38 protein-coding genes and 1 tRNA gene are annotated in these 49,751 nt (G+C 60.4%); 7 read left to right on the top strand and 32 right to left on the bottom strand.

The annotated features are described in order from the left end of the window. Positions 1-188 precede the first annotated feature (188 nt). Positions 189-2,870 carry a cation-translocating P-type ATPase gene (locus DXC18_RS05765; protein ID WP_117716615.1) on the bottom strand — a complete coding sequence of 894 codons (2,682 nt, stop codon included), beginning with the start codon at positions 2,868-2,870 and terminating at the stop codon, positions 189-191. 441 nt (positions 2,871-3,311) lie between these two features. On the opposite strand from DXC18_RS05765, the gene pyk reads away from it, so the two are divergent. Next, the gene (pyk, locus tag DXC18_RS05760) at positions 3,312-4,772 is read left to right on the top strand and encodes a pyruvate kinase (RefSeq protein ID WP_117716614.1); all 1,461 of its coding nucleotides are present in this window, start codon (positions 3,312-3,314) and stop codon (positions 4,770-4,772) included. A 421-nt stretch (positions 4,773-5,193) separates the two neighbouring features. Beyond that, positions 5,194-6,267 carry a hypothetical protein gene (locus DXC18_RS05755; RefSeq protein WP_124785840.1) on the top strand — a complete coding sequence of 358 codons (1,074 nt, stop codon included), beginning with the start codon at positions 5,194-5,196 and terminating at the stop codon, positions 6,265-6,267. Here DXC18_RS05755 and DXC18_RS05750 read toward each other — a convergent pair. From DXC18_RS05750 to pheS, 6 genes are all read right to left on the bottom strand, one after another. Continuing rightward, entirely contained in the window at positions 6,264-7,112 is an 849-nt protein-coding gene (locus tag DXC18_RS05750) for a hypothetical protein (RefSeq protein ID WP_117716612.1), read from the bottom strand. The two genes, DXC18_RS05755 and DXC18_RS05750, sit on opposite strands and share 4 nt — an antisense overlap. Before the next feature lie 79 nt (positions 7,113-7,191). After that, complete coding sequence (locus DXC18_RS05745; RefSeq protein ID WP_233509023.1) at positions 7,192-7,950, bottom strand: energy-coupling factor ABC transporter ATP-binding protein; 759 nt, start codon at positions 7,948-7,950, stop codon at positions 7,192-7,194. A 58-nt stretch (positions 7,951-8,008) separates the two neighbouring features. Further along, entirely contained in the window at positions 8,009-8,770 is a 762-nt protein-coding gene (locus tag DXC18_RS05740) for an energy-coupling factor transporter transmembrane protein EcfT (protein WP_158551984.1), read from the bottom strand. A 52-nt stretch (positions 8,771-8,822) separates the two neighbouring features. Further along, entirely contained in the window at positions 8,823-9,908 is a 1,086-nt protein-coding gene (gene cbiM / locus DXC18_RS05735) for a cobalt transporter CbiM (protein WP_117716609.1), read from the bottom strand. A 325-nt stretch (positions 9,909-10,233) separates the two neighbouring features. After that, entirely contained in the window at positions 10,234-12,687 is a 2,454-nt protein-coding gene (gene pheT / locus DXC18_RS05730) for a phenylalanine--tRNA ligase subunit beta (protein WP_117716608.1), read from the bottom strand. Between the two features lie 180 nt (positions 12,688-12,867). After that, positions 12,868-13,944, bottom strand: coding sequence for a phenylalanine--tRNA ligase subunit alpha (pheS, locus tag DXC18_RS05725; protein WP_055250566.1), 1,077 nt, complete (start codon positions 13,942-13,944; stop codon positions 12,868-12,870). Positions 13,945-14,448: 504 nt separating this feature from the next. On the opposite strand from pheS, the gene DXC18_RS05720 reads away from it, so the two are divergent. Next, the gene (locus DXC18_RS05720; RefSeq protein ID WP_117716607.1) at positions 14,449-16,023 is read left to right on the top strand and encodes a carboxypeptidase M32; all 1,575 of its coding nucleotides are present in this window, start codon (positions 14,449-14,451) and stop codon (positions 16,021-16,023) included. A gap of 192 nt (positions 16,024-16,215) precedes the next feature. Here DXC18_RS05720 and glmM read toward each other — a convergent pair whose 3' ends face one another. From glmM to DXC18_RS05665, 11 genes are all read right to left on the bottom strand, one after another. Beyond that, entirely contained in the window at positions 16,216-17,547 is a 1,332-nt protein-coding gene (gene glmM / locus DXC18_RS05715) for a phosphoglucosamine mutase (RefSeq protein ID WP_117716606.1), read from the bottom strand. Positions 17,548-17,630: 83 nt separating this feature from the next. Next, positions 17,631-19,943 (bottom strand): DUF4012 domain-containing protein, encoded by a 2,313-nt coding sequence (locus DXC18_RS05710; protein WP_117716605.1) that lies wholly within the window; start codon positions 19,941-19,943, stop codon positions 17,631-17,633. Between the two features lie 143 nt (positions 19,944-20,086). Further along, positions 20,087-21,109 carry a DMT family transporter gene (locus DXC18_RS05705; RefSeq protein ID WP_233509022.1) on the bottom strand — a complete coding sequence of 341 codons (1,023 nt, stop codon included), beginning with the start codon at positions 21,107-21,109 and terminating at the stop codon, positions 20,087-20,089. Positions 21,110-21,233: 124 nt separating this feature from the next. Then, positions 21,234-21,938 (bottom strand): signal peptidase I, encoded by a 705-nt coding sequence (locus DXC18_RS05700; RefSeq protein ID WP_117716603.1) that lies wholly within the window; start codon positions 21,936-21,938, stop codon positions 21,234-21,236. Further along, on the bottom strand, positions 21,938-24,175 hold the full coding sequence (locus DXC18_RS05695) for a DUF2357 domain-containing protein (protein ID WP_117716602.1): 2,238 nt from the start codon (positions 24,173-24,175) through the stop codon (positions 21,938-21,940). The genes DXC18_RS05700 and DXC18_RS05695 overlap by 1 nt, the downstream gene beginning before the upstream one ends. A gap of 69 nt (positions 24,176-24,244) precedes the next feature. After that, positions 24,245-25,951 (bottom strand): hypothetical protein, encoded by a 1,707-nt coding sequence (locus DXC18_RS05690; RefSeq protein ID WP_117716601.1) that lies wholly within the window; start codon positions 25,949-25,951, stop codon positions 24,245-24,247. Continuing rightward, positions 25,944-26,693: a signal peptidase I gene (locus DXC18_RS05685; RefSeq protein ID WP_117716600.1), complete on the bottom strand. Its 750-nt coding sequence runs from the start codon at positions 26,691-26,693 to the stop codon at positions 25,944-25,946. Before DXC18_RS05685 ends, DXC18_RS05690 begins: the two co-directional genes overlap by 8 nt. A gap of 60 nt (positions 26,694-26,753) precedes the next feature. Beyond that, entirely contained in the window at positions 26,754-27,560 is an 807-nt protein-coding gene (locus DXC18_RS05680) for a hypothetical protein (protein ID WP_117634339.1), read from the bottom strand. A 2-nt stretch (positions 27,561-27,562) separates the two neighbouring features. Continuing rightward, a complete protein-coding gene (locus DXC18_RS05675) occupies positions 27,563-28,549 on the bottom strand; it encodes a hypothetical protein (RefSeq protein ID WP_117716599.1) in 987 nt (328 codons plus the stop codon). A gap of 14 nt (positions 28,550-28,563) precedes the next feature. Further along, positions 28,564-29,400 (bottom strand): hypothetical protein, encoded by an 837-nt coding sequence (locus DXC18_RS05670; RefSeq protein ID WP_117634343.1) that lies wholly within the window; start codon positions 29,398-29,400, stop codon positions 28,564-28,566. Positions 29,401-29,411: 11 nt separating this feature from the next. Next, complete coding sequence (locus tag DXC18_RS05665) at positions 29,412-30,296, bottom strand: hypothetical protein (RefSeq protein WP_117629013.1); 885 nt, start codon at positions 30,294-30,296, stop codon at positions 29,412-29,414. A gap of 231 nt (positions 30,297-30,527) precedes the next feature. On the opposite strand from DXC18_RS05665, the gene DXC18_RS05660 reads away from it, so the two are divergent. Next, positions 30,528-30,602: transfer RNA gene (locus tag DXC18_RS05660), tRNA-Val, on the top strand. Between the two features lie 381 nt (positions 30,603-30,983). On the opposite strand, the gene DXC18_RS05655 is transcribed toward DXC18_RS05660, so the two are convergent. Further along, positions 30,984-32,087 (bottom strand): hypothetical protein, encoded by a 1,104-nt coding sequence (locus tag DXC18_RS05655; protein WP_199412218.1) that lies wholly within the window; start codon positions 32,085-32,087, stop codon positions 30,984-30,986. 317 nt (positions 32,088-32,404) lie between these two features. Here DXC18_RS05655 and DXC18_RS05650 point away from each other — a divergent pair, with 317 nt between their 5' ends. Then, the gene (locus DXC18_RS05650; RefSeq protein WP_117629015.1) at positions 32,405-33,103 is read left to right on the top strand and encodes a DUF5710 domain-containing protein; all 699 of its coding nucleotides are present in this window, start codon (positions 32,405-32,407) and stop codon (positions 33,101-33,103) included. Positions 33,104-33,233: 130 nt separating this feature from the next. Here the strand turns inward: DXC18_RS05650 and DXC18_RS10340 are convergent, their stop codons facing one another. The 4 genes from DXC18_RS10340 to DXC18_RS05635 all read right to left on the bottom strand — a co-directional run bounded on the left by DXC18_RS10340 (position 33,234) and on the right by DXC18_RS05635 (position 36,673). Then, a complete protein-coding gene (locus DXC18_RS10340; protein WP_118256698.1) occupies positions 33,234-33,515 on the bottom strand; it encodes a hypothetical protein in 282 nt (93 codons plus the stop codon). A 118-nt stretch (positions 33,516-33,633) separates the two neighbouring features. Next, on the bottom strand, positions 33,634-34,716 hold the full coding sequence (locus DXC18_RS05645; protein WP_117629016.1) for an HNH endonuclease: 1,083 nt from the start codon (positions 34,714-34,716) through the stop codon (positions 33,634-33,636). Positions 34,717-34,839: 123 nt separating this feature from the next. Next, complete coding sequence (locus tag DXC18_RS05640; RefSeq protein WP_117716597.1) at positions 34,840-35,787, bottom strand: hypothetical protein; 948 nt, start codon at positions 35,785-35,787, stop codon at positions 34,840-34,842. A gap of 88 nt (positions 35,788-35,875) precedes the next feature. Then, the gene (locus tag DXC18_RS05635) at positions 35,876-36,673 is read right to left on the bottom strand and encodes a hypothetical protein (RefSeq protein WP_117629018.1); all 798 of its coding nucleotides are present in this window, start codon (positions 36,671-36,673) and stop codon (positions 35,876-35,878) included. 399 nt (positions 36,674-37,072) lie between these two features. Between DXC18_RS05635 and DXC18_RS05630 the strand changes: the two genes are divergently transcribed. Next, positions 37,073-37,564 (top strand): hypothetical protein, encoded by a 492-nt coding sequence (locus DXC18_RS05630; protein ID WP_117716596.1) that lies wholly within the window; start codon positions 37,073-37,075, stop codon positions 37,562-37,564. Between the two features lie 47 nt (positions 37,565-37,611). Here DXC18_RS05630 and DXC18_RS05625 read toward each other — a convergent pair whose 3' ends face one another. The 9 genes from DXC18_RS05625 to DXC18_RS05585 form a co-directional block, all read right to left on the bottom strand. Further along, positions 37,612-38,709, bottom strand: coding sequence for a hypothetical protein (locus tag DXC18_RS05625; RefSeq protein ID WP_117716595.1), 1,098 nt, complete (start codon positions 38,707-38,709; stop codon positions 37,612-37,614). Between the two features lie 5 nt (positions 38,710-38,714). Further along, a complete protein-coding gene (locus DXC18_RS05620) occupies positions 38,715-39,380 on the bottom strand; it encodes a PilZ domain-containing protein (RefSeq protein WP_158551981.1) in 666 nt (221 codons plus the stop codon). Positions 39,381-39,506: 126 nt separating this feature from the next. Beyond that, on the bottom strand, positions 39,507-40,982 hold the full coding sequence (locus DXC18_RS05615) for an ATP-binding protein (protein ID WP_117716593.1): 1,476 nt from the start codon (positions 40,980-40,982) through the stop codon (positions 39,507-39,509). Positions 40,983-41,412: 430 nt separating this feature from the next. Next, positions 41,413-42,261 (bottom strand): PTS system mannose/fructose/sorbose family transporter subunit IID, encoded by an 849-nt coding sequence (locus DXC18_RS05610; protein WP_199412217.1) that lies wholly within the window; start codon positions 42,259-42,261, stop codon positions 41,413-41,415. Continuing rightward, positions 42,261-43,034, bottom strand: coding sequence for a PTS sugar transporter subunit IIC (locus DXC18_RS05605; protein ID WP_117716592.1), 774 nt, complete (start codon positions 43,032-43,034; stop codon positions 42,261-42,263). The genes DXC18_RS05610 and DXC18_RS05605 overlap by 1 nt, the downstream gene beginning before the upstream one ends. Before the next feature lie 81 nt (positions 43,035-43,115). Beyond that, positions 43,116-44,150, bottom strand: coding sequence for an SIS domain-containing protein (locus tag DXC18_RS05600; protein ID WP_117640663.1), 1,035 nt, complete (start codon positions 44,148-44,150; stop codon positions 43,116-43,118). A 183-nt stretch (positions 44,151-44,333) separates the two neighbouring features. Beyond that, entirely contained in the window at positions 44,334-44,807 is a 474-nt protein-coding gene (locus tag DXC18_RS05595) for a PTS sugar transporter subunit IIB (protein ID WP_117634363.1), read from the bottom strand. Positions 44,808-44,878: 71 nt separating this feature from the next. Continuing rightward, positions 44,879-45,298, bottom strand: a complete 420-nt coding sequence (locus DXC18_RS05590) for a PTS sugar transporter subunit IIA (protein WP_117629024.1) — start codon at positions 45,296-45,298, stop codon at positions 44,879-44,881. A 135-nt stretch (positions 45,299-45,433) separates the two neighbouring features. Next, on the bottom strand, positions 45,434-46,138 hold the full coding sequence (locus DXC18_RS05585; RefSeq protein WP_117563729.1) for a GntR family transcriptional regulator: 705 nt from the start codon (positions 46,136-46,138) through the stop codon (positions 45,434-45,436). 481 nt (positions 46,139-46,619) lie between these two features. Here DXC18_RS05585 and DXC18_RS05580 point away from each other — a divergent pair, with 481 nt between their 5' ends. After that, positions 46,620-49,652, top strand: a complete 3,033-nt coding sequence (locus tag DXC18_RS05580; RefSeq protein ID WP_117716591.1) for an insulinase family protein — start codon at positions 46,620-46,622, stop codon at positions 49,650-49,652. The last annotated feature ends 99 nt before the right edge of the window (positions 49,653-49,751 follow it).

Below are 49,751 nucleotides of genomic sequence, written 5' to 3'. Positions count from 1 at the left end.
AGTCGGTCGAGCAAACGCTCGCCCGACTCACACACTTTCCCCCAGCCCTTTATCATCCGCGCGGGAGAAAAGCCAACAAGGATACCGCAGGGCCCGCCCCGGAAGCCCTTTCTCCCGAACGATCCCGCAGCGCGAAGCGCGAGGACCAGTGAGGGAGAAAGGGCGTGGGGCGGGCCCGGACGAGAGCGTTACTCCTTCTCCACTGCGCGCATGATCGCCTTGTAGATCTCCATCAACGGAATGATCAGGAAGGCAAGGCCCAGGGCGGCGATAACGCCCTTGAGCTCAAGCGTCACGGGGCCAAAGAACATCTCGGCAAGCGTCGGCTGAACGGTCACGATCACCGTCAGTACCAGCGCCAGCGCGGCAGATGCCCACAGCCACTTGTTCTGCTTCTTCATGCTAAACAGCGACGCACGACGGCTGCGCATATTGAAGCAGTGGAAAATCTCGACCATGTTGAGCGTGATGAACGCCATCATCACGCCTTCCTCGTCGGCGTTGCCGGCGATCATATCGGCGATGTGGATGTAGCCCATGTCAAAGTACACGCCCACAAAGAAGCTCGCCAGCACCAGCACGGTGATGATCAGGCCCTGGACCACGCAGTCCAGGCCCATGTGACCGGCAAAGACGCCGTCCTTGGCGTTGCGCGGCTTGCGCTTCATGATGTCGCCCTCGGCGTCCTCCATGCCCAGCGCGAGCGCGGGGAAGCAGTCAGTGACCAGGTTCACCCACAGCAGCTGCACCGGCTGGAAGATGGTAAAGCCGATGAGCGTGGCGATAAACACCGAGAACACCTCGGCAAGGTTAGCCGAAAGCAGGAACTGGATGACCTTGCGGATATTGTCGTAGATGCGACGGCCCTCTTCGCAAGCACCGATGATGGTGGCGAAATTGTCGTCGGCAAGCACCATGTCGGCAACGTTCTTGGTGACGTCGGTACCGGTGATGCCCATGCCCACGCCGATGTCGGCGCGCTTGATGGACGGGGCGTCGTTGACGCCGTCGCCCGTCATGGCCACGATCTGGTCGCGCGACTTCCAGGCCTCGACGATGCGGGTCTTGTGCTCGGGCTGGACGCGAGCGTACACGCCGTAGTCCTCGATGTGCGCGTCGAGCTCCTCGTCGCTCATGCGATCGAGGTCGGCACCGGTGATGGCATGGCTGCGATCGGTGACGATTCCCAGCTGCTTGGCAATGGCCACGGCGGTGTCGATATGGTCGCCCGTGATCATGACGGTGCGAATACCGGCATCGTGGGCCTCGCGGATGGCGTCGGCGACCTCGGGGCGGACCGGGTCAATCATGCCGGACAGGCCGCAGAAGACCAGGTCGTGCTCGAGCGCAGCGGGGCTGCAGTCGCTCGGGACCTCGGTGTAGGTGCGGCTTGCCAGCGCCAGTACGCGCAGGGCCTCGTCGGCCATGGCCTTGTTGGCGGCCACGAGCTCGGCGCGACGCTCCTCGGTCAGGGGGACGACCTTATCGCCCTCGTAGATATGGGTGCACAGGCCGATCACCACGTCGGGCGCGCCCTTGGTGTACTGCTCGTACTCGCCATCCAAGGTCTCGACGATCACGGACATCATCTTGCGGCCCGAGTCGAACGGGGCCTCGCCCACGCGCGGGTGCTCGGCAGTCAGGCCGGTGAGGCCAGCCTTGCCGGCGTCGTTGACGAGCGCGCACTCGGTCGGCTCGCCCACGGCCTCGCCCAGCTCCTCGTCCCACTGAGCATCGGAGCACAGCGCCATGCCGGCCAGGAACTTCTCCTTGGGCGCAGCGAGCTCGTGCTTGACGACGGTCATCTTGTTCTGGGTAAGGGTACCGGTCTTGTCGGAGCAGATGGTCTGTGTGCAGCCAAGGGTCTCGACAGCAGAGAGCTTGCGGATAATCGCCTGGCGCTTGGCCATCTTGGTCACGCCAAGCGAAAGGACGATGGTCACGACGGCAACAAGGCCCTCGGGGATGGCGGCGACGGCGAGCGAGACGGCAACCATAAAGGTGTCGAGCAGGGCAGTCGGATCGGTAAGGACGTTGCCCACGCCGTGGCGGAGGATGTCAACGCCAAAGATGACGACGCAGATGACGATCACCATGATGGTGAGGATGCGGCTGAGCTCGGCGAGCTTCACCTGCAGCGGCGTGAGCTCTTCCTTGGCCTCGGCCAGGGCGCCGGCGATCTTGCCCATCTCGGTGTTCATGCCGGTGCCGACCACGACGGCGCGACCACGGCCGTACACGACGGTGGAGCCCATATAGCACATGTTCTTACGGTCGCCGAGCGGCACGTCGTCGGTGCCGGCGGCGAGCTCGATCACGTTGGCATGCTTCTCGACGGGCACGGACTCGCCGGTGAGCGCGGCCTCTTCGATCTTCATCGTGGCGCTCTCGAGCACGCGGCAGTCGGCCGGAACGGAGTCGCCCGCCTCGAGCATGATCACGTCGCCGGGCACGAGCTCGGCGCTCGGCAGGTGCACGAGCTTGCCGTCGCGCAGCACCTTGGACTGCGCCGCACTCATCTCCTGCAGGGCCTCGAGGGCCTCCTCGCTCTTGGCTTCCTGGACCACGCCCAGCACCGAGTTGACGATAACGACGAACATGATGATGGCAACATCGGCAAAGTCGGGCTCGCCCTTGACCATGCCCGTGAGCGCACTGATGACGGCGGCAACGATCAGCATGATGACCATGGGGTCGGCCATCTGCTCAAAGAAACGCTTCCACAGCGGCGTCTTCTCAGCTTCCTCGAGCTTGTTAGGGCCTGTCTTGGCGAGGCGCGAAGACGCCTCGTCGTTGCTCAGGCCGAGGTTCTCATCGACACCTTGGTCGCTGAGCACCTCCGCCGCGGCGGACAGGTATTCCTTTTGCATATAGAGTCCCCTCCTGGGATTCGGGCCACTCAGCAGATTGATGCCCGATCATAATTCCCAGGAGAAGGGCAAGGGCTCATCAAGGCTGCCGTGCTGAGCGGCAGTTGATAGTGGAGCTATGGTACCCCAAAGCGACGCGTCTAGCCAAAACAATCGGTTTGGAAATATGGTCCGCACGCAACGGTGCAGACCGTGTGATGCTCAACATTGGTAAAACGTTTTTTCTTCGGCACATCGCCAAACTGACATATCGCCCAGATAGCAGCGGTTAGAGCGGTTGGTAAATTTTCTCATATACCGTTTATCCCGCAAAAAATGAACTTCTAATTCGGCATACGGTCGATTTTATGGGGTATTCGGTCAGCATTTCGTTATAATCAACACGGTTTTATTTCTTATGGTTTATCTATCAGCGCAAGACGATGTCAGATGGAGGTCTGAATGTACAAGCGCACTAAGATTGTATGCACCATGGGTCCCGCCTGCGATAGCGACGAGACCATCCGCGAGATGATCAAGGCGGGCATGAACGTCGCCCGTTTTAACTTCTCGCACGGCTCCTACGACGAGCACCACGGTCGCATCGAGCGCGTCCGCCGTATTTCCAAGGAGCTCGGTCTGCCCGTCGGCATCCTGCTCGACACCAAGGGCCCCGAGGTCCGCACCGGCCTTCTGGTCGACGGCAAGAAGGTTGCCGTCAATACCGGCGATAAGATCGTCGTCACCGCTCAGCCCACGTCCGAGGATTTCCACGGCACCGCTGAGCACATCTCCCTCGACTACCTGGCTCTGCCTTCCGAGGTCGAGAAGGGCTCCCTCATCCTGATCGATGACGGCCTGGTTGCCCTCGAGGTCGAGTCCGTCAGTGGCCAGGACATGACCTGTGTCGTTAAGAACGACGGCCTGATCGGCGAGCGCAAGGGCGTCAACATGCCCAACGTCAACATCTCGCTGCCCGCCATCACCGAGCGCGATCGTCAGGACATCCTCTTTGGCCTGACCGAGAACATCGACTACATCGCCGCTTCCTTCATCCGTGACGGCGAGTCCGTCCGTGGCATCCGCAAGCTTTGCCGCGAGAACGGCGGCGAGCACGTGACGATCTTCCCGAAGATCGAGTGCGCCCTGGGCGTCGAGAACTTCGACGAGATCCTCGAGGCTTCCGACGGCATCATGGTCGCCCGTGGCGACCTGGGTATCGAGATCAAGCCCGAGCTCGTTCCGCACATCCAGAAGGAGATCATCGCCAAGTGCAACGCGGCCTACAAGCCCGTTATCACCGCTACGCAGATGCTCGACTCCATGCAGCAGAACCCGCGCCCGACGCGCGCCGAGGTTGCCGACGTTGCTAACGCCATCTACGACGGCACCGACGCCGTTATGCTCTCTGGCGAGTCCGCTGCCGGTAAGTACCCGGTCGAGGCCGTTAAGATGCAGGCCAGCATTGCTCTCGAGACCGAGAAGTACCTCCCGGCCCACGCTCCGCTCGAGGTTCCGGCCGACGCTCACGGCACCCGCGTCGTCAACAACGTTGTGGGTATGTCCGCTGTGAACATGGCCACCACCGTTGGCGCCAAGTGCATCACCGTGCCGACGACAACCGGTCGTACCGCACGCCTGATCTCGCACTTCCGTCCCAACATGCCGATCTGCGCGTTCTCCCGCCACGAGTGGGCCGTCCAGCAGATGATCATGTACTGGGGCGTTATCCCGCACCAGGCCGAGATTACCCAGGGCACCGTCAACGGCACGATCGTCAAGGCGATCGAGACCGCTAAGGAGCTCGGCTACGTCGAGGCTGGCGATTTGACCGTCGCTACCGCCGGCGATCCCCGCATGAGCGTCCAGCTCGAGGACAAGGTCTCCTCGACCAACGTCGCTTACGTCGCTCAGGTCCGCTAAATCGTACTTGCAAGCAGATTTGCATTGCAAAGGGCCCGGAAGGCATTGCCTTCCGGGCCCTTTTTCTGTGTCAATGCCGGCACACGGCAAAACACGCACCCATTTCTTTACCAAAAGCGCGAAATCCACCTTTCGGGGCCCAAAAATAAAGTCCCAAGCGCTAAAAGTGTTCGCCCGATGGCGAAACCACACCTTACCCGACGCTGCTAAATCGTTTTAGCAAGAGCCAGATCGACCGCGTTTTCGGAAGTATGCGGCAAATTCTGAGACCTCCGAGCACACCCCGTTTTTTCGCAACAAAATGCCTGATAAACTGGCCTCAAAAGCCAGGTCTGCTCACAGGGTTCAGATTTTGCCGCATACTTCCGAATTGACGCTGGCATCGCACGGTCCAAAAGCACATTTCGACCAGGAGGATATCATGGACCTGACGCTATGCGGTCAATCCGCTTTTTACTATCACCGTATCCCGCCGCAGGTATTAGGGCTTTACCCCGCCATTAGCCTTGGCAATATGGATCGCAGATGTTGCGGCCTCGGAAGTCATGCAGTTGTAAAAGACCTGCTTCACGCACCGCTTCACAGGCTTGTATTCACTCGAGTACAATCCGGGTCGCGAAGCCTGTTTAAATCGCACCTCCTGACCCAAGAGCCGCCTCCCGGGTCGTTTAGGCAAACTGAACATGGATTTGATGTCACGTCGCCCGAGTTTACGTTGCTCAGCCTTGCCACGCAGGTCTCACGCAACCAGTTACTCATGGCTTGCTACGAGATGTGCGGCTCCTTTGCAGTGTTTACGCCCTGCGAGCGAACGCAACAACAACTCGATGAAGCCATTTCGCTTAAGCTCATTCCACCCAACTGCGGTTGGGAGCGTGTTGTCGACACCAAGGGCAATGACACCAATTTGTGGAAGCGCCCGCCGCTCCTCAGCGCGGCGGATATCGCCGCGTTCGCCAAGCAGGCTGCAGGCCTGCGCGGCGTTAAACAACTGCGCTGGGCGGCCGAGCACATGACGGGGCAGACCGCCTCGCCCTTCGAAGTACAGACCTCCATACTTGTCTCGCTCCCCCGCAACGAGGGCGGCATGGGTATCAACATCGCAAACAACGTGCGCATCCCACTCAGCGACGCCGCGCGCTCACTGTATGACAAAACCTGCTGCTACGCCGATATCCTCATCGAGAGCAACACCGACAGCATGGGCGTCATCCTGGAATGCCAAGGCCGCTCCGCCCACGATGGCGAAGCCGCAAGTCTCTCCGATGCCGAGCGCACCACCGCCCTCACAAGCATGGGCTATGACGTTATCCAGATAACCTATGAGCAAATCAAAGACACGAAGAGCTTTAACAACATCGCCGAACTCATCCATAAAAAGGCAGGGCTCCCCTACATCCCAAAGACCGATCAGGAACGCACCACCGAAGATGCCCTGCGGCGGGAGCTATTGGTCGATTGGGATGAGCTGTTCGCCGTCAAGCCGGCCAGCTAGCAGCTAGTGATCAGAGGGACTGCGGGGACGTCAGAAGCGGCAACGCGAGTCGCAAAGCCCACCTCGGTCAGCTCGATGACCTCGGTAAACGTTGCATCGAAAAACTCCTCAGTTAGCAGGCGGTATGGCGGATGATCGGGCTCACCGGGGTTTTCGCGCACAATCTCGTGCATAACGCCGATGGTCTTGAGCACATACTCCTTATGGATGGGATACTGCCCAAAACGCATCGCCGCAGTATACAGACGATCGGTCGCACGCGGGATGGAAACAATGCCGAGCGTCTTACCAAACCAGTCAAAGTCACCTTGCTTTTTAATGCGGAATTCCTCGCACGGCTTGCCGCCGTGCGCCTCCAGGTACTGATTCACGCGCGTATTCCATACGGTATCGGCCACCAGATGCGACCAGACGCCCAGCGTTAAATCGAGCAACGACTGCGCCACATCTTCGGACGCAAGCGAGAACTCACAGGCGCCGGGACCGACAACCGGCTCGGCATCCCTGTAGCGCTGGGGATAGTGCACGCGATTCAGTCGCTCGCGTTCCTCGATAATCGAGGTCGCCGCGGCCGGCGCACCGGTGGGCGAACTTTTAAGCAACGGTGCCACATAGGTATCCCAGAACTCATGCTCACGAGGCTTAGGGATAGGCTCGGGCTTGGCAAAGTGCGTAATGCGATACGGAATGGGATCAGCGATACCAGGGACCATATAGCCCACGAAGATATCCGGAACCACGCAGCCAAACAAAAAGGCATTGCGGTCGCGCACGCTATTGGCAAGCGCGCCGGTGCACTCCAGCAAACGCTCCGTCTGAGCGATATGAATGTTCCAGCTTGGCATAGCCACCCCCATAAAAACCTGGATAACTATACCATCACGGCAAAGCCGCGCGGGCCGCTACGCACGCTCTACGCAGCAACTATTCCGCAGCGCCGCTCTCGGTTCCATACGAAGACACCGGCGCCTCGACCACATGGTGATATCGATCGATATAGATGGCGCGGGCACCCAGGCGTCGTACCAAATCCTGATGGTGCGTGCTCATCAAGACCGTCTTACCGGCAGCAACATAGGCCAGTAGAAAGTTGACCACGATGTCGCACGAGTCCTCGTCAAGTCCGTTGGTAGGCTCGTCGAGCACCAGGATATCGGGGTTCATCGACACGACGGCAGCCAGCGCCACGCGCTTCTTTTGCCCGCCCGAGAGCTGATAGGGCGAGGCATCGACCAGATCGGCAACCTGGAACAGCTCCATGGCATCGCGCACGCGGCGCTCGAGCTCGTCTGCCGGCAGCCCCATCTGCGCGGGACCAAAAGCAACTTCCTCGCCCACCGTAGCGCAGAACAGCTGGGCGTCGGCATTTTGAAACACAAAACCTACGCGCTGATGAAAACGCTGAGCGGCCGCGGAATCCTTTAGAAACGCCGCGTCGATCGCGTGCCCGTCAAACAGGTATGCCCCTGCGTCCGCGAGTTCAAGGCCGTTAATAAGGCGCATAATCGTCGTCTTACCGCAGCCGTTGGGACCGAGCAGGGCAACGAGTTCACCACGATCGACCTGCAGCGACACACCATCGACAACCGTATGGCCCGCATAGGAGAACACCACGTCGCGCAGCTCGATGAGCGGCGTGGCCTCGGCGCCGCCCGCACCGTTCGTGCCCGCCGCACTATTCATATCGATCGTCAAAACGTCGCCCTTCCCTAGTTGCATCCCCAGCCGGAACCAGCAGCGCCTACAGCACCGCGCACAACACGGCGAGCAGAACCACGCCGGCCGCATAGACCGCATCGCGCCAGCCAAACCCGGCGCGTGCAGGCGCCGGGTACACGCCGGCAAAGCCGCGGCAAAGCATAGCCTCGTCCATCGCGCGACTGCACTCCATCGCCTTGATAAACGTCATGCCCATGATACCCGCCAGCGAGTCGGTGCGCGAAAAACCCGCAGGCGCGGAACCGACGCTGCGCAGCATGACCGATTCGCACAGATCGTGCGCTGTGCGTCCCAGCACCTCGATATGCTTGAGCGCCATATCGAAAGTAAAGATGACCTCGTCGGGCAGGTGCAGCATCTTAAGCGCCGCCGACATGCGGCTCCAGGTGAGCGTCCACGAAACACCCAGCACCAGCGACACGTTAATGAACGTCTTGAGTGCAATCTTGAGCATGGCGCCCGAGGCAGAAGCACCCAGCAGCAGGGCAGGCAGCGCCAGAACCACGGCAAACCCCGCGGCAGCCAACGCCGGCACAAAGGTAGCGCGCAGCCCGCGTACGGGGCGCACGGCAACGAGCACCAACGCGATCGCCGCCATCAACATCAGGTACAGCGGGCTTTGCGTCAGACACACGCACAGGACGCAAACGAACATCCCTAACAGGCGCACCGGAGCCGAAACGCAAGAAAGGGCGCGGTCGACCATCGACCCGCCCTTGTTCGCGCCTCCACCCAGGCGAACCCGCTCAAGCAGGCTCGCCAGGTGCAGGACGTTCTTTTGCATCACACGATGCCGAGCCCCCGCGGGCTCGTATCGCTCCTCGGCCGCAAGCCAACTAGGCAGCCCGGCTATTGCCATGAGCACCGCTTTCCTTGACCGTCAGCGAGACCAGGCGGAATGCGATGGTGAGCACCGCCACGCCAATCACGCCCGAAAGAATATACATCGCAGCCTGGCCGGCAAAGCCAAGGCCCTGTTCCTCGGAATAGGCCTGCAGATAATCGCCCGTGGGCAGGGCATCGGCAAAGGTCGGGGTGTCGAGGCCGACTGAAGCCTGCAGACTGTCGTCACCAGCCTCCTGAACGGCAGTCGCGGCGCCCTCGGCGTCCCACTCGCCCCATGCGTCACCCGTGGCCAGCAGGCCCAGCGGCGTGGCCACAACAAGCACGGCGACCAGGATGAGCGTGGGGACCAGCGAGGTCTTCTTGGCGGTTGTACCCTCGGCAGCAAGCTGGCCATCGACGGCCTCGGGCCCGACGATAACGCTCGGCGCCGTCTTCTTGATAAAGCCGTAGATCGCGGCAGTCGCCACGCCCTCGACCACGCCGGCAACCAACATATGCGGAATCATCATGGCCGGAATGGCAATGGACAGCGGGAAGGGGCAGTACAGCGGCGCGCCCGAAGCGTTAGTAAAGAGCATGGGCTGAATACCAAACTCGACCGCCGCGCACAGGGCCGCCAGGCACAGGCCGACCCAGCCGCTTACGATGGCCGAAACCGAGGTGCCCCAGCTCTTGTCGTGCAAACGGCTGTTGAGCGCACGGAACACGATAGCAGCGGCAAACGGCAGCACGAAAGCCATGTTAAAGCAGTTGGCGCCAAAGGACAGGATGCCGCCGTCGCCAAACAGCAGCGCCTGCAGCGCCAGCGCGACCGAAACCGCGATGGCAGCGGCCTCGGGACCCAACAGCAGTGCGATGAGCGCACCACCAACGGCGTGACCCGTGGTGCCACCGGGCAGCGGAACGTTAAACATCATGAGCAAGAAGGAGAATGCGGCGCAAATACCCAGAAAGGCCATATGCTCGCGATCGAGCGTGACGCGCACTTTCTTGATGCAGTGAACCCATACGGGCACCATCGCCACCGCCATAACGGCATCGGTCTGCGGGGACAGATAATTATCGGGAATATGCATGAGCCCTCTCAATCAGAACGTTGCGTGTTACGTTTCCAACAATCCGTAACACCGACTCTGCATACTAACAAAAAGGCGCACCGCCCACAACGCAGCACGCCCTTGCAATACGTACGTTATTAACCCAGGTCCACGCACCGCCAAATAAAGGCCCATGCACTCCCAACTTTCCGGTCACCCGGAAGAAGGTGCAGTCCGCTCGCAACAAGGTTAACGCAGGAACCCGCCCCCGAGAGGGGTTTTCTAAGGCAACATCCCGCAGCCGCAAAGCGGCGAGGTCGTTGCCGTGAAAACCCCGCAGGGGGCGGGTTCCGAACGGCAAAGATTACGAGCGGACCTCGCCGTTTACGCCCTTGCACACCTTGGTGATGATCTTCTGGTGCGCCTTCTCGACCTCTTCGCTGGTGAGCGTGTGGTCATCAGAGCGATACGTAAGTGCGAAGGCCATGGACTTCTTGCCCGCTCCGATGCGGACCGGATCGCGGTAGACATCGAACAGGCGCACGCCCTCGAGCAGCTTGCCGCCGGCACTCGTAATACGACGCTCAAGATCCTCGCAGGTCACAGTGTTGTCGACCACGATAGCAAGGTCGTGCTCAACGGCCGGGTACTGCGAGAACTCACGGTAGTTCTCCTGATTGCGGGCGCCCTTGATCAGCTTGTCCAGATCGAGCTCAAAGGCAACGACAACCTCGTCAATGCCCATAGCCTCGCGCGCCTCGGGGTGAATCTCGCCGACCCAGCCCAGCACGGTGCCGCCGGACAGAACCTCAGCCGCACGGCCCGGCTGCAAAAAGGCATAGCCCTCGCCCTCGACGGGACGGAAGCGAACCTTCTCGATGCGCAGCTGGGCGAGCAGCTCCTCGACAATGCCCTTGCCAAAGAAGAAACGCAGCTTGCGGTACTTCATGTTCCAAGACTGCTCGCTCCACTGGCCCGAGAGCACACCCGCCACGGACTTGGTCTCCTTGGGCAGGCTGGCATTCTCGCGACCGTGGAACAGGCTGCCGACCTCGTACAGATGCACGTTAGGCGTGCCGTGGGCCTCGTTGTAGGCCACAGACTGCAGCAGACCCGGCAGCAGCGAGCGGCGCATCTCGGTCTGCTCGGCCACCAGCGGGTTCATGAGAACCACGGGGCAGCCGCGGCCCTCGGTGGACATACCGATCTTCTCCAGGTCGCCCGGGGCGGCAAAGCCAAAGGTCGTAGTCTCGTTGAGGCCACAGGCGCGCAGGATCTCGCCGACCTTGCGGGTGAGCTTCTGCTCGCGGGTCAGGCCGCCGATGTGGTTCTTGGCAGCCGGGATGGTCGCCGTCACGCGGCCCATGCCCCACAGGCGCAGGACCTCCTCGATCAGGTCAATCTCACGCGGCAGGTCGGGACGGAAGCTCGGCGGCGTGACCATAAAGTCCTCGCCGTCGCGCTCGACGGTGCAGCCCAGACGGGTGAGCGAACGCTCGATAAAGTCGGGCTCGATGTCGGCACCGCAGATGGCATGCACGCGGGCCAGGCGCAGCCTAATGCTGTCGATGGTCTTGGGCGCGGGGAACACGTCCACATAGCCGGGGGCGACCTCGCCGCCGGCAATCTCCTCGATAAGCGCGCACGTCACATTGGCGACGTCCACGCAGCCGGTCTCGTCGACCTGGCGCTCAAAGCGGATGGAGGCGTCGGAGATCAGCGACAGGTCACGGCTGGTGTGCGAGGTGCGGCCGGCGTTGAAGCAGGCGCTCTCGACCATCACGTCAACGGTATCGTCCTCGATCTCGGAATCCATGCCGCCCATAACGCCGGCCAACGCCACGGGGCGCTCGCCGTCGGTGATAAGGCCCATGCCGGCGTCGAGCACGCGCTCCTCGCCATCGAGCGTCGTGAATTTCTCATCCTGCTGGGCGGCGCGAACCACCACGCGGCGGTGGCCATCGCGCTCGGCAAAGGTGTCCAGGTCAAAGGCGTGCAGCGGCTGACCGGTGAGCATCATCACGTAGTTGGTGATGTCGACGATGTTGTTGTGCGGACGCACGCCCAGGGCGTTAAGGCGCTTGACCATCCAGTCGGGCGACGGGCCGACCTTCACGTTGCGCACGATGCGGACGACATAGCGGTCGCACAGGCCCTCGTCGGCAATCTCGACGGAAAGCTCGTCGTCGGTCGCGCGGCCAGTCTCCGCCTTGATGGCGGGCAGCTCAACGTGGAAATCGCGATCGAAAATGGCGCCGGTCTCGCGGGCCATGCCGATCATGGACAGGCAGTCGGGGCGGTTGGGCGTGATCTCGCAGTCGAGCACAGTATCACTCGAGCCCACATACTCGGCAAACGGCATGCCGCAGGGCGTATCCTCGGGCAGGATCATAATGCCAGAGTGGTCGCCGCCCAGGCCGAGCTCGCGTGCGGAGCAGTTCATGCCCATGGACACGACGCCGCGAAGCTTGCTCTTCTTGATCTTGACGTCGCCGGGCAGAACTGCGCCGATCATGGCCGTGACGATGTGGTCGCCGGCCTCGAAGTTCTGCGCGCCGCAGACGATCTGCAGCGGAGCGGGGTTGCCATCGGCGTCGAGGTTCTTGTCGCCCACGTCGACCGAGCACACATACATGTGGTCGCTATCGGGGTGCGGGGTCTTGGTGAGTACCTTGGCAGTCACCACGTGGTCGAAGGACTCGCCCACGGTGTCGATCGCCTCGACCTCGGTGCCGGTACGGATATATTCGTCCGAAAGAGTCTTGGGATCCTCCGGAATATCGATCATGGTCTTGAGCCAGTCGTAAGAAACGCGCATCTAACTGGTCTCCTTTCATCTGTAACGCCTGCAATAAACAGTCGGAAAACTCCAGCTACGGAGACGGGTTTCCGAGGTGCCGCAGATTGCCTTGAAAGAGGAGGGCCGCGTACTTAGGTACGCAACCGACGATTGAAAGGCAAGGTGCGGTGGCTCGGGAAGCCGCCGGGACAGGTCAACTTAAAATTGGTTCAGGAAGCGCATATCGCCCGTCATGAGCGTTCTGAGGTCCGGCAGGTCGTAGCGCAGGGCCGCGACGCGCTCGGCGCCAATACCAAAGGCGAAGCCGGTGTACTTCTCGGGATCGATGCCACAGTTGATCAGGACGTTGGGGTCGACCATGCCGCAGCCCAGGATCTCGATCCAGCCGCTGTGCTTGCAGAAGTTGCAGCCCTTGCCGCCGCACACGTGGCAGCTCACGTCCACCTCGCAGCTGGGCTCGGTGAAGGGGAAGAAGTGCGGGCGGTAACGCGTCTTGCGATCCTCGCCAAACATGCACTTAACAAAGTAGTCGAGCGTGCCCTTCAGGTCGCCAAAGGTGATACCCTCGTCGACGACCAGGCCCTCGATCTGGTTGAACTGCGGCAGGTGGCAGGCGTCGGCCGTGTCGGGACGGTAGACGGTGCCCGGGCAGATCATGTAGATGGGCGGCTTTTGCGACTCCATAGTGTGGATCTGCACGCCCGAAGTCTGGGTGCGCAGCAGCACGTCGGACTCGCCGTGGGCGTGAGCCTCGGGGTGCGCGACGCTGCCGGGGTTGTTGTCGACCACGTAGAAGGTATCGCGGGCCGAGCGGCTCGGGTGATCCATGGGGGCGTTGAGCGCGGTGAAGTTGTAGTAGGAGGTGTCGACCATGGGGCCGGACTCGACGGTGTAGCCGATGCCGCAGAAGATGTCCTCGGCCTCCTCGATAATCTGCTTGATCAGGTGCTGGTGGCCGATCTGCGGACGGATGCCCGGCAGCGTGATGTCGACGGCGTCGTGCTCCAGTGCGCGCTTGAGGGCGGCGGCCTTCATCTCGGTGTTGCGCTCGTCGAGCATGCCCTCAATCAGCTGGCGCATCTCGTTGGCTCGCTTGCCCATCACGGGACGATCCTCGGGGGCGAGCTTGCCCATCATGCGCATCAGGCCGGTGATGCGGCCCTTGCGGCCGAGCAGCTCAACGCGCGCAGCCTCGAGCTTGGCTGCGTCGTCGGCGCCTGCGACGAGCTCCTTGGCCTCTTCCTCGAGTTTGACCAGATCATCAATCAGACTCATGTCTTCCCTTTCGTCTCTCGCGCATCCGCGCTCCGGGACGGCTGACGCCGCCCGATGCTGCGGATGCGCGGCCCGGTTCGGTAACAAAAAACCGTCCTCGGGCATGTGCATTGCCCAAGGACGGTTGAATTCCGCGGTACCACCTTGTTTGACCCAGCGGATGTCTGGCCCGCCGTGCCCACTCTGCACCCCTTATCGCGAGGCTCACGGCTTCCCTACTGGGGCTTCGCCGCCGCTAGCCGCGCGCCCGTTGAGGTCGCTGCTCGGGAGTGAACGCTTGGCCCTTGCCACCGCAGGAAGGCTTGCAGCCCATGACCTTCCCTCTCTTGCCGGCGACGCGGCGGGCAAAACCCTCTCCGTCAACGCATTGGGCTATAGGATAACACATTCTGCGAGCATATCGCCGCGTTCCGTTTTGTTCGCACTGGGTACAAGGTAGGTAGCTGTGCAAACTGGCCGTACGCCCACCCGTGGCGTCCGGTCTGCGAGATCAAGGATATAGGTATGGGAAAGAACAAGGATAAGATGGCCAAGCCCGCAGCGGATAAGACGCCCAAAGGCATGAAGGTCGATAAGGCTGTCAAAAAATTCCGTAAGCTCGAGGGCAAGCTGTGGACTCGCGAGTACCTGCTCAAGATTGCCGAGTTTGACGGCACGACCATTGCTCCCGCCAACGGCGCCGCGGCCCGCGCCGATGCTATGGGCACCCTTGCTGGCGAGCATCACAAGCTGCTGACCAGCAAAAAGTCTGTCGAACTTGTGCGCTCGCTGGCACGAGAGACCGTCGCGGGCGGCAAGATCGACGACCCGCAGCTGCTCGACGAGATTCGCGTACTCGGCCGCGACCAGCGCGAAGCAAGCGTCATCCCCACCGAGGAAGCCGAGGCCTGGACCAGGCTCACCTGCGAGGCCGACGCCGTGTGGCACAAGGCCAAGACGGCCAATGACTGGGCGAGCTTTGAGCCCTATGTGGATAGAATCGTCGCCCAACTTAAGCATCAGGCCGAGCTCATGGACCCCAAGCGCGACCCCTACGATGTGTGGCTCGACCAGTACGAGCGCGGCCTTTCCGCCCAGAGCTTCGACGCGTTTTGTGACGAGGTCAAGGCCACGGTCGTGCCGCTTGTGCATGCCATTGGCGAGCGCGGCCAGCAGCCCGCTGCCGACTTCTTGCACGCCCGTGTGCCCGAGGCCGCCCAGCGCGCCATGAGCTTCGACCTCATGAAACTCGTCGGCCTGAACCTGGACGACACCACGCTTGCCTTTACCGAGCACCCGTTTAGCGAGGGCTTCTCGGTAGGTGACTCGCGCATCGCGACGCACATCTACGAGGACGACTGCATCTCCAACGTCTACAGCATCATCCACGAGGCCGGTCACACCATGTACGAGCTGGGCGTGAACCCCGCCTACGCGCGCACCTGCCTGGAGGGCGGCACCTCCATGGGCATCCACGAGAGCCAGAGCCGCTTCTTTGAGAACACCGTGGGCCGCAGCCGCGCCTTTATGGGACCGCTGCTCGAAGTGCTGCGCCGCCACGTGCCCGAGGTCTACGGTAGCGTGGACGAGGATACGCTCTACCGCGCCGTGAACATCGCGCAGCCGTCGCTGATCCGCACCGAGGCGGACGAGCTCACCTACCCACTGCATATTATGGTGCGCTACCAGATCGAGCGCATGCTGTTTGCCGGCGAGGCCACGGCCAAGGACATCCCCGCGCTTTGGAATCGTTTTATGGACGAGTATCTGGGCATTCCCGTTCCCGACGACACGCGCGGCTGTCTGCAGGATACGCACTGGAGCGGCGGCTCGTTTGGCTACTTCCCCACGTATGCACTGGGTAGCGCCTACGACGCCATGTTTGTGCCGGCCATGTGCCGCGACGGTGTCGACCTCAATGGCGCCTGTGCGAGCGGCGATCTGGCACCCGTCCGCGCGTGGCTGGGCGAGCACATTTGGCAGTGGGGCCGCGCCAAGGACGCACCGGAGCTCATCAAGGGCGCTTGCGGCATGGCCTTTGATTCCCGCTACTACTGCAGCTACCTGCAGGACAAGTTCACCACGCTGTACGAGCTTTAAAGCTTAGACAACACACAACGCAAAGGGGCGCCGCAGGATCTATCCCGCGGCGCCCCCCTAGTCATTGGGGACGTTCTTTAATGACTAGTCGTTTAAGAACGTCCCCCATGACTACTTGAAATTGAACGTCAGATTGCCGCTTAGGGTCGTTTGCAGCGTCGAGCGGTTACGCGGTTTGGTAAAACCGCGTAACTACAGAGCTTCCAGGGCGTTGGCGATGCGCTTCATGGCGGCGTCGGCGGCTGCCTGGTCGGGGGCTTCGGCGAGCACGCGAATCACCGACTCGGTTCCGCTCTTGCGTACGAGCACGCGGCCCTCGCCTGCCAGCGCAGCCTCGGCCTCGGCGATGGCGTTCTGCACGCCCATGTTCTCGAGCGCGGCGTCCTTGTCCGCCACGCGCACGGCAACCTGCGCCTGCGGCAGCAGCTTGCACGGGGCCGTGAGCTGCGAGAGCGTCTCGCGCTCGGCACGAATCACTTCCATCACGCGCAGCGAGGTCATAATGCCGTCGCCCGTGCGCTCGATATCGCCAAAGATCGTATGGCCCGTCTGCTCGCCACCCAGGCTGTAGCCGCCCTCGCGCATCTTGGCATACACGTGACGGTCGCCCACGCCGCTGGTCACGGCACTCAGGCCGGCAAGCTCCAGCGACTTGATCAGGCCAAAGTTGCTGGCGATCGTCGGCACCACGGTACCGCCCGAAAGGCGACCGTGCTTGTTCAGGTACACGCCGCACACGTACAGGATCTGGTCGCCGTCGACCACGCGACCGCGCTCGTCCACGGCTAGGCAGCGGTCGGCATCGCCGTCATAGGCAAAGCCCACGTCCAGGCCCTGCTCCACCACATGGCGCTGCAGGCGCTCCATATGCGTGGAGCCGCAGTCCACATTGATGTTAAAGCCATCGGGCGCGGCATTGATCACGCGCACGTCGGCACCGAGCGCGTCAAACACCGGCTTGGCCACCGAGGAAGCCGAGCCGTTGGCGCAGTCGAGACCGATCTTGACGCCCTGCAGCGAAAAGTTCGCACTTGCAATGAGCGAAGCAATGTAGCGGTTGCGGCCCTGCATGTAGTCCACCGTGGCACCGATGTGGTTGCCCGTGGCCAGCGGAACTTCGCTCTTGCCATCGATGTAGTCCTCGATGAGCTCCAGCACGTCCTCGTCCATCTTAAAACCGTCGCTGTTGACGAGCTTAATGCCGTTATCGCAAAACGGGTTGTGGCTCGCGCTGATCATGATGCCGCAATCGAAACAGCCTTCCACGGTCTGATGCGCTACACCCGGCGTGGGGATCACGTGCAGCATATAGGCGTCCGCACCGCTCGCGACCAGGCCACTCACCAGCGCCGCCTCGAACATATAACTCGAGCGACGCGTGTCCTTACCCACGATGACGCGCGCCTTGCGCTCGCGGTTGGCGCCGTAATACCAGCCCACAAAACGGCCAATCTTATAAGCGTGCTCTACCGTCAGCCCAACGTTAGCCTCACCGCGAAAGCCGTCGGTGCCAAAGTACTTCATGCGCTCTCCTTACAAAATAGGGGCGAACAGATTGCCTGTCCGCCCCAAAATGGTACTCGATTATCTGCGCAACCAGAAAAACCCTACGCCGACGCGCTGTCGCGAGCCGCCTGGCATGTAGGAGTCTGACGCAGCGTAAGCGGCTTGTCCCCCGCCTCGGCCGACGTGGTCAGCGTATACGTGATCGTCGTCGTCTCGCCAGCATGCAGGTCAACGGTGCCCGAATAGAAGGGGATTCCATGCCACGCAGCGGCGCCAAGACCAAACTGGGTGCCCTCGACGGTCAGATCAGTAATGTTGCCGCCCGTCGGGGCAAACAACGAGACATTCAGACGCTCGTCGTCACGCGCGGCATCGGGTGCGCTCGCCGCGACGTAGTCGGGCAGCTTGCCTGCCTCCTCCTGCGTCATGATGTTCGTCAGGGTAACGGTGATGCGATACGAGCACGTGCCGTCACCGTTCTTGACGCCCTGGCCAATCTGCGTATCGGCGTTCAGGTACCAGTCGAGCTTGGAGAAGCTCAGGTTGTTAAAGTAAACGCCGGCAACAGGATCGGCACTCGGATCATCTGGATCGGGCAGCGAAGCGTCAATGCCCGTCTCTTTGATGGCATTCTGCTCATCATCGTTTTTCATCCACGCGATCAGGCGTCCCTCTTCGGCACCGCGCTCAACGGCGCTGACAAGCTTCGTAACATCGACATCGCCGATACCGCCAAGGATCTTGTCGAAGGCAGCGCTGGCGACGGATGCAAAGATGCCGTCCGACTCCTCGACCGGATAGTTCCAGTACACATCGTGCATGAGGACCTTTGCGGCGTTGGTGCCGTCGACAACCGTTCCGTCGGGCAGCGACACATTACCGACCAGGCCCAGCAGATACTGCAGGAACACCGGGTCGATACCCACGACGCCGTCAACGTCCTGGCCATATTGAGATTTCCACAGGGCTGCGACACGCTGCGAGTTGCGGGGCCAATCGGGCGAATACGCGTTACCAGAGTTGTACAGGTTACTGTGGTCACCAAACAGTGTCTCGTCCTCTTCGTCGACGCTCTCAACCGCCTCGTCTTTGCCAAGCGCAATACATGGGACAAAGTCACCGATCGACATCTGGCCATCGGTAACTGAAATCAGGCCCTGCGAACCGCCAAAGCCGCCGCAGGCACGAATCTCGACGTTGTTCATGGCGTACACAAGGTAGTTGCGCGTCTGGCCGTTGGCGCCGAGCATCTGGGGAAGGACGGGGGCGACCTTCTCCGCCGCGTCAACCGCGCCATTGAGGGTGGCAAAGCCGTCCTTGGCCTTATCGACCAGCTCGGTCACCTGGGAAATATGAGTATCGCCAATGCCCTGGATCTTCTCGTTGGCGCTCTTGAACACCTTCGAGCTATCGGAGAGCGAATCGGCGACCGCCTGCAACGCAGACACGTTGATGGTCCCATCCTGGAACAGCTTGCCGGGCGTGGCCTGCGAAAGGTTATCGGCCATGGGAACCAGCGCGTTGCTCGAGACATCGGACAGGGCGTCGATCATGGTGCGGGCCGCATTGATGTCGCTGCCATACACCGGGATAAACGAAGCCGCCGTCCACAGCGGGCTCGAGGTCTCCGCCTTCATGCTGTCGCAGAGCTCATCGATCTTCTTCGCGTCGTCAGGCAGCGTCGAAAAATCGCCCGACGTGACCTTGTCCTTAAGGCCACCGACGATCTCGACAGCCTCCTTCGCTTCGCTCTTTACGGTCTTTGCCGAGTTAAGCAGCATAAAGCCGCTTGCGCCAAGCACAACGAGAAGCACCGCGACTACAGCGGCAATAATGGCGCCAGTGTGACGCTTTTTGCGCTCGCCCTTGCGATGGCGATGACGGACCAGACCGTCAGAGGTCGAACTCGACGAAGCGTCGCTACCGTAGTTCAAGCCAAAATCGTAATAATCTTCCTTGGAACCCGAGCCCGCAAACTGGGCACCGCTATCATCCAGGCGGGCGAACGTGCCGGTCTCGGAGGCGCCGGTGTAAATCGTGCCAAGGTTACCCGTAAGCCCCGCGCCACCGGCAGAGGGGGTATTGTTGGCTGCCTTGCCGGCATTAACGTTGCCGGCGGCATTCGCGGCGTTGGCGGCACTTGCGTTGTTCGCAGGTACCGAAGGAGCCCCGCTCGGCTGCGACGTGGAGGTCGCACCGCCCGCAAAGACATTCCCTCTTGCACGGCCGGTCTTTTTTGCCTTTTGAGACTGCTCGTACAGAGCGGTAAACATCGCCGTCTCGCCCGGGGACACGCGCTTACCGGAACCGCCCTGCCCAGCGCCGCCCGGCGTGCCGGCCTTACCAGCCCCGTTCGGACGCGGCGGAACTGCAGGACGGCCGCTATCGCTGCCCTTAAAGTGATTACCAGCCATAAAGAAATCCTCGCAATTGAGTCGCAATGAAAAAGTCCATAACGTTACTAGTTTATGGCATTTTGAGCATCGACAGCTAAACTCCAGACACGGACATCAATTGGCGAAAATGTGGCACAACGCCTTTTCCGTCTTGGCGCCATCTACACCGTCAAAAACACCATCGCGATAATCATGGCAAAGCCCGCCAGGTCGGTGGGCAAAAACACCGTTCCCAGCATAAGGGCGCTGGTGATGGTGGCCGAAACCGGCTCCATGGTTCCAAGGAGGCTCGCGCGCACCGAGCCGATGTCCTTAACGCCCTGCATATAGAGCATGTAAGCAAAAAACGAGCCGATAACCACGAACACCGCGAGCGCCTCGACGCCGGCAGCGTCGAGCGCCGGCATATGCGCCCAGGGCTGCACGAAGACACACGAGACCACGCCCGCCGTGAGCATTGCCGAGCCCGTGACGATGGGGCTGCCGTATTCGGGCAGGATCTTGGCGGGAATCACCGCCATGCATGTAGCGCTGACCGCACACATGAGACCCGCGATCAGACCGAGCGGCGAGATATTCAGGCTGGTGGGGTCGCCACCGGTGGCGATTAAAAAGGTTCCACCCAGAGCCAAGCCAATGCCGATGACTTCGCGAGTACGCGGCATGCGGCGATCGGTCACGCAGGTGTAGCCCATGATGATAACGAGCTGCAGGCACTGGAGCACCGTCGCGGTTCCGGCGTTCGTCAGGCGCACGGCCGATAGATAGCAAAACTGGTTGAACAGCAGGCCAAAGGCGGTAAAGAGCAGCAGCTGCTTGCGATCGGCGGGTGTGGTCCAGAGCTTAATCAGGCGCTCGCGGTCGCGCGCAACAACCACGGCCATAAAGAGTAGACCGGCGAGAATCTGACGCACGCTCATAAGCCACAAGGTGTCGACGTGGAAGGTATCGAACAGAAAGCTCGCGCTGGTGCCCGAGAAGCCCCAAAACGAACCGCCCACCAGCGTAGCCAAGACGCCCGTGATCATCTTGCGCGACGAAGCACTGTTCAGGCGGTCGCGCCATGCACGGCGGGTGCTGCGGCTGAGCTCATCGGTGCCCTCGGGCACGACAAAATCGGACGCCGCCGTCATCGGTACCGAAGCCTTTTCGCGTGTACGCTGAGCTGAGCGCTCCTGTTCCATTCCACTCCCCGAAATCAATTGGCAACAAAGCGCTCAAACTGTAGCACGAATATTGGTATGGAAAAGCAGACGATTCGGAACATCTACGGGCGTCCAATTTGCAGGGACGAAAGGCACAGACGTGCTATGCCGAGTGGTTGGAATCGTCGAGGGCGTCGGGGTCGGCTTCCGCACGCCCCTGGGCACGATCGTCATCGCCTGGGTCCTTGGCACTGTCCCGGCCTTCCTGCTCGCGACGGCGCTTTTCGCGAATCTGCTCCACGGCTGCGCGCAGGGCGGCCTCGTCCTCGGCGCGTGCCACCTCTTGCGTTGTCTTGACCATATGGCGAATCTCGAGCACCAGCAGCACGATCAGCGGCACCACGATAAGCGGAAAGAACAGCAGCGGATTGGTGAGCAACGAGACCACCACGCCCAGCCCCGCCGAGACAAAGACCACGCGGCCCACCACGTCGGCGGCGGGCACGGGCGCGGCGTCCTCGACCGGATTGGCATCGCCCTTGGTGCGGTAGACCGGCGTGCCGTCGGCCGCGGCCTCCACGGCAACGATGCGGTGCGTGTTGAGTGAACCCTCCAGCGCGTCATCGGACGAATGGAAGGTGATGATGTCACCCACCTGGTAGGCCTGACTGTTGTCGGTATCGACGACGATAAACGAGTGCACGGGAATCGCCGGCTCCATAGAGCCGGTCAGCGTGCGCATAAAGCCATAGCCCATGATGGTGGGGATCTCGCCGGCGGGCGTGAACACCGTGCGCAGCAGCACCACAAAGGCGACCAGGATCACCACGGTCGCCAGCACGTTGATCACGCGGAGCACGTGCTTCATCACTTGTCGGCGTCCTTTGCGGAAGGCTCGACGTCAGTGGCGTCAGATGCCGAAACGTCGGTCTCATCTCCCTCAACGGTCGTGGCGACATCGCCCTCGGCGGCCTCTCCGCGCAAGCGAGCCAGCAGATAGCGCGACAGGCTGTTGCCCTCGGCACGGCGCTCGGCGCGGGCGCGATCGCGCTCGGCCTGTTCCAGCTCGTGCGCCAACGAGGCCAAGCGCTGCTGCATCTCCGCGCGGGCGGCCTCGAGCTCGCGCTCGTGCGCGGCCTTTGCGGCGGCGAGCTCCTGCTCAATACGCTCCCCCGCCTCGAGCTCAGCTGCAGCGATACGCGCGTCGGCGTCGGCACGAGCCTCCTCGGCGGCACGCGCGGCGGCATCGCGCTCGGCAGCGGCAGCGGCGACCTTCTCGCTGGCATCCACCGTAGCCTGCTCAACGGCAGAATCGGCGGCAGCACGGGCGGCGTCGATCGCAGCATCGGCGGCCTGCTGGGCGGCAGCAACCTTCTCCTCGGCCGCGGCAACGGTGTCGGCGAGCTTCTGCTCCGCCTCGGCCGCGGCGACGTCGGCAGTCTCCTGCGCGGCACGGGCATCGCGCTCGGCCGCCAGCCGCACTTCCTCAATCTGCAACTTGGCGGCATCCAGCTTGGCATGCACCTCGGCGAGCTCCTTGGCAGACGCCTCGCGCACGCCGGCAAGCTCGGCTGCGGCGGCGTCCTTGGCGGCCTGCAGCTCGGCAGCGTCGGCAGCCGTCTTGGCAGCCAAGGCTGCGGCAGACTCACTCTTGACCCGCGCGACTTGCTCGGCAGCAGTCTGCTCGGCAGCCGCGACCCTAGCATCTGCGTCGGCGCGGGCGACTGAGACCTCGGCATCGGCCTCGGCGCGCATCCGCTCAAGCTGAGCCGCCGCGGTCTCACGTGCTTCTGCAGCGGCATCCTCGGCAGCCTTTTTACCGGCCTCGACATCCTCCAGCGAGGCGCGCAGTTCCTCGACATCGGCCTCGGCAATCTGTGCGCGCTGCGTCAACGCCAGCTCGCGTGTCTTGGCCTCGTCCAGTTCATCTACCAGATCGTCGCGCTCATCGGTCAGCGCGTGCGCCTGCACTTTCCAGGACTTCAGCTGCCCCTGGAGCTCCTCAATCTGCTCGCGGGCCTCGGCCAGCGCCTGCTCGGCATCGAGCTGGGCCTGCGTGACCTCCTCCACAAACACACGACGAACCTCAACATCGGGCAGGTCGGGGCTATCGACCTGCACCTCCTTGATCTCTTTAATAAACTTGGGCGCCACCGGCGCGTGTTGCACGCTCTCAAGCTCCTGCAGGTTGCGCTCGTCGTCGGTCAGGCTCTTAAAGACGGTGTAGTTGTTGATGAGGTTGGTGTACATCTGCACCATGTACTCGTCGTCGAACGCCAGCGCCTGCTGCTGCACGTCGATGTTGTAACCCACCTTGTCGTAGCGCTCCATAAACTGCCACAGCTGGTAGCACTTGCGGTAGTTGGGGTCTTTCATGATGAGGTTGGTGCGCTGAATGGGGCTGCGAACCGCACTGCAGCCGTTCATGATCTGGCAGAACGACGCGCCGCGCAGCGCCATGACCAGGCGGCGCACGCGGTCGATGCGCATAAAGACGTCCATGTTGTCGGCGTCGTTCTCGGCGAAGCTCTGACGGTTTTTGACCGTCATCTCCACGCTGTACTCGATCTGCTCGTACGCGTCGTCGATCTTACTGTGCATCTTAAAGCGGTTGCGGATCTCGTTGCCCGTCGACCAAAAGATCACGTCGGTACGCTTATCCACAAACGTCAGCAAGCGCTGAATCAGATGGTAGATAAAGCGGTTCTCGTACAGGTCGTACGTCTCGACGGTATTGACGTTGAGGATGCGCGTAGGGTGAACGCCGCCGTCCTCACTCGGCGCCAAAAACTGCGTGTTCTGGCTCAGATGACGGACGCTGTCGGCGCTGATCTTTTTAGCGAGCGAGACCGGCACCACCTCTTCCTCGGTGGTGATAAAGCGGCGCGGCTTTTCGATGATGGTGTTGATGGCGTCGAGCGAGTCCTCGATCATGCTGATCCATTCCTCGTCCACCACCTTGACGAGCTCCTCGCGCTGCTGTTCGATCGTGGTGCCCGAGGCCTGCGCCATCTCAAACAGATAGCGGAAGTAGCGGCTGTCCTCCTGGATGGGCTCCATCTGCTCGGAGAAGCTGGTATAGAGGTCCTGAATGGTCTCGGACATGGGTTACTCCATAGATTGGATCGATCGGAAAGGGGCGGGGCGACATCACGTCGCCCCGCGCTTACGACATTAGTAGAAATTCTGGATCCGCTGCAGGTACATGACGGAATCGGGCAGACCGCCCTCGCCAAAGGTCTTCTCAATGTACTCGATCAGGCCCTTCATCTCGTCGCGCACAAAGCTCACGTTCATGGACTCAAACTTCTTGAGCACCTTGCGGGCGATGATGTAGTCCATGCCGCCCAGCTCGGTGCCGCCGCACGCCACGTACACGGGGATAAAGTCGTACATCTGCTTGATGATACGGTTACCAAAGGCCAGCTTAAAGCGGGTCTGCAGGTACTGGTCCAGCTTGTGCATCTTCTGGAGCAGCTCCTCGTCGATCACATACTCGACCTTGGCCTTTTGGAATAGATACTGCAGGTGATCGGCCGTCACGTGCACGCGCTCGTGCGGCTCGCACTCAAACGCGTCGGCGCGCTCGTTGAGCTCGATGGGGATTGCGCGGTCGTACACCTTGTCCGTGATGGTAAAGGTGGAGTCGTCGTTGTTGGCCGTGCCGATAAACCACAGGCTGTCGACAATGGTGAGCTTGCCGTCGTGCAGGGCCTTGGGGTCGGCGGCCCACTGGGTGGGCACCAGGTCGAGCACCCATTCGTCGTGGCTGGGCATCTCGAGCACCGACAGGATCTCGGCAAAGTAGTACTCCACGCGGGCGAGGTTCATCTCGTCGAGCACGATCATGGACGGGTCCTGGCGAAGGCCCGCCTCATACACGGCGCGGAGGAACTCGGTCTCGTTAAAGCGCTTGGAAAACTCGTTGAAGTAGCCCAGCACCTCGGTGCGGTCGCGGAAGCTCGGCTGCACCGAAACGATGGTCGCGGGGTTGTCCAAGTAGCGGCTAAAGCTGTAGGGCAGCGACGTCTTACCGGTACCCGAGATGCCCTCCAGGATCAGCAGCTTGGAGGCGGCCATGCCGGCCACAAAGCGGCGGATGATCTCGGGCGTGTAGTAGAGCTTCATCTGGCTGCACGCAAACGCGCGGAAGCTGTCGACAAAGTCCTCCAGCGAGATGGCATCGTCGTAGACCGGCGATTCCCAGTCGCGGTACTTAAGGTCCACCAGGGACAGCTTGGGGAAGCGGTTGGCTTGGGCGATCTCTTTTTCCTCGGCAAGGGTCTTGGCCTCGACGGTCGCCTTGGCCATGGCGGCCGCGGCATCCTTGACGCCCGCACCGTCGAGCGCGAGCGACGCGTTGCCCGACATGACGGCCGTCGCCGCGGCGCCCTCGCCCGCAGCGGCACCCGTAGCGGCACCTGCGGCGGCGCCCACCACGTTGCCCACCGTGGGCAGGTGGTCGTCGGCCAGGGCCGAGGCGCCCACGTACGGAATCTGCTTGGTGCCGCCCATGGCATTGACCTTGAGCGCCAGCAGCTTGTTCTTCTCGTCCATAAGATCGAGCACCTGCTTGTTCAGGCGGCCGATCTCGCGATAGAGCGCCTTGTTGGACGTGTCGTCGCGATGCAGGCGGCGGTTGATGCGGTAGCGGTGGACCAGGATGGCCACGATCAGCACGGGGACCGCGATGAGCATGGCAAACAGAATGACCGCGCCGATCTTGCCCACCAGGTCAAACGTGGTGAAGTAGGTCATAAAGATGTTGAAGTACTCAACCCAGCCAAACACCAGCAGGTTGAGGATAGAGCTCACGACGGCAACGACGTTATAGACGACCTTTGCCAGCAGCTCCCAGGCAAATCCCAGAAACTCACTCACCGTCGGTACCCTCCTGCTTGGTCGCGCTCATCGCCGCCTCGGCCTCGGCCTTCAGACGACGGGCTTCCTCGAGCTTGGCCTCGGCCTGGGCGAGCTGCTCGGCGGCGTTATCGGCGGCAACGGTGGCGGTGTCACCCTTGCCCTCGGCATCCACGATGGCAGCCGCGGCGGCCAGGCGGTCTTCCTCGGCCATGGCGCGCTTAAGGTTCATGCCCACCACGATGAGGTGATACACCTGGTAGATAAAGAACAGCAGCATGGGCAGCACGATCACAATGAGGAAGCCCATGGAGCTGGACAGGAAGTCCATGACCTTGCCCATCTGCGGCAACGCGAACAGGTACTTACCAACGATGTCTCCGTCGCTGATGATGTGCGTATCGGCCACGTCGTTGTTGTCGCCCTTGGTGGTAAAGCTGCGCATGCCGTTGACCTCGTCGATCGCGGCGATGCGGTGCGTGTTGAGCGCGTACTCGTTGTCGATGATGGTGTGGAACGTCACGATGTCGCCCACCTCGAGCTTGGAGGTGTCGCACTTTTGGATGACGATGAGGTCGCCCTTGTTAAACGTGGGCGCCATGGAGTCGGACTGCACGGCGAGCGGGGTGAAGCCGGCGATGTCCGAGACGCTGCCGTCCTCGCGCGTGGCGAGCGTGGTGAACGCGTACAGGGCCGCTACCAGGATGATGATCCACATGACGACGCTCAGTGCGATGGGTGCGGCTTTTTTAACAGATTGCATGATGTCCCTTACTACCGTGTCTGACTAGGTCGTGCGCGGCCCGGTGGCCGCCGTGCATATCTACTGTTCTTCGATGCCCTCAAAGCGCATCGAAACCGAATAGTTAGCTCCCTTTAGCATATTAGTGCAATTTGGGTCCGTTCCCTCGAGCCATATGCGAACGGTTACCGGCTTGTCCGTATCTTTTATTAGGTCGAACATGTCGCTGGCAGCGTTCGCTGCTCCCGAGTCGAGCCCAAAGACGGTGGCCGCACCAGACGAGCCCCCGCCTCCGTTGGGGTTGTAGACCCAGGTGTGGCCATCGGCGGTAAAGCTCATGCGCATGGCGCTGGCCATGCCCTGCGTGTCGGAGCTAAACCGCGTGCCGGACACGCCGCCGTCGCCGTCCTGCCCGGTCAGGCGAACGCGCAAGTCCGTGCTGCTCATAAAGTGCAGCGTGAACTCCAGGTAGGCGCCGGTGGCGGGGTCGGCGGTAGAGCCGTCTTCGAAGGTGAAGGTCTGGTAGTCGCTCGTGGTGACGGGCTTGAGCTTGGACGCGTCGATGTCCACGCCCTTTTCGCTGGCGATGCGCGCCGAGATCTGGTCGAAGCCCAGGCTGTGGACGTATTCGTCGAACGTGGCATGCTCGTCCAGGTCAAAGCGCAGCGAACCGTCGGCGTTGGCGTCGATCATGAGCATGCGGGTTTTGGCGCTATCGGCGATGGAAAACCAGGCAAAGGTTGCCATGGCTATTGCCACCAGGGCAAACAGCACCAGCACCACAGTGGTGGTGAGCTTGCGGCGCAGGTCGGTTTCGGCGGGCGCGGCGGCGCCGGCGGGCTTGCCGGTGGCGGGCGTGCAGCTGGCGGCGGGTTGCTTACGCGTCATGGCTACTCACCGTCCAGGGTCGCAAAGAGCGCCAGGTGCAGGGTGCCCGGGTCTTGATGCAGGTAGTCGGCGCTATCGGGGTCGGTTCCCTCGATGTAGTAATAGATGTCCAGGCGATAGATCTGGCCCAGCGCCAGCGTGGCGAGCGAGTTTTGCGGGCGCTCGGCCGTCTCGCTCGTGTCCAGCGTATAAGCGGCCGGGTCCTGCGTCACGTTGGCACCGCAAGCGAGCTGGCCGTTTTGCCAGCCCAGGAGCATGCCATCGGCGTAGCCGGCAAGGCCAGCCGGGGCGGTCGTGGGATGCTCGCCGCGATGGCCGCTGTCGGAACTGTCGAGCTCAAAGATGTTGGTGGCGAGCACCTGGTTGCCGCTGGAGATCTTAATGCCCACGCGGGCCGCGCGCAGCAGCTCGGCGTTGGCGCCCTGCTGGACCAGCGATTCGGCCAGATACAAGTTGACCCTGCCCTTTACTTTGCTGGCACCCGTTCCGGTAATGGTGGGACGCAGATCGATCCAACCATGGTAGAACGCGGAGCCGTTGTCTTTTGCCTGTTCAAACACCGTGGCATCGCCGGCTGAGTTGTTTTGTGCGCAGGCGGCAAAGCCGTTGAGGTCAAAGGTCGAGACCGGGTAGAGTGTCACGGCACCGCTCGCGTTAGAAGTCAAGGAAACGTCGCCCTGCTGCGACCAGCTACCACGATCGGCATCGCCCTGCTCCAGCACCAGCTTGGACGTGTCGCTGTGCACGCTCACCGAGTTGGTGTTGACCTTCATGTTGTTGGTAAACCAGGCGTAGGTCGCGGCGCCCAAGGTGGCGGCGAGCGCCACCATGACGAGCGCGATGTAGGCACGCGCGCGGCGGGCGTGACGGCGGGCGGCGGCGGGCTCGAGGCGTTCGCGCTCGGCGGCTGCGTTGGAGGGGACCGCGGGGGTCGCGCTCTCGGCGTTGGCCTTGCAGCTATCTGCTGGCATGTGCTTCTTGTCTTCCATGTCGCTTCGCCCCCTTACGCCTTGGCCGCAGCAAAGGCAAGCTGCAGCACCACATCGCGGGCCTGAGCCTCGTCGATGCAGTTGGCGTCGCAGCCTTCCATGTACACAACGTAGCGAACGCTTGCCACTTCGTTGGCGGCCAGCGTGCAGATGGGCGTGGCGCCTGCGCGCGCCGCGGGCGTGTCGCCGGTGCCATCCATGCTGTAAGCGCTTATGGCACGCGCGGGGTCGGCGGTGTAGGTCCAGCCCGAGACACCGGGCGCCACGACCACGCCGTCTTGCGCGGTGGTACGCCTACTGGTGGCGCCCGAGGTGTTGCCAAGATCGTCGCAGGTAAAGATATGCGTTTGCGTGCCCGACTGAGTTGTAATGACCAGGCCCAGACGCAGCGCGGCCAGCAGCTGCGGGTCGTTCGTCACGCTCATCTGGCCCTGATACAGGTACACGTTGAGCGCGCTATCGCTGCCCTTAAGGTACAGCGTGCCCGAAAGGGCGTAGTCGTCCAGCCGCGCGGTGCAGTCGGCGTAGTCGGTCGTGATGCCGGCGGCGTTTTGGAACGTGCCGCGCCAAAAGCGGGAAAGGTCTGCCGTCGAGATGGGATAGAGCGTCTTGTCGGCGGCGGCAAGCGTTGCCGTTGTGTCCCAGGGCCCGTTGGCCGAAAGACCAATCTGCAGGTCGGCGCCCTCGTCGCTTACCGTGTGCGCCACGGGCGTCACGTTGGTGTAGCGCGAGTTGCTAAACCAGGCGTAGGTGGCCGCGCTCAAGGCGGCTACCAGCACCAACATCCATGCGGCCGCAGCAACCATGCGACGGCGCGAGCTTAGGATATCTTTGATGTTCGATACACTCATACCCAGCCCCCTTACGAACGCTTACCGGCAAAGCGCAACGCCAGCGATTGCAAGCTGGTGGCGGCCAGGTTGTTGGTGCAGTCGGGGTCGCAGCCTTCCAGCCACACGTACACATCCACGCGCACGGGCGTGCTGCGGTTGGTGCCCTTGGCAGCGGCGGGCAGGCTGCAGATCTTGGTCGTAGCCTCCTTGAGGCTCACGATGCCAGTGTCTTCGTTGTAGTCACAGAAGTTTGCACTGGTCAGCTGGTCAAAATGAACCGTTGTTCCATCGGAGCGGGTGCTGTCGAGCACCAGGTGATTCTGCTCGTTCTCGCCGGCATCCTTGCCGTCGAGCGTGTTGTAGCGCGCCTGGGGATTGCGCTCGCCCGAGACCTCAAAGATGTACTGGCCCGTAACGGTATCGCCCTGCCCCGGCGCATAGGTAACCAGGCCCACCCGCAGAGCGGTAGAGATGGGGTTTGCCGGGTCCTGCTCGGTAAAGTCGATGCCCGACAGGTACACGTCGGTCGCGGCAGAGTTGGTGGCCAGGTACAGGGAGGTCTTGTAGTAGTCGGAATGCTCTGCGGCACCAAACATGCTGGCAAACAGCGAGTCCTGGGTGGTTCCGCCGGTAAAGCCCGTTACCTTTTGAAAGCCGTTGAGCACGTTGTCGGTCGAGACGGGATCGAGCAGACCCGTAAAGCTCAGGCCGGCGTTGGTTTTGTATTCGCCGTCGTACTCGTTGGAGATAAGGAAGGTCACGCCCGTGCCCGCGGCCATCTTGACGTCGGTGATGTGGCGGTTGGCGTTGTAGATGTACCAAGCATACGTTACGGCTCCGGCAGCAGCAAGCGCCACCAGCAACGTGGCGAGCATGCGATTGAACTGTTTTCGCAGCGAGCGCGCGTCCGACATGTCCCTCCCCCAGATGCCGCATCGTAAACTACCTGGACACCATTTGCCCATAATGGGAACATTTTACGCGAACGTGCAGTTCATCGGGGGTACAAACGCGACTTTTCACGTGCTGCTCGTGCCGGATCGGGGGCCGATAGGGTCGCAAGTTGCCACTTTTTAAAAAATAGTTCTTGCCACCGGATGGGAGCTCCGTTATATTATTCCCTGCGCACTCGCGCACCCTTGATCGGGCGTTTAGCTCAGGGGGAGAGCGCTTCCCTGACACGGAAGAGGTCAGAAGTTCAAATCTTCTAACGCCCACCAAATGTTCGCAGCTCAGAGGCTTCGCCTCTGAGCTGTTTTATTTTACGGCGACCAAGCCCAGAGGATGCCACGGCACCCAAAGCGCCCAAACAGCCCCGGTGATTGCCCCGATCAGGCGCGGTTGGGTCTCGCAGCCATATATAAATAACCCCCTATAAAGTGAGGTTTAATACTTTTCCCGAGAAGTGAACGAGCTTATTTGGACCCCCAGAGCATCCACACTTTTTGACGTTAAAACCGCAGGACCCCAGCAGCAAAACCGCAGGAAACGGGCCCCTAAAAGTGTCGATGTTTCGGGGGTCCATTCTGGCTCGTTCACTTCTCGGGAAAAGTATTAGATCTGGATATATGGCCGCTAATTCTAACCCCCTGTTACCGCCCCTACCAATACTGATGCGCATCGATAACGGCTTGCCAGAGCCAAAATCGCTTCGTTTCGGCACGCGCATGGGCAAAATATCGCTGCTCTGCACTCATCGCCTTGTTAAAGATGGGGCGCTTATTCCGATGCAGCTTCCGTCGGATGCGTTCGCACAGCCGAACGAGCTTGTCGTAGTCATTTGCTTGGTCGGTTGTCACCGTAAAATACGCTACTCCCTCAAGCAGTTCCAACTCGTTGCGGCGCTCGGCATCCTTGTGGATCTTCTCGCGGCCGTCATGAATGGCATCGCTGTCGTAGTCGACCATCGCGGTCAGCACCTCTGGCAGCAGCCCGGCCTTTACTTTATCCCTGCCCACCTCGACTTTAGCCGTAAGCGTAATGTCGGGCGTGCGCTCCAACACGCGCAGTTTGCGCTCGCGCCCATCGTTGAGTCCATCGCGAATGAAAGCCTTCTTGTTGAGCTCGGCCTTGCCCAATGCATACCCGCCGTAGCGCGCAGGCAGCGACATAAACATGCACAGCCCCGACTCCCTCGGAGAGCGCGATCCCTCGATCACATACGCAAGCAGCGCCTTTGCCTTCGCGAGACCCCTTACCTTTGGGGACGCCTCGATATACGCCGCAATGAGCTCCTTCGTCGTGAGCCTGCCATCGCGCATGCCCCCATCCCTGCTTGTCACCCCGCCGGGAGCAAGGTTGTCCAGCCGATAGTCCGATGTCATGGCATAGCCGGCATAGATGGCCTCGGCCGCAGAGCTGTCGTGCGCAACCTGCACAAACGCCAGCTCGGGGGAGCACACATACGCATCCAGGCCGCCCATCCAGTGGCCCAGCGAGATAAACGAGCCCGCCGGGAGCTCGTTGGTGCACAGGTGCGTCTTAACATGCTTGCTCTGCCGACGGTCGGCACGCGATGGCACCAGCAAATCCAGCGTTTGGATCCCCAGATCATAGCGATCGATAAACTCCTGCGCCTCTTGCTCCAACAGCGCGCAGGCGCCTGCAATCGACACGACCTCTGGTTCCGAATCCCCAAAACGAGGGTTCGGCAGGTGCGCCAAAAGCGCCAACGCAGCGTTATGTGAAACGATAAAGTAACCCATGGCGCGAAGATAGCACGCGCGTCGGCGGCCGCTGGCGGTCCTGGCGAGTTTTCGGCAAACGACCAGCAGTTTTTTGCCGCGGCGCAACCAAAGTGTTCATTCGTCGACGTCTAAATGCAAATCCGTCAAGCTTTTGGCAAGGTTGCCGCTCAACTGACCAAAAGCTGACCATTTGCTTGCCCATTTGCTTGACGGCACCCCCTCGCCAAAATGCTCCGCGACTTCTCGGACGGTCGAAATGCTCGTTTAGCGACCACACACCCAGCGCTGGGGTATCCTTGGAGCACATGCACCGCAAGCCGCACAAAGGAGCCGCCATGCGCACCGAGCTCGATGTTCCCTTTTCGCACAAAGACAAGGCCAAGGCCCTGGGCGCCAAGTGGGACCGGGTCAAGAAGATCTGGTACGTGCCCGATGGCGTCAACCCCGAGCCCTTTGCCGCGTGGCTGCCTGGGCTGGACCGCTCCGACCCCAGCGCGCCCTACATCTACCTGGTGCTGGGCAAGCGCGAATGTTGGAAGTGCCACGAGCAGACAACGGTCACGGCCTTTGGCATTCCGTATCGGGTGGCCGAGGACTCGGGCAGCAAGGCTGCGCCCGGCGCAGTACCCGCCATGGACGACGCGGGCCACATCGCGATCGACACCGCCCGCGCCAACGCCATAGCTATCGTCCCCGCGCTGGGCTGCGTGCCGGCCGAGATCCGCGACTACCTGCGCGAGCGCTGCGGCTACAAGCCCGTAACGTCGCGCACCACCAAGACCGCATCGCTCTCCAGCACCTGCACCGCCTGCGGCGCGCTGCAAGGCAGCCATTACCTGTTCGAGGAGCCCACGTCGCCGTTTGCGCTCACGGCCATCAACAAGCTGCCCGCGCTGGAGTTCGTGCGCGTGGAAGTCGCCGGCGTCTACGGCATCCCCGCCAGCCAGGACAACTTTGACCAGGCGCTCTTCACCTGGGCACGCGACCACCACACCCAGTTCCACAAGACCTTGTACGAGGGGATTTACCTGTAGGGCATCTTATAAGGCAGAAACGGCTGAGCGTGGAAAATCTCCCGTTTTTGACAGCCCTTCAGCCCAAAAACGGGAGATTATCCACGCTCGGTTTTCGATCGTCCAAAAATCCTCGCTCGCCATCAGGCAATTAGGTGTCCGCATCGTCATAGGTAATGGCGCATCCACAGGTCGGGCATTGCTGAGGATAGACCGGGAGGCGCAGGCCCGTTCGAACCCGCGGGTCGGTGGCGTGCTTATCGCGGGCATCGATGAAGGTGATGTCTAGGCACGGAAGGTCTGTACCGCAGCAAGGACAGGGCAGACAGATTTGGCTGCAGCTGGCCTCGATGAGCGGAAATAAGCTCCGATCCATCAAAACGCGCGGTAAGTTACCGTATGCGCCGCGCGCGATATCGCTTCGCCATCCCATGGTCTCCCCTTTCCTGTTTTACCTGTTGAGAAGAGGATGGCAGGATCGTGCGGCTCTCGTTGCGGCGCGGCGCGATCCGATCAATCGACATGATTGGGTTGCGACGGGCCGCACCTAACTAATACGGAGCAACGGCTTCCGCCCGACGTCGCGATTCCGAGAAATCGAACTCGGCTCGATGCGCCTCGAGGAATCGAGCGTTGGGTCGCAAGCGATGCTCGTCCGGCTCGCGCAGCACCGAGCCTGCAAACGTCGCATATTCCGTATGTCGCAGAAGGTACGACCCGCAAAGTTGATAGTCGCCGCGTACCAGCTCAAACGAAATCAGATGAGCGTCGAACAGCGAGTGCAGGTCGCGGCGCAGCAGGATACCGTTGCTGACAACCTGCGACTTGGGACCCGAGTAGTTCTCGATATGCGCAGCTTCGAGCGCTTCGTCGACATTGCAACCCGAGACGGCGCATCGACCGGTATAGGCCTCAAAGAGCTGCGTGCGGAAACGCTGCTGGCCGATTCGCTCGCGACGCAGCGCATAGCGAACCTTTTCATCGTCGCTCGCCGGAGCGCCGGAAAACTCCGCCGCAATCGGAGCGTCCTTCATGTAGCTCATATCGGGGAAGAAACGCGCGTCGGGTCCACCCTTGTGAACGGGGCCATGCAGCACAAACCAGCTGTTCTCCGGCTCGTAACGCTCAACGAACGCTAGGCCCAGCACCTTGTAGCCAGCGCTCGTTGCAAAGAACACGCCAACGGGAACGCCGCACTCCATGCAGTTGATCATCTTTTGGTTGTAGTCCTGGTCGCGCCAGTTTTCGACCGAAGCACTTTGCGACGAGTACTTGAGCACCCAGGTGCCATCCTCAAGATAGAGCGGCGGAACATCGGGGTAGGCGCCGCGCTTTGAGTTGTGCACCGAAAGGGCGAAGGTCTTCTCACGCGGATGCTTAACGCGCCGGCGACCAGGCCAAAAGATGCCCGAGTCGCGCGACACCGGAAAGAGTTCGGAATCAATCGTCAGACGAAAGGGATATTGAGGGCTATCGGCATTGGTGCGATGCGGGAGCTTGTCCCACAGGCCGCCACGCTGCTCCTCGCGCAAGAACCACTCCCAGGCCTGGACATATTCGGACGGCACAAAGCTGCAAGCACGGTCGAAACTCGGCCGAGCAATCAGCGGAACACTAGAAGCGATGCCGTCCATAAGGAACCTCCTGGAAGAACAGTTCCCCACATTATCGCCTATGCAATGATGGCGCCAAACGAAAAAGGGCCCACTTCCTTCGGAGCGGGCCCTTGACCATCTGCATTTAAGCGAGCGTCGGCATTACGACGTTGCAACACCGGCGAGCTTGACTGTCACATCGTATGTTGCAAGGTCCTCAGCTGCGGCGTTGTTAACGCAGTCAGCATCGGTTCCTTCCATCCAAATATAAATTCGGACCGCTATGCCATCATAGCCAACGCGACTTGCGATCTGGTGCGTACCGGCGTCAACCTGATAATCGTCTCCCACCTTGTTTGCAAGCCAGCCGGCGCAATTGTCTGCTTCAATATGTTGGTAGGAAGGCACTTGAGGTCCGCTAACCGCGTCCTTTACACAAGACCATCCAGCAATGGCGTTTTTATCGTTACCCTTCTCGGTAGTAGAAACTGCAGCGGGAGCGTACACGACCTTTAGAGTTTCATCACCGGTCGGGTTTCCATTAGCATCAATTGCCTGAGTAGTGATACCGACTCGTAAAGAATTCGGGATGGTATCGGTCGTTGGTGCCCCATGGGCGGTAACAACTACGGGCTCTCCGTCAGATCCTTCAAGATACACGTCGGCTATACCGGACTCTGTAATGGTATAAACAATAAACTCACTCTTGAGATAAGCGTAGTGGGTCTCGCCACCAGCCTCGTATTCGCCAGACTTGCCGCCTTGCTTAAAGTTAATCTGCGAGTAAGAGGATACTTTACCGTCGGATCCCCAGCCTTGGCAAACAAACCAGTTCTTAAGATCGTCTGTAGAAGACGGCGTTATCTTTCCGCCCTGTATTGCAGCCGCAAGCGACGTCTGTTCGCCGCCATGTTGGGCACCGTTTTTGAGTTCATCTATCTGAAGGATGAAACCATTCGTCGTTGCGCTGATGGTTGAAGATGTTGCCTTCACCGTGTTATTTGCGACATACCAAGCATAGGTAGCAGACGAAAGAGCAACGGCGGACATAAGCACCGCGCAGGCAGCGCCCATAAGCTGTTTTTTTAGCTCTTTTACGCTTTGGCTCATTCGATAGACCTATCTAGTAAAAATGCCGGGAGCCGACGGTTCGGCCCCCGGCATTCTGAAATCTCAAAAACGACGAAGTCAGCAATAGCTAGTTAGAAGCGCCCTTGTACTCCTTGGGCGTCGCCTCGAAGGTGATTGTCACGCCATTGTTGCCAGCATCGGCATTGATCTTATTAAGGTTGTTAGAATAGACGTTAGCGTCGTTACCATCGTAGTACAGGTAGACATCAATCTGAGTATCCTGATTGGACTTGATCACCGCATTATCGGAAGCAAGCAAATTGCTAGCCGACAGCGGTTTAGAGTCGCTAGACGAGCTGAGCTGAATGCCATTACCGCTCCAGACCTCCCACTTATTACCGCAAACAACGAGAACGCGAAGGGCATTGCCGAGGTTCATGTTTTCCGTCGTTGCGGGGTTAGTAACAGTCACACCCGTAATGTGCAGGTTCGTGAACTCGCCATCATAGGTACCGGTGCCAACATAAAACGTGTTTTTAACCGCGTAATTCGCCTTCACAGCTTTATCGGCAGTTCCGTCAGCAATCTCAAAATCGCTCCCGGTCTTCATCGTCGTGGCATTGGCCTTTTCCGCGTAAGCGGTCTTCCAAACGGCCTTGCCTTCCTTTTTTTCAATCATAGCAGGATAGAGACCAGTCGTCTGATCTGTCGAATAGCTGGTAGAACTAGTGGAATTCGTCGACGTCGTCGTCTTATCAATCACAAGGTATGCAGAGTTGGACTGAGCCGCAATGTTAGACGTCTGTGCTGTGACCTTGTTGTTGCTGACAAACCATGCGAACGTGGCAGAACCCAACGCTACGGCTGCTACCAGCACCATGGCGATGGCGGCGCCCATCTGCTTCTTTAATGCCTTGGTATCCATACGGACCCCTTTCTTTCCCCATTCATCCCAGATGACCCTCGAGAAGCCCGGAAGGGGAGCCCGTGCTTTCGTGTTGGATGTTGCTTGCCCATCCTCTAGATATGGAGTTGAGAATACCATAATTCTTACGATTTCCTTATGAGTTTTCGGCAGCCTACATTCCGGCAGATTCATAAGTCTACCTCAGGTTATATGTGGTGCTATGTGAACATCGTTTACCTTATTTGATCTCTCTCCCACAAAGCTGTAAGTCCCTCTTAAGCCTTGCGACCGCAGTTCCACGCCATCGCATACATTCACCCTCCGCCGAGCTTCGCCCTAGCCCTTCCCCACCCGCTATACTGATGTAGCACGTGTAATTTCTGCTCGCTTGCGTAGGCTGTTTGTTAGGAGGTCCCTATGGCTGCTGCCGCTCAACCTAAAGGAAGCGTTTCCACCGGATCGATCAAACCGGTGACGCGTAAGGCCGTTCGCTGCCAGCGCGAGGTCGCCTGGCTGATCACGCAGGCTGCCGGCAAGTTAGTTGCTACCATCGACGACGTCAACGCACCCACGCCCAGTTTTGTGCTGGCAGCGGCGCTATCGCACGTCCGCGCGCAGGAGCATGCCGCACAGGACCATGGACGCACGATTGACTACAAAGCCGTCATGGCCCCCGACCTCGCAAGCTTTTGTGCGGCTGCAGGGCTGCCCGCGGCTCCCAACGCACTCTCGAACGCAGGCTATATGTTTACGCTCTCGGGTGCGGACCTGATTCGTGACGTCTACGCCTACTGCAGCGACCTCGGCGAGCGCTCGGGTGACGCAGCGCAGGCCAAACCGAGCTACGCGATCAAACTCGCCCTGCGGATGTTCTTACTGGATGGCACCGCCGAAAACGCCTCTGCATAGCAAAAGCGCCGAGCCGAGAATCAATCCCAGCCCGGCGCTCGTTCGTCCTACTTGTCCCCGTCCCCTGCGGGCGAGTTCTTTTGGTTGCGGCGGTTGCTCCAGGTCACGTTGTGTTCCTTGTAGTAATCGGGCGCCTCGTTGCCGCTCGCGCTAATGGGGTCGTTGCCAGTCAGGGTGTCGGCAATATCCTGCACGAACTTAACGAACAGGCTCGAATCGTCAGTCTCGGACGAATCGAAATCGAAACCGAACTCCACCGCGCCGCCGATGATCTTATCCACGCACTCCGGATCGTCGCCGTCCAGCCAAATGACCACGGTGTACTTGTCCACATCGCCCACACGGAAATTCGCGTGGCTGATGGTCGTCACCACGTCTTTGGACGCAAACGGTTCGGTGTTGGGCTCGGGGTTGCCGTCGGCCGCGGCGGCTGCGTAGGTGGTGGGCTCGCCATTGCGATACACCCGCACGCGCGCGGCCTTATCCACGCCCTTGCTGGCGCTGACCACTTTGAGCTTGGCACTGTAGCCCAGGTCGGTCTTGCCGGCGTTGCGGATATAGAAGGTGTACGCCACGTAGTTTTTGCCGTTGTGGCTGCCGTCGATGTCGTCCAGGTTATCGGGCAGGTCCTCGGCAGCGATATTGGTGCCGTTGTCCACGGCGTCGGCCGCCAGGCGCGCGGTGGCGTTGTTAAAGTCGCCGTTGTCGGCAATGGCCACGCCGCGGCGGAACAGCTCCAGGCGGTTGAGGTTGATAGTGAAGTTACCCATGTTTTCCTGCATAAACGACAGGGCGAACAACACGCCAAAGGCAAGCGCCAGCACTACGAGGGCCTTTTGCAGCTTGTCCATGCGCAGCAGCGCCGCGCCGATGCGCTCCATGCGGCGCTTAGGCATGTACATGGAGACGACCGCGTCGGGGTCGATGTCGTCGAGGTCCTGGTCGGCCAGCGCCTGCTCCAGCTCCTCGATGCGCACTACGCCGCGGAGGTCGCGCTTGGGTTTGCGTTTGCCGGAGCGCTTGCGCGGGGCAGGATCGGTGCTGGGGGTGTCCTCGGGCTGACCCTCGGTCAAATCCTCAGCCATGCCCTCGGCCAAATCCTCGGCAGCTTGATCTTTGTTGTCGTTACGCTTGAACAGTGCCATGGCGATCAGATCTTATATTTGGTGCGAATGTAGCCGACGTATTCTTTGACGAGCTCGCGCTCCATGTCGTCGGCGTAGCGGAACTGCAGGCCGCAAACGTTGCGGTACAGGCTGCCCTTGGGCGCGCGGCGCACCCAGCACACGATGCCCAGCTGCTCGGGCAGCTCGTGACGCTCGCCCTGCAGGCGGATCGTGGGCATTTGCACGGCCAGGGCCTCGCCCACATCGGGGAAATCGTTGAGGTAGATAGCCAGACCGCCGGCCGAGACGTCGATGGTCATGGCGTCCTCGGACTCGGAGGTCGGCGCGTTATCGCGCTGGTAGGTCAGGCGCATGGCGACCTTAAAACGCTCGTCGCGGCGCTTGACAAAGCTGCGCTGCTCGGCGACTTTGCGCATTTTCCAGTAGGTGCGGATGCCCTTTTTCTCGACTGCCTCGGGATAGCCGGCGAGCACGAACGTCTCCTCGCCTACTTTGTACTGCAACAGTAGCTTTTGGTTTTCGTCCATGAGCAGCGGTTTGCCGGCGAGCATGGGCGCGCTCATAAGGAAGTACGCCTCGTCCAGGTCCTCTTTGTACGTGGCGAGCATGTTGAAGTCGGTTTTTTGGCCCATGGGCACGTCGAATGCCACCTGAAGCTTGGTCCCCGGCGTTATCTGTTGCTCTGCCATGTATTCTCCCCTAGTCGCGAGCGCCGATATCATCGTCGTGCGCGATGCGCATTGGGCTATTGTAACTGCTTTGCCGCAGGTTTCGATGCGCAGCGCGTGAAATGGCGGGATGGTAGGAGCCGAACGCTAGTGCAGCCGCTCTGCGCGCTCCGTTAGCCGGTACTTGCGGTTGCGGCTCGTCGCCGACGCCGTAGGTTCAAGCTCGCCCTGTGCGATGAGCGCATTGACGCGTACCCTAACCTGGGAGACGGTGAGTCCCGTGCATTCTGCCAGTTCACGTGTTCCCAGTTCGCCGTTGCGCTTGAGTGCCGCCACAATTAAGTCCCCGCCATGATCAATTTGTTCAACCTTCGCTCGGTAAAGGACAACCTTAAACCGGTCGAAACCCGGGCAAAACAATGGCTCGGCCAGACCTTGCGCACGCATGGCATCGAGCATCATTGGAATGCCCGACCCGTTGCCTTCGGCAGGAGAGCCCGCACCGTCGGGCAATGGGACAAGCGACATGAGCTTCACAAGCGTCGCATTGCGACATCGGGAGCTGCCGTCAAACAGGTTCTCGCGAGTCTTTCCTCCGTATAGGCCACCGGGGTTCGTCACCTCGATACGGTCATCAAAAACGTCGACAGCAATCGATTGTCCACAGAACCGATCTCCGTATTCTCGGTGGATTGCGGCGTTGGCGATTGCCTCGCGCAGGACCTCCTCGGGAATCTCCAGCGAGTCGACACGCGAGACGCCTTGGATCGTCGAGGTTCGCCGCAAATTCTTGGCGACTGCCGCGACGGCATCCGAGACCATTTCGCCCAACGTCCCCTCGCAGATCGTACGGTCCATGAACCTCAACGACCCCGCCGCGCCCTTCTGCGTTCCGGCATAGACCGCCACATCGATAAAGAGCTTGGGATAGAACTGCTGAGGATAGGCACCCGCAGCCAGGAGCCCGGCCTTAGTGACATTGCCCTGGGAGTCAAGGAAATTCAGGCGCTCCAGCTTCGTTTTCTTGTCCGGCGCGCCGCGCATCGCACGGGGTGTCAGTGAGGAAGCACGCTCTATCGTGCGGTCGACCAGGGCCTCGTCAAGATCGCCTGCGACCGCACCGGGCACTGCATCGCGATCACTGGGGCTCGTCCGTTCATACGATGACAAGGACAGGACCTCGGTCGACGAGAGCGGAACATCTTTGTCATCGATGCGTTTGTAGCTGCCGCCTTGAGCGCCCCGCTCTATGACATAACAAGGCTTGCTCGACGGGTCGAGCTCCTCAATCGTGATGACCAAAACCACGGTGCCCTGGAGCTCCACGCGTTCAATGGTGTATTTGGGCGGATTGGCCAGTTTTCCGCGACCGCCGGCATCACCCATGCCCGCTACGAATTGGTTGAGCACCTTCTCGGTCTCAAAGTTCTCAACCGGGACAAAGCCCGCGCGCTCGCTCACGCCGAGCACGATAATTCCGCCAGCAGTATTCGCGAATGCGCTAACTGTTTCCCATACGTCGCGGGAAAGCGTCGTGGCGCTCTCCTTGACCTCGACGTTAAGATCGTCCGAGCCCATGCGCCTTAAAGACTCGAGCAGACCGGTCAGCTCGTTTTCATTCATCTGCATGTCCTTTCGCTCGGCCCGGCGGAGAATGCCACGAATAGATTTCCTTCGTCTCTCAGTTATCTCTCGTAATTATCTCTCATCTTACTGCTATCTCTCATATTAGAGATAATTGAGAGATGAAAGATAAGATGTCTGCCATCTGTTTCATGTAAACATGTTTTTGCTGATAGAACAATCAGTATTGAGACAATACCATGATTGCTTGTCTCTTTGCTGCTCAGTTATCTCTCATATTTATCTCTCGTCTTTCGGTTATCTCTCATATTAGTGACGAATGAGAGACGAGAGATGCGTGAGTGGTGCATGGGCGTGGATTATTGGACGGTCGGAAAATCCCTCAAATAAAAAACGGGGCCGGCCTTACGCCGAGCCCCGTTTTCAAACGGTCAGTTAGTTATCCAACGCGCGAGCATAGCAGTCAACATTACGCCGCCGCGAACACTCCCAAGCCCGTTCCGATGATGCAGATTGCGAAGATGCCCAAGATGATCCAAATGGTCTTGACGCCCTTTTTATAGAGGGCAACGCAAGCGAACGTTGCCAGCAAGGGCAGCAGACCGGGGAAGATCGAATCGAACAGATCCTGCAGGACAATCTCCGAACCACCCACGTCAAAGGTCAAAGCCGTGGACAGCGAGACCTGTGCCGCAATCATGGCGCCGATAACGGTCATTCCGAGAACACCGGCAGCATGCGTCATGCGAGACATAAGGTTGCTCTCTTCGGACTGCTGCAAAAACTTGGTTCCCAAGTCGTAACCCAGATGGGCGGCGACGATACGCGTTGCAAAGTTAATCACGGAGTAGATGAGCGCGTACACGATGGGGCCGAGCGGGTTGCCCGTCGAAGCGATGCCAATACCAATGCCGGCGGCAACCACGCGGAACGTACCCCAGTAGAACGAATCGCCGATGCCGGAAAGCGGTCCCATAATGCCGACCTTCATGGCGTTAATCGAGGACGTGTCGAAGTTCTTATCGGCAGCCGCCTGCTCTTCCATCGAAACCGTTAGGCCGGCTACAAACGGAAGCACATGAGGCGTGATGTTAAAGAACTCGGTATGGCGATCGAGCGCCGCATAGTAATCGTCGTCGTTGGGATAGATCTTTCGCAGGGGCTTCTGAATGGTGTACATGAAGCCCATTGCCATCATCTTGTCGTACGACTGCGAGCACTGGCTCGTAAACTGGCGAAGGAACATACTCCGATACATATCGGGAGTCATAATCGCGTCCTTCTTGGCCTCTTTGAGGTCGGTGTTCTGGATAGCCATTAGAAGTCCTCCTCTTCATCTGCAGCAACCGTCTGCGGACCGGACGAGCCCTCGCGGAAGGCCAGGAGCAGCGCGACGCAAATGGCAGCTGCGGCGACGCCGACCACGTCCATCTTGAGGTAGATGACCATAATGAAGCCCAGGAACAGCCAGGGAAGGAGCTTGTTATCGCCCATGGTCCTGATAAGAAGAGCGAAGCCGATGCAGACCATGACGCCGGACGCAACGTTGAGGCCGTCCATCACAAACTGCGGAATCGCGCTGAGCGCATTGTTGATAAGGTCGGCACCAAAGAACAGCGAGCCAAACACCAGCAGTGCAGACGGAATGCCAATCGACAGCGGCACGATGGTCAGATGGTACAGATTCGCCTTGGCAAGATCGCGATTTGCCAGAGCGGTCTCAATCTTCTTGCAGGCAAAGGCACCCGGAACGGCGTAGCAGAAGTTGCGCCACACCTGAAGGAAGACGGAGACGGGAAGGGCGAGCGCGACGGCAGTTGCCGTGCCCGTACCCGTAATGACGGCAAACGCGCAGCCAAGCACGCCGGAGGCATAGACCTCGGGAGGAACCGCCGCGCCGACCATGATGGCGCCCATGAACATGGACTCCAAAGCAGCGCCGACGATAACGCCCTGCTGGACATCGCCAAGGATCAAGCCGACAAACAGGCTCGTAAACAGCGGACGACCAAGCATCGTAATGCCAAATAATTGCTCGTCCATGGACGCAATAAATGCGACCAGTGCAACTAGAAGATACTGGACAACCATTTCGATCAACCCCAGAAACAGGTCTGCAGGCGAGGCATTCTGCGCAGCTCGCCTGCAGACAACCGCAGCAATTTGAGAGGATTAGTAGTTCATCTGGTGATAGTAACGACGCGTGGTGAGCGGGTGGTTACGGACGTGCTCGAGATGGCAGCTCAGACGCTCGGTGATGGTGTAGGTGACCATCGGGGAGACGATCTTGCGGAACTCGGGGTCGCTGAACGGCAGCTCGACCTCGGCGGTGTCAAACTTGTTCACGCGGACGTTGACGCCCTTCTCGTCGGCGAGCATGTGAGTGAAGTTGTCCACGCGGTCCATGAGCTTACGGGTGTCGTCCTCGCCGTAAAGCATGATGAGGCTCGTGCCTTCCTCGCACAGCTCGATGGTGCCGTGGAAGAACTCGGCGGCGTGGATGGACTTGGTCTTGATCCACTGCATCTCCTCGAGGATGCACATGGCGTAGTCGTAGGCCTCACCCCAGAGCATGCCGGAGCCAATCACCATGTGGTAATCGGTGTCCTTGAAGTCCTCGGCCATGGCGGCGCAGCGCTCGTCCTGAGCGTCCTTGGCCTTGATGAGGTACGGAGCGATGTTGCCGAACTCTTCCATGAAGGTGTCGTACTTGGGGAAGGCGCCGGCGTTCTTGAGGAAGCGGGCGACCAGCGTGATCTGGTAGGTGTAGATGGCCTCGCACAGAACGTCGTCCTCGGCGAAGCTGAAGAACTTGTAATCGGCGTACTCGGTGGCCGGGGTGTTGTCGTTGGAGACATACATCAGCGTGCGGGCGCCCTGCTCCTGGCAGAACTTGGCAGCCTCAATGATCTCGGGGGTGGTGCCGGTACGGGTGGAGAAGACGCAGACAGAATCCTTGTTGAAGGTCTTGGGCGGGCAGGCGAGGAACTCTGCGGCGATCTCGCAGTGGACATCGACGTCGGCCGTGGTGGTCTCGACCCAATACTTCATCGGGAGCGTGTGGGCCCAGGTGCCGCCGCAGCCGATGAAGAAGATGTTGGAATAACCCTGCTCGCAGACCTCGTCCACGGCAGCCTCAATCTGAGGACGGAGAGCGAGGGCATCGCTCACAACCTTCTCGTAACGAGGCTCATCGAAATTGAACATCCCTTACTCCTAACTCACTTGGATGAACCCTTCATTCATCCCATGACGTTATAATACTTTATATAACTAACTATGCAAGAACTATTTCAGATTTTTTTAATAAAAAGCCCGCCGATCAAATGATCGACGGGCATAGGCATAGAGCATTGGTTCAATAAATGCCGAGCATCAACGTGTTTCCGGCTAGAAAACGTCCTTGGCAAACACCTTAGCGTCATTGGGGACCTGACGGATTTCGATGGCCACGCCATCGCCCAGGAGCTCTTGGATATGCTCGGCATCTTTCTCGGTCGCAAAGATCGCAGGGGTCGGATGAAGCGTGGTCTCAGGGGTCTTTCGGGTTCCGCCCAGATTGATCTCTTTGATGTCTTTGCAACCCTTAGCGAGACGATAGACATCTTCAATCGTCTCAGTGATGATAAACAGCGAATACTTGTCGGTAACGCCGCTGTTGAGCGCCTCGATAGCAGCGTCAACATCCTTGATGACGAGTTTAACGCCGTTGGGGCGGGCGAGCCTCAAGGCCGCCTTCCTCATGTCGTCTTTTGCCACAGCATCGCTGGCAAGCAAGATGCAATCTACATCCAAAGCGTGAGTCCAGGACATGGCAACTTGGCCGTGAATCAGTCGGTAATCAACTCTCGTAAGCTTAATCATCGTTATCATCTCCGCACGTGATAAAGGGAATGACAGGTGTGGCCCCTAGCAAGGGCTCGAACCAGAACTAACTAGAACTCTTCTTCCTCGGCGCCGGCAAGCATGTCCGCCGCCTCGCAAAGCTGAATAAACGAACGCGATCCCTCGACCGCGGCTTTGGCCTTGTCCGCATCCAGGGAGTCCAGCTGTGTAACCATTTCCACCAGCAGCGGCAAGTTCATTCCAGCGATTAACGTAAACGATCCGTCGGTCTGCCTCTGAATGAATTCGTTGTTTACAGAGCCGCCAAAGATGTCAGTCACGACAAACCAAGAGTCGGCAGGGTCCCTCGTCTCCATCCATGCATCAATCAACGCCGCGACGTCCCTTGAATCGTCATCGACATAGGCGCACAGGCACTCGATTCGGTCGTTGGTGCCCATCAGAATCTCCAGAGAGCTTTTCATGCCTTGGGCGAGATAACCATGACTCGCTAGCAATATCTTATTCATAGTTCTCCAATACCAATAGGACGTACTATATTGTCATAACAAAGTATATTAGCAATCTACCCTACGTGGTGTGTCTATTTTCCAAATCCGCGAACGGTAACAATTGGTCGGTAAATCGACCAATCTATCGCTAATTTACAAATAGAACTTCAGTCGCTCGGTGCAGTACACCTGACGGGAGATGAAAAGCGGCTCGCCACTTGGGGCATAACGTCTATCGACAAACAGAAGCAGCGAAGAGTCCAGCTCCACGTTAAGGTATGCCGCCTCGAGCTCGCTCGCATAGCAGACCTCGAGCGTACGCGTGTTGGGACCCATCTTGATCCCCTGGCGATCGAGTACCGCCATCAGCGAATCATCGAGGGACTCATGCTCCAAAAAAGAAAGCGCAGCGGAATAGCTATTGGTTTCCAGCATCGTGGGCTTGCCATCCACAAGGCGCAGACGACGGCTACGCAATACCTTTTGGGTATCGTCTACGCCCAGGAACTTCGCGTCTCGCAGACTTGGGAAGTCCCAGCCCATTTCGAGAACCCTGGTAGACGCCTGTTTGCCCGCAAGCTGGCACGAATGGGTAAAGCTCTCACGGTCGTCCGCGGCATACATCTGCGTGTCCGACGAAACGAACGTGCCCTTGCCGCGGGCCCTCTCAACAAGACCAGCATCTTCCATTTCTTTAATTGCGGAGCGAACCGTTATTCGGCTCACGCCAAATTGCTCGATAAGCTCCGCCTCGGTCGGAAGCTTATCTCCCGGGCGGTACGTGCCGTTGGCGATTGAATCAGAAAGCGCACGAACAATCTGTTTGTACAGGGGGATAACGCTATTTGCCTCAACCATATCAACCATACCTTTACAAGGAATCAGCAGCCTATAGATAAATGACTTATATTGTATTAGAACTTTTTAGCACTCCACGCCATTTCCTATAATGTTTTAGCAAACGAGGGGTTATTTTGCGTAAGCGGTGTAGAGTCCATCCATTTCCGCATACAGCTTCAATCTGATGGCGGTATATGCATCCGATAAGCCGATTGATTTTTATCTTCTACCTGTCTCACATTCATCCCTCGTCGTAGAGATGAATGTGAGGTGAGAGATACGTACTTGACGCGCGAGCGTGGATATTTGGACGGTTTTTGGGCTTTTGGCGGCCGATTTCATCCGAAAATCCACGCTCATGCGGCAGACGTCCGAATTTCCACGCTCGTGTGCCAGAAAATCCACGCTCATCCGGCAGATTGGTCGAAGGCCCCATATGGGTATACTCTCGGGGATTCGACTCGATTCGCCCCCGTTGGGGCGTCAAAGGAGACTGCATATGTCCACTACCTCAACCGACCCGCGCGCCGCTGCCGCCGCGCTGCTGGTGCCCGGAACCACCTGCCACGGCTTTACCGTCGAACGCCGCGAGACCGTGCCCGAGCTCGACGCAGACGCTTACGTGCTGCGCCACACCGCCTCGGGCGCTCGCCTGCTGTACCTAGCGTGCGACGACGAAAACAAGGCCTTTGCCATTGGCTTTAAGACGCCGCCGGCCGATTCCACCGGCGTGTTCCATATTCTTGAGCACTCGGTGCTGTGCGGATCGGCCAAGTTCCCCGTCAAGGAGCCGTTTGTCGATCTGATCAAGAGCTCCATGCAGACGTTCCTCAACGCCATGACCTACCCCGACAAGACCATCTACCCCGTTGCCACCACCAACGAGCAGGATCTGTACAATCTGATGGACGTGTACCTGGACGCGGTGTTCAACCCGGCCATCTATACCAAGCCCACCATTTTTGAGCAGGAGGGCTGGCACTACGAGCTGGACCTGCCGGAGGGCGCTGGCGGCGAAGGCAGCGCCGCCAGCCTGCGCGAGGGCACGCTGCGCTATAACGGTGTAGTGTTCAACGAGATGAAGGGCGCGCTGTCCGACCCCATGAGCGTGCTGGACGACGCCGTCAACGCCGCGCTCTATCCCGACACCGCCTATGCGCACGAGAGCGGCGGCGACCCACGCGCGATTCCCGCGCTCACCTACGAGCAGTTCCTGGATACGCACGCGCGCCACTACAATCCTTCCAACTCTTATATAACGCTCTACGGCGACCTAGATGTGGACCGCGCGCTGGCGTTTTTGGACGAGCGTTATCTGTCGCAGCCGAGCGCTGCGAGCCGCCGCATGGACGCTGCCGTTGCCGCCGGCGAGGACCCGTCCGCGCTGGCACCCAATCCGCTGGGCGTACAGGCACCCGTGACCTGCGAGTACAAGCGCGTCGAGATGGCCACCACGCCCGAGAACGCCCTGGTGGGCCTGGGCCTTGTGCTGGGTAGCGCGCTCGACCGCAAGCGCACGATCGCGGCGGACATCCTGTTCGAGGCGCTGCTTGGCTCCAACGAGGCGCCTGTTAAGAAGGCCATTCTGGCCGCCGGCCTGGGCGGCAACGTGGTGAGCTACACCGCGGCCGAGAGCCTGCAGCCCTACGAGCTCATCATGCTGCAAAACGCGCAGCCCGGCGTGGCGCGCGAGCTGCGCCGCGTGTTCCAGGACGCCTGCCGCGACCTGTGCGAGCGCGGTGTTCCGCGCGAGCGCCTGGAAGCCATCATCAGCAGCAACGAGTACGACCTGCGCCAGCGCGACTACGGTATCGCCGACGGCGTGGCCATTGCGTGCGACGCGCTGAGCACGTGGCTCTACGATGACGACGCCGCGACGCTGGCGCTCAAGTACAGCCCGGTGTACGAGGAGCTGCGTGGCGAGCTGGACGGCAGCTACTTTGAGGACCTGCTGTGCGAGCTCGTGCTGGAGAACGACCGCATGGCGCTGGTCGAACTGGTGCCGGTGGACGCCGGTGCCGGATCGGAAGGCGCCGAGGCGGCAGAGCTTGCCGCCAAGCGCGATGCCATGACCGATGCCGAGCTGGCCGATGTGGTCGAGCGCACGGCCGCGCTGCGTGCCGCGCAGGAGGCCGAGGACACGCCCGAGGACAAGGCCACGCTGCCGCGCCTGCGCGTGTCCGACATTGGCGAGGCGCGCCCCGAGCCGCCGCTGGTCGTTGACACGACCGCGCCCATCCCCTGCCTGCGCCACGGCATCCCCACCAACCGCCTGGCCTACGCCATGCAGTATTTCGACCTGAGCTGCGTCGCATTTGAGGACCTGCCCTATGTGACGCTGCTCTGCCGCCTGCTCAAGCAGCTGCCCACGCGCGAGCATTCGGCCGAGGAACTCGACAACCTTATCGCCGGCAAGCTGGGCTTTTTGAGCTTTACGACCGAGGTCATGACCCAGCCCGACGTAGACGGCGTGCGCCCCTACCTGCTGGTGAGTGCCGGCGCCCTGTCCGAAAAGATCGACGCGCTGGCGAGCCTGCCGCGCGAGGTGTGGTCGAGCGCGCTGTTGGCAGACGCCGACGCCGACCGCGTGCGCGACGTGCTCACGCAGATTCGCATTGGGCTCGAGCAGGGCTTTATCAACAACGGTCACTCGGCGGCGCTCGGTCGCGCGATGAGCTACAGCTCGCCTTCGGCCGTGGTGCGCGAGCAGCTTTCGGGCGTTGATTTCTATCTGTTCCTGCGCGATCTGCTCGAGCACTTTGACGAGCGACTGGACGACCTGCGCGCCAAGCTTGCCGAGTTGGCAGGTCGTATCTTTGTGGTCGACGGCTGCATGGCGAGCTTTACCGGCAGCGACGAGGACTTTGACGCGTACTGGGATGCCGCGGGCGACCTGGGGCTGGGTGCGGGCGATGGTGCCGGCCGCGACGCGCTCGTGGTGCCGGCGCCGTGCGACCGCCACGAGGCTTTCGTGATCCCCAGCGACATCTGCTTTGCGGCAAGCGCGTGCGACCCGCGTCGCTTGGGGCTTGACGTGACAGGCACTTGGGCCGTGGCTGCCAACGCGCTCTCCTACGATTACCTGTGGAACGAGATTCGCGTGAAGGGCGGTGCATACGGCTGCGGATTCCGCGCAGCCGGCGAGCGCCAGACGGCGTTCTACACCTACCGCGACCCGGCGATTGACCCTTCGATTGAGCGCGTGGAGCGTGCAGGCGCATGGCTTGGCCGCTTTGAGCCCGACGAGGCCGCCTTTGAGGGCTTTATCGTGAGCTGCGTGAGCGGCATGGACGCGCCGGTGAAGCCCTATGCGCTCACCAAGCGCCGCAACACGACCTACCTGGCCGGGCTCGATCCGCATGCGCGCGAGGAGCGTCGCGCCCAGATGCTCGCCGCCACGCCCGGTGAGCTGCGCTCGCTCGGCACCGACGTAACGCGCATCGCAGCCGAGTCGCCCACCTGCGTCTTTGGCGGCCGAGACGTCATCGCCAAGAGCAACGCCGGCTTTAACGTAGTCGACCTGCTCGCCTAACCACAGCAAAGGTAGATTTTTGGGACATGCCCGAAAATCTACCTTTTTCTTTGGCGCACAGGGGGTGTTCCTATAGTTTTGTCAACTGGGAAATGCTCT

The sequence above is a fragment of the Collinsella sp. OM08-14AT genome, from assembly GCF_003438115.1.
Classification (GTDB): domain Bacteria; phylum Actinomycetota; class Coriobacteriia; order Coriobacteriales; family Coriobacteriaceae; genus Collinsella.
The sequence above is the reverse complement of the archived record's forward strand: the minus strand, read 5'-3'. Positions and strand labels throughout refer to the sequence as shown.

Excerpts from the sequence above, each read along its gene's own strand:
- DXC18_RS05755 (WP_124785840.1), top strand. The coding sequence starts at position 5,194 with ATGGACCTGACGCTATGCGGTCAATCCGCTTTTTACTATCACCGTATC.
- cbiM (WP_117716609.1), bottom strand. The coding sequence starts at position 9,908 with ATGCATATTCCCGATAATTATCTGTCCCCGCAGACCGATGCCGTTATG.
- DXC18_RS05655 (WP_199412218.1), bottom strand. The coding sequence starts at position 32,087 with ATGGGTTACTTTATCGTTTCACATAACGCTGCGTTGGCGCTTTTGGCG.
- DXC18_RS10340 (WP_118256698.1), bottom strand. The coding sequence starts at position 33,515 with ATGGGATGGCGAAGCGATATCGCGCGCGGCGCATACGGTAACTTACCG.
- DXC18_RS05590 (WP_117629024.1), bottom strand. The coding sequence starts at position 45,298 with ATGAATAAGATATTGCTAGCGAGTCATGGTTATCTCGCCCAAGGCATG.
- DXC18_RS05685 (WP_117716600.1), bottom strand. The coding sequence starts at position 26,693 with ATGCAATCTGTTAAAAAAGCCGCACCCATCGCACTGAGCGTCGTCATG.
- DXC18_RS05675 (WP_117716599.1), bottom strand. The coding sequence starts at position 28,549 with ATGGAAGACAAGAAGCACATGCCAGCAGATAGCTGCAAGGCCAACGCC.
- DXC18_RS05665 (WP_117629013.1), bottom strand. The coding sequence starts at position 30,296 with ATGTCGGACGCGCGCTCGCTGCGAAAACAGTTCAATCGCATGCTCGCC.
- DXC18_RS05620 (WP_158551981.1), bottom strand. The coding sequence starts at position 39,380 with ATGGCAGAGCAACAGATAACGCCGGGGACCAAGCTTCAGGTGGCATTC.
- DXC18_RS05635 (WP_117629018.1), bottom strand. The coding sequence starts at position 36,673 with ATGGATACCAAGGCATTAAAGAAGCAGATGGGCGCCGCCATCGCCATG.
- DXC18_RS05640 (WP_117716597.1), bottom strand. The coding sequence starts at position 35,787 with ATGAGCCAAAGCGTAAAAGAGCTAAAAAAACAGCTTATGGGCGCTGCC.
- DXC18_RS05670 (WP_117634343.1), bottom strand. The coding sequence starts at position 29,400 with ATGAGTGTATCGAACATCAAAGATATCCTAAGCTCGCGCCGTCGCATG.
- DXC18_RS05720 (WP_117716607.1), top strand. The coding sequence starts at position 14,449 with ATGGGAAAGAACAAGGATAAGATGGCCAAGCCCGCAGCGGATAAGACG.
- DXC18_RS05605 (WP_117716592.1), bottom strand. The coding sequence starts at position 43,034 with ATGGTTGTCCAGTATCTTCTAGTTGCACTGGTCGCATTTATTGCGTCC.
- DXC18_RS05615 (WP_117716593.1), bottom strand. The coding sequence starts at position 40,982 with ATGAATGAAAACGAGCTGACCGGTCTGCTCGAGTCTTTAAGGCGCATG.
- DXC18_RS05650 (WP_117629015.1), top strand. The coding sequence starts at position 32,405 with ATGCGCACCGAGCTCGATGTTCCCTTTTCGCACAAAGACAAGGCCAAG.
- DXC18_RS05695 (WP_117716602.1), bottom strand. The coding sequence starts at position 24,175 with ATGTCCGAGACCATTCAGGACCTCTATACCAGCTTCTCCGAGCAGATG.
- DXC18_RS05745 (WP_233509023.1), bottom strand. The coding sequence starts at position 7,950 with ATGAATAGTGCGGCGGGCACGAACGGTGCGGGCGGCGCCGAGGCCACG.
- DXC18_RS05645 (WP_117629016.1), bottom strand. The coding sequence starts at position 34,716 with ATGGACGGCATCGCTTCTAGTGTTCCGCTGATTGCTCGGCCGAGTTTC.
- DXC18_RS05630 (WP_117716596.1), top strand. The coding sequence starts at position 37,073 with ATGGCTGCTGCCGCTCAACCTAAAGGAAGCGTTTCCACCGGATCGATC.
- DXC18_RS05705 (WP_233509022.1), bottom strand. The coding sequence starts at position 21,109 with ATGGAACAGGAGCGCTCAGCTCAGCGTACACGCGAAAAGGCTTCGGTA.
- pheT (WP_117716608.1), bottom strand. The coding sequence starts at position 12,687 with ATGCGCGTTTCTTACGACTGGCTCAAGACCATGATCGATATTCCGGAG.
- DXC18_RS05595 (WP_117634363.1), bottom strand. The coding sequence starts at position 44,807 with ATGATTAAGCTTACGAGAGTTGATTACCGACTGATTCACGGCCAAGTT.
- DXC18_RS05765 (WP_117716615.1), bottom strand. The coding sequence starts at position 2,870 with ATGCAAAAGGAATACCTGTCCGCCGCGGCGGAGGTGCTCAGCGACCAA.
- DXC18_RS05580 (WP_117716591.1), top strand. The coding sequence starts at position 46,620 with ATGTCCACTACCTCAACCGACCCGCGCGCCGCTGCCGCCGCGCTGCTG.
- DXC18_RS05740 (WP_158551984.1), bottom strand. The coding sequence starts at position 8,770 with ATGCAAAAGAACGTCCTGCACCTGGCGAGCCTGCTTGAGCGGGTTCGC.
- pheS (WP_055250566.1), bottom strand. The coding sequence starts at position 13,944 with ATGAGTCTGATTGATGATCTGGTCAAACTCGAGGAAGAGGCCAAGGAG.
- DXC18_RS05625 (WP_117716595.1), bottom strand. The coding sequence starts at position 38,709 with ATGGCACTGTTCAAGCGTAACGACAACAAAGATCAAGCTGCCGAGGAT.
- DXC18_RS05610 (WP_199412217.1), bottom strand. The coding sequence starts at position 42,261 with ATGGCTATCCAGAACACCGACCTCAAAGAGGCCAAGAAGGACGCGATT.
- DXC18_RS05680 (WP_117634339.1), bottom strand. The coding sequence starts at position 27,560 with ATGACGCGTAAGCAACCCGCCGCCAGCTGCACGCCCGCCACCGGCAAG.
- DXC18_RS05585 (WP_117563729.1), bottom strand. The coding sequence starts at position 46,138 with ATGGTTGAGGCAAATAGCGTTATCCCCCTGTACAAACAGATTGTTCGT.
- DXC18_RS05750 (WP_117716612.1), bottom strand. The coding sequence starts at position 7,112 with ATGCCAAGCTGGAACATTCATATCGCTCAGACGGAGCGTTTGCTGGAG.
- DXC18_RS05710 (WP_117716605.1), bottom strand. The coding sequence starts at position 19,943 with ATGGCTGGTAATCACTTTAAGGGCAGCGATAGCGGCCGTCCTGCAGTT.
- pyk (WP_117716614.1), top strand. The coding sequence starts at position 3,312 with ATGTACAAGCGCACTAAGATTGTATGCACCATGGGTCCCGCCTGCGAT.
- DXC18_RS05700 (WP_117716603.1), bottom strand. The coding sequence starts at position 21,938 with ATGAAGCACGTGCTCCGCGTGATCAACGTGCTGGCGACCGTGGTGATC.
- DXC18_RS05600 (WP_117640663.1), bottom strand. The coding sequence starts at position 44,150 with ATGTTCAATTTCGATGAGCCTCGTTACGAGAAGGTTGTGAGCGATGCC.
- glmM (WP_117716606.1), bottom strand. The coding sequence starts at position 17,547 with ATGAAGTACTTTGGCACCGACGGCTTTCGCGGTGAGGCTAACGTTGGG.